Here is a 57,548-nt window from a genome sequence, read left to right on the forward strand (position 1 = left end):
GGTGGTAACTATAACCATCCTAAGGTAGCGAAATTCCTTGTCGGGTAAGTTCCGACCTGCACGAATGGCGTAACGACTTCTCGACTGTCTCAACCATAGGCCCGGTGAAATTGCACTACGAGTAAAGATGCTCGTTTCGCGCAGCAGGACGGAAAGACCCCGGGACCTTTACTATAGCTTGATATTGGTGTTCGGTTCGGCTTGTGTAGGATAGGTGGGAGACTGTGAAGTCGCGGCGCCAGCCGTGGCGGAGTCGTCGTTGAAATACCACTCTGGTCGTGCTGGATGTCTAACCTCGGTCCGTGATCCGGATCAGGGACAGTGTCTGGTGGGTAGTTTAACTGGGGCGGTTGCCTCCTAAAGGGTAACGGAGGCGCCCAAAGGTTCCCTCAGCCTGGTTGGTAATCAGGTGTTGAGTGTAAGTGCACAAGGGAGCTTGACTGTGAGACTGACGGGTCGAGCAGGTACGAAAGTAGGGACTAGTGATCCGGCGGTGGCTTGTGGAAGCGCCGTCGCTCAACGGATAAAAGGTACCCCGGGGATAACAGGCTGATCTTCCCCAAGAGTCCATATCGACGGGATGGTTTGGCACCTCGATGTCGGCTCGTCGCATCCTGGGGCTGGAGTCGGTCCCAAGGGTTGGGCTGTTCGCCCATTAAAGCGGTACGCGAGCTGGGTTTAGAACGTCGTGAGACAGTTCGGTCCCTATCCGCTGCGCGCGTTGGAGTCTTGAGAAGGGCTGTCCCTAGTACGAGAGGACCGGGACGGACGGACCTCTGGTGTGCCAGTTGTTCTGCCAAGGGCATGGCTGGTTGGCTACGTTCGGGAGGGATAACCGCTGAAAGCATCTAAGCGGGAAGCCTGCTTCGAGATGAGGGCTCCCACCCACGTGATGGGGTAAGGCTCCCAGTAGACGACTGGGTTGATAGGCCGGATGTGGAAGCCTTGTGAGGGGTGGAGCTGACCGGTACTAATAGGCCGAGGGCTTGTCCATGTGTGCTCGCGTCCACTGTGTGGTTCTGAAACAATCAGCCACCGTATTCCCTGCTCCTGTTTTTGTGGGGTGTGTGGGGTGGTGTGTGTTTCGTGGTGTTTCGGTGGTCATAGCGTTAGGGAAACGCCCGGTTACATTCCGAACCCGGAAGCTAAGCCTTTCAGCGCCGATGGTACTGCAGGGGGGACCCTGTGGGAGAGTAGGACACCGCCGAACAAATATTATGAATGCCGTAGTCCCCGTGCCCAGCACGGGGACTACGGCATTTCTGCGTTCACCGGCGGGTAGGGTGCGCAGATGCAGTACGAGCTGGTCATCTTCGACAACGACGGCGTCCTCGTGGACAGCGAGCCGATCTCCAATCAGATCCTGGCCGACTACCTCACCGAACTCGGTCACCCGACCACGTATGAGGACTCGATTCGGGACTTCATGGGTGCCGCCGTGCACCGGATCCACGACGTGGTCCGCGAGCGGTCGGGGCGGGGCCTGCCCGAGGGGTTCAACGAGGCGTACCACGCACGGGTGTTCGCGGCCTTCGAACGGGATCTCGCCGCGGTCGACGGCGTGGGCGTCGTACTGGAGAAACTGGCCGCGGACGGGGTGCCGTACTGTCTGGCGTCGTCCGGGACCCATCAGCGGATCCGGGTGGCGCTGCGGAGGACCGGGCTGTACGACGGCTTCGGGGAGGAGCGGATCTTCTCGGCACAGGATGTGGGGCGTGGGAAGCCGGCGCCGGATCTCTTCCTGTACGCGGCCCGGACGATGGGGGTGCCCCCGCACCGGTGCGTGGTGATCGAGGACAGCCCCCTGGGCGTCCAGGCGGCCCGCGCCGCCGGCATGGACGTCTTCGGTTTCACGGCGATGACCCCGGCGGCCAAGCTCCGCGACGCTACCGCGCTCTTCGCCGCCATGCCGGAGCTGTACGAGCTGCTGTTCCACTCCTGACGGCGTCGCGACGCCGTGTTCGACGCCCGGCCCGACGCCCTGCCGACCGTGGGTCGTTTTGGCGGCTCCCGGACAGCGACCGGTCGGGGGTCACGCGGGGCGGGGTGTCTCGGGCGGTGGCGGGTCGATGCGCTTCTCGAACCAGTGGTGGGCGTAGGGCTCGTTGTTGAAGGCGGGGACCTCGTTGAAGCCGTGCGCGTGGTAGAGGGTGATGGCGGCGGTGAGGGCCTTGTTGGTGTCCAGGCGGAGCTGGGTGCGGCCGTGCAGGGCGGCGCGGGCTTCGAGTTCGGCCAGGAAGCGGCGGGCCAGGCCGAGCCGGCGGGCGTGCGGGGCGACCCACATGCGTTTGATCTCGGCGGGAGCGCCCAGCGGGAGTTTGAGGCCGGCGCAGCCCACGGGTTCGCCGTGCAGCCGGGCGATCAGGAACAGGCCGTGGGGCGGGCGGAGTTCGCCGGCGTCGGGCAGCAGGCTCAGCGCGGGGTCGAAGCCGGTCTCGAACCGCTCCTGCAGCTCGGTGAAGTAGGACCGCAGGCAGTTCTCGGCGTCGGGGTGGCCCGGGTCAACGGTCTCCAGGGTGACGGTCGCGGCGGTGAGCAGCCGGTCGACTTCGGCCATGGCGTCGATCAGCCGGGCCCGTTGGGCGGGGTTGAGCGGCTCCAGCAGGGAGCCGGCCAGTTCGTCGCTGCGGGTGTCGAGCGCGGCGCGCTCCGCGCGGCCGGCGTCGGTGAGCCGGACGGTGCGCACCCGTTTGTCCTGGAGCTGCGGCTCCACCGTCACCAGGCCGTCGCTCTCCAGGGAGCGCAGCAGCCGGCTGACGTAGCCGGAGTCGAGTCCGAGGCGTTCGCGCAGCCGCCGTACGTCCTGCCCCTGCTCGCCGATCTCCCAGAGCAGCCGGGCCGCGCCGATGGGCCGGTCGCGGCCCAGGTAGTGGTCGTGGAGCACGCCCACGCGTTCGGTGACGGTGCGGTTGAACCGCCGCACCCGGTCGATCTGTGCCGCATCCATTCTCTGACTTTAGTCAGGAAACCGCGCGGTCGGCCAGCGGCACCCGCCCGGGGCGCGGCGAGGACCGGCCCGTCCGGGCGCGGGCGGGTCTCACGGACGGTCTGCGGCGGCTGCGAGGGGTGCCGGGAGCCGCGGCACCCCTTCCACGTCACGTGGGTGTCCGGCGCGGACACGCACGTGACGGCCATTGCCTGTCCGCCGCCCCCGGAATCGTGATGCGGCGGACCTACTCATCCGTAGCCCGGTCCGTTTACGCTGCTCGCTCATGGACGACGCCCGCCTGACGGCCCTGCCGCCCGAGCTGCGGCACGGCCGCGCCGCCCTCGCGGTCAGCTTCTTCGCGCAGGGCGCGCTCTTCGCGCTGCTGGTCACCCGCATCCCGGCGATCCAGGACCGCTACGGGATCGGCGACGACCTGCTGCCGGTGTTCCTGGCGGCGGTCCCGATCCTGGCCGGCGTCGGCAGCGTGGCGACGGAACAGCTGGTCAAACGTATGCGGCCGAGTGTGGTCCTGCGCTGGGTGCAGCCCGTGGTGGCCCTGATCCTGGCCGTCCTCGGCGCCGGGGACCGGCTGTGGACGGCCGCGGTGGCACTGGCGCTGTTCGGGGTGTGCGTCGGCGGGCTGGACGCGTCGATGAACATGCTGGGGGTGAGCCTGCAGCGGGTCTACGGCCAGAGCATCATGCTCGGCTTCCACGCCGCCTACAGCCTGGGCGGGATCGTCGGGGCGTCGCTGGCCTGGTCCGGCGCGCACTGGCACCTCTCGCTGTCGGCGGTCTACGGGCCGACCGCGCTGGTGCTGATCCCGCTGACGCTGGCGGCGAGCCGCTGGTACCGGGACCAGGCGCCCGGCGACACGGCGGACCTGGTCAGGGAGCGGGAGAGGGCCGGCCGCCCCGTCCAGCCGGTGGTGATGCGGCTGCTTCTGCCGCTCTGCCTGGTGATGGCGTTCGCCTACATCGGCGACTCGACCGTCTCCAACTGGAGTGCGAAGTACCTGGAGGACGTACTGCACAGCTCCGAGCAGCTGTCCACCGTCCCGTACGCGGTGTACATGGTGACGACGCTGATCGGCCGGTCGGTCGGCGACTTCGGGGTGCGGCGGTTCGGACCGGTGGCGGTGGTCCGGCTGGGCACGGTGCTGGCGGTCGTCGGGTTCGCGGTGGTGGCGGTCGCGCCGGGGGCGTGGACCGGCATGCTCGGCTTCACCCTGCTGGGCTTCGGGCTGTCGGTGATCGTGCCGCAGACCTTCGCGGCGGCCGGCCGGATGTTCCCGGACGCGTCGGACTCGGCGATCGCCCGGCTGAACATCTTCAACTACGTCGGCTTCCTGGTCGGCTCCCCGCTGGTCGGCGCGCTCGGCGCGGTGTGGAGTTTCCGCGGTGCGATGATCGTGCCGATGGTGCTGGTGGGGGCCACGCTGTTCTACGCCAGGTCCTTCGACGCGGGACCGGTTGGGTACGGTGTCGACCATGACCGGGCGCGCACGGCTGATGTGGGATGAGCGGGTAACGGCGTACGACTTCGGTCCCGGGCACCCCATGGACCCGGTGCGGCTGGCCCTCACCCGCAGCCTGGTACGGGCCTTCGGCCTGGACGCCGAGCTGTCGGTGGTGGCGGCGCCGCCCGCCGGTGAGTCGACGCTCTCGCTCGTCCACCGGCCGGACTACGTGGCCGCGGTCCGGCGCGCCTCGGCGGACCCGCGGGTCGCGCAGGCGGCGTACGGCATCGGGAGTGAGGACAACCCGGCGTTCGCCGGCATGCACGAGGCCGCCGCGCTGATCGCCGGCCTGTCGGTGGGCGCCGCCGAGGCGGTCTGGCACGGGCGGGCGGCGCACGCGGTGAACTTCGCCGGCGGACTGCACCACGCGATGCCGGCCGCCGCCGCGGGCTTCTGCGTGTACAACGACGCGGCGCTGGCGGTGGCGCGGCTGCTGGAGCTGGGCGCGCAGCGGGTCGCCTACGTCGACGTGGACGTCCACCACGGCGACGGGGTACAGGCGGCGTTCTGGGACGACCCGCGGGTGCTGACGATCTCGCTGCACGAGCACCCGCGCACGCTCTTCCCGCAGACCGGATGGCCCGAGGAGACCGGCGGCCCGGCCGCCGAGGGCGGCGCGGTCAACGTGGCGCTGCCGGCCGGCACCGGGGACGCGGGGTGGCTGCGGGCCTTCCACGCGGTGGTGCCGGAGCTGCTGGCCGCCTTCCGGCCGCAGGTACTGGTCTCCCAGCACGGCGCCGACACCCACTTCGAGGACCCGCTGGCGCATCTGGCGGTGTCCCTGGACGCCCAGCGGATCGTGGCCGAGGCCTGCCATGAGCTGGCGCACACCCATACCGGGGGGCGGTGGATCGCGCTCGGCGGCGGAGGGTACGCGGTCACCGACGTCGTACCCCGTACCTGGACGCACCTGGTCGCCATCGCCGCGGGGGCGCCGATCGACCCGGCGGCCCCCGTGCCCGACGACTGGCGCCACGAGGTCTACGCCCGAACCCGGGCGACGGCGCCGCTGCGGATGACGGACGGCCGTGCGCCGCGGTGGTCCAGCTTCGCCGACGCCGGCTACGACCCCGCCTCCCGCCTGGACCAGGCGATCCTGGCAACCCGCCGCGCCGCGTTCCCCCTGCACGGCCTGCTGGCCTGAACACCCGCTGGCCGGCGGCCGGCGGCCACCAGCGGGTACGCGCGGCCCCTTCCCGGCGGGCGCCGTCTCCCGGCCCACGACGGCCTGCCGGCGGTACGGGGCCGGGCGCGTGCGGCCCGCCGCCGCCTCCTGGACGGGGTGCCGCTCGCCCTGCGCCGGTGCCGGCCGCCGCTCGGGGCCCGAGCGTGCGGCCACTTCCGCCGGAGGCGCCCGCCCCTGGCGCCCCGCCCGGGGTGTCCGGTTGTGTTGATTCACTCGCAAGAGGTGTATTTCGGGATTTGGCCGCCCTCGAAGGGGCGAAGTAGGGACGATCGGGGGGTGTTGAGTGTCGGGGCGCTGCGGGCGCACTTGGTGGCTACGAGACTGGCGGGGCGGGTGGCGACGTCGCGTGAGGGGAGCCTGCGGAACTACCGGCTGTTCGCGGCGCGGGATCCGCGGCAGACGCTGGGGCTGGATCCGGTGGGCGCCTGGGGGACGTGCGAGCTGCTGCGGCTGATGGCCGACCGCTGCGGGGTCTCGCCCGACCCGGCGGAGACCTCCGGGGAGGACACCATCGACCCGGACTGTACGGTGGCCGCCCTGGACGCCTTCGCCGAACGGCTCGGCCGGGCCGCGCACGACCGGATTCCGGTGCTCCTGGGCACCGGACATCCACACCGTCTCCTCGGATTCTACGCATCTCTGGCCGCCGCGCTGTCGGCCGCGGGCTGCGCCGTCCTCACCCCTGCCTACGCTCCGTGCGTGGACATGCCGACTCAGTTCGGCGTACGAAAGTACAAACTTCATTACATCGGCGGCGTCGCCGTGGCCCGTCCGGCGGCCTCCGGGGGCCCGGATCCGGGCGCCGGGAGCCAGGCCGAGCAGGGGGTCCACACGCACTCCCCGCTGCCCGTCCGGGCCGCCCTCGCGGGGGCCGCGGAGCACGGTGGGATGCTGCCTGGCCTGGTGGTCGGCGACCACGGATTCATTTGTGGGGCAGGGCAGTTGGGCATTGAGGCGATCGGTCTGGGAGACCCCGGCGACCCCGCTGTCTTCGTGGCGGAAGCCGAGGGCCGAGTGTCCGTGGCGGTGCCTCTCGACGACACCGTCCGGTCCGATTACTACCGCCCGCTGACGCGCTACGTACTCAATCGAGCGTGGCTCTCACAGTAGTCAACCATTCGCAACTCCTCTTCCCCACTTGCATCATCCGCCCCTAATCTGTGGGGGAGCGCACATGCCTTTTTAAGTCGCCGGAGGGGAAGCCGGTGGCGTCATGTGCGGAAGGTTCAGGTGTGTCATGTCTGTAGCAGCTGAAAGTCGGCCTCTGAACGAGGTCGTGTTCCTGACCGTCGCCGAAGTCGCGTCGGTCATGCGGGTCTCCAAGATGACCGTGTACCGGCTGGTGCACAGCGGTCATCTGCCGGCGATCCGCGTGGGCCGGTCCTTCCGGGTTCCGGAGCAGGCCGTCCACGACTACCTCCGTGAGTCCTACGTGGGGGTGGAATCTGCCTGAGAAGGCCCGGTAACGGGCTGGTGACCGACCGCGCCGGCCTCGGTTACTCCCGCCCCTCCAAGGCGGGTAGGCTTGGCCGACGTAGGTCGTGTGGGCTCGGACGCCCCGCACCGAGTGAAACCGAAGCGAGGGTAGTCGTGGGCTCTGTCATCAAGAAGCGGCGTAAGCGTATGGCCAAGAAGAAGCACCGCAAGCTTCTGAAGCGGACGCGTGTGCAGCGTCGCAACAAGAAGTAAGCGGGCCGTTCGCTGCCGCTGCTCCTGCCCCTCTCCACAGTCGTCGAGGCCGAGAACGGCCTTGAAGGCGCCGGAGGGGGGCAGTGGCGTTGTGGGGGACCCACCGCGCCGCGGCTCCCGGGCGGGGCGCCAGCGCCGCAAGGCGCCGCGGCGGTACGGTGACTGCGATCCCCCCCTAGGAGGCGCTGAACGTGGGCAAGGTGGTTCTCGTCACCGGAGCCGCGCGGCGGCTCGGCGGCCGGTTCGTCCGGCGGGTGCAGGACGAGCCCGAGGTCGGGCGGGTGATCGCGGTCGACGCGGTGCCGCCGGGACACGACCTGGGGGACGCCGAGTTCGTCCGCGCCGACATCCGGCAGCCGATGATCGGCAAGGTGCTGGCCCAGCACTCGGTGGACACCGTCGTGCACCTCGACGTCAGCGGCACCCCACTGGGCTCCGGCGGCCGGACCCAGGCCAAGGAGACCAACGTCATCGGCACCATGCAGCTGCTCGGCGCCTGCCAGAAGTCTCCGACCGTACGGCGGCTGGTGGTCAAGTCCACCACCAGCGTCTACGGTTCCGCGCCGCGCGACCCCGCGGTCTTCTCCGAGACGACCCCGGTGAAGTCGCTGCCCAGCGGCGGCTTCGCCAAGGACGCGGTCGAGGTCGAGGGGTACGTACGCGGCTTCGCCCGGCGGCGCCCGGACGTGGCGGTCGCCGTCCTGCGGTTCGCCAACATCCTCGGGCCCAACGCGGACACCCCGCTGGCGGAGTACTTCGGGCTGCCGGTGCTGCCGACGGTCTTCGGCTACGACCCGCGGCTGCAGTTCGTGCACGAGGACGACGTCAACGACGTGCTGGTGGCGGCCGCCACCGAGCCCCGGCGCGGTACGTACAACAACGGCACGTTCAACATCGCCGGGGACGGGGTGCTGCTGCTGTCGCAGAGCGCCCGCCGGCTCGGCAAACCGACCGTGCCCGTACTGCTGCCGGCCGTCACCTGGGTGGGGCGGCTGCTGCGCGCCTCCGGCGTCACGGACTTCTCCACCGAGCAGATCAGACTGCTGACACACGGCAGGGTGGTGGACACCCGGCAGATGCGTGAGACGCTCGGCTTCGTGCCCGCGTACAGCACGGCTGAGACCTTCTACGACTTCGCCCGCAGCCGCGGCCCGGGGCTGCTGCCGCCGGACCGGATGGCGCGCGCGGTGGACGGCCTCGCGGCGACGGTCCCGGCCGATCGGGCGTGAACAGCCGCATGACGGACGACCAGCAGCCCGCAGCGGCGGAAGGAGCAGGAACCATGGCGGACGCCAAGGTCATCCCGTTCGGCGAGGACTCCCGGGCGCGCCGCGGCGGCAGCCGGTCCCGGACCGGGGGCCGGGGCCGCACGGGCCCCGGCGGCGACCCGGCGTCGTCCCGGCCGGCCGCGCCCGCCCACGGACAGCCGCCGCTGACGCCGGTGCCGGAGGCGGCCGAGGTGCCCGAGATCCCGGCGCGGGCGGCCGGCGACCGCGAGCCGCCCGCCCGGGACGGCGTACCCGAGCCCGCGGCCGGACCCGCCCACGCGCTCGGCGACGTCGCCGACCGGCTGCTCGGCGGCCCCTGGGAGCGGAAGGTCGCCTCCGGGCTGGCGTTCCTGCGGCGGCGCGTCACCGGCGAGTACGAGGTGGACGAGTTCGGGTACGACGCGGAGCTCACCGACCAGGTGCTGATGTCGCTGCTGCGGCCGATGTTCGACACGTATTTCCGGGTCGAGGTCAAGGGCATCGAGAACATCCCGGCCGAGGGCGGCGCGCTGGTGGTGTCCAACCACTCCGGGACGCTGCCGCTGGACGGGCTGATGACCCAGGTCGCCGTGCACGACCACCACCCCGCCGGGCGGCATCTGCGGCTGCTCGCCGCTGACCTGGTCTTCATGCTGCCGCTGGTCAACGAGCTGGCCCGGAAGCTGGGGCACACACTGGCCTGCGCGGAGGACGCGCAGGCGCTGCTGGAGCGGGGCGAGGTCGTCGGGGTGATGCCCGAGGGCTTCAAGGGGCTCGGCAAGCCGTTCGCCGAGCGGTACAAGTTGCAGCGGTTCGGTCGGGGCGGGTTCGTGGCCACCGCCCTCAGGACGAAGGTCCCGATCATCCCCTGCTCGGTGGTGGGCGCCGAGGAGATCTATCCCATGCTGGGCAACTCCCGCACCCTGGCCCGCGTGCTCGGCTTCCCGTACTTCCCCCTGACCCCCACGTTCCCCTGGCTGGGTCCCCTCGGCACGATCCCCCTCCCCACCAAGTGGACCATCCAGTTCGGCCGCCCCATCCTCACCGACGGCTACCCGGACGAGGCGTCCGAGGACCCGATGCTGGTGTTCAACCTGACCGATCAGGTGCGGGAGACGATTCAGCACACCCTGTATGAGCTGCTGGTGCAGCGGCGGTCGGTTTTCTTCTGAGCGGCGGCGGGTCGCGGGGACGTCGCGGTCGGCGGACGGAGTCCGGCGCAGCCGGGTGATGCCTGGGAGACCCCCTGGGACCGAGCAGTGCGAGGGCGGCATCAAGGGGGGCAGCCTGCGGGGCGGGTCGGTGGCGCCCTGTTCGGTAGGGGCCACCGACCGCTTCAGGGGCTACTGGTCGGACTCGTCGTCGCCGCCGAGGCCGAGGCCCGGGAGGAGGCCGGGGAGCAGCGGGGGAAGGACGATGGAATGGTGGGGCGGGGTCTCGGGGCCGCCGGGGGTGTCCGTGGGGGTGGGGGGCGGGCTGGTCGGGGGATTCAGCAGGCCGTCGCCGAAGAGGCCGTGCGGGGTGGCCACGGACGGGGACGGGGTCGCGGTGCCGTTCGGATCGGGTGTGCCGCTGGCCGGGGCCGTGGCCGGCGGGGACGCCGGGTCCGTACCCGTCGGGGTGCCGGCGCCGCCGGACGCCGGATCGCCGCCGCCGTCCTGGGAAGTGGACGGCGCGCCGGAGTCCTTGGGCCGGGGGAGCAGCGACTGGAGCGGGGCGACCTCCTGGTCTATGGCCGCGAACACCGAGGTGACCTGTTCCGAGACGTCGGTGAGCTGGCTGGGCAGCTTGCCGCGCAGATCGCTCCAGCCCTGCCGCTGCGACCGCGAGAAGGAGTTGAGCAGCTCGATCGGCTGGAGCGAGCCGTCGTCCCGGTACGCCTGCGTGAGCAGCCGGTGGCCCTCCGACGCCTCCTGGTGCATGCCGGACAGCGCCTTGCGGACCTCGCCGACCGACTCGTCGTCGAGTTGCCCGCTGCGCCCGCGGTCCATCAGCCGGCGGGCCTCCTGCATCCGCGTGGCGGCCATGTCCAGGTAGACCTCGCCGCGGGAGGCGTCGCCGCCCGCCATGTCCAGCTTGAGGTCCTCCATGCCGCGCTTGAGTCCGTAGAGGTGGTCGCCGGGCAGCGCGTTGGTACTCGCCGCGGCCACCCCGCCGAACGCGCCGGCCGCGACGCCGACGGTGAGGCCGCCGACCGCGAGCCGCCGGGACAGCCGGGCGCCAGGACCGAGCTTGCGCAGCCGGTGGCTGCCCGCCCGGCCGCTGTCGGTGCGCTGCTCCGGGACGCGTCCCGTGCTGGTGAAGCTGCCCTCGGCGATCGCCTGCTCCATCGCCGCGATCAGCTGGGCCCGCTGGACGGTCTTCCGCTCGGCGGCCATCACCGGGCGGGGCCGCGAGCTGAGCTCGGCGGCCAGCGCCAGCATGGCCGCCTGCTCGGGGTCGGCGTGCCGGGCGGCGGCACGCGCGCCGCCGTGGGCCGTGCCGTCCTGCCCGTCGGCGGGCGTACCCGCGCCGCCGGGCTCCTGCGCGGGGTCGACGGCACCGTGCCCGCCGTCGGCCGCCTCGCTGACGGCGGCGTCCTCAACGGCCTGGGCGAAGGCGTTCGCCCGCCGGTGTGCCGTTGCCTGTCCGATCACGGGCGGCACCTCCTCTCGTCATCCACACTCGACTCCCTGCGCCGTCCAGAGGTTGCCCTGCCGGCCGCCATCCATCCGAACGGGTGAAAAGCGATGAGTGGCGCGCGGCACAGAAGTGTCTGCACGTGATGCAACGAGTGCCGGTCCGGTTGGGTTACGCGCACCCGACGAGCGGACCGCGGACGATCGGACCAGGGAGGACCGGACCGCCGTCCGTCCGGCCGCGGCGGGACGTGGACACCGCGGACCGCCCGTCCTCACCGCGCGTCCTCCGGCAGCAGCCGGGCCAGGGTGCGGACCGCCCGGTACTGGAGGGTCTTGATCGCGCCCTCGTTCTTGCCCATCACCCGGGCCGTCTCGGCGACCGAGAGCCCCTGCAGGAAGCGCAGTGTCACGCACTCCTGCTGCTGCGGGTTGAGCTTGCGGACGGCGGTCAGCAGCGCCTCGTTGGACAGCGACTCCAGGACGGAGTCCTCGGGGCTGCGCTCGACCTCGTTGGCGTCGAGCATCTCGCCGGTGGTCACCTCAAGCCGGAAACGGCTCGACTTGAAGTGGTCGGCGACCAGATTGCGGGCGATGGTGACCAGCCAGGCGCCGAAGTCGCGGCCCTGCCAGGTGAAGGTGCCGATCCGGCGCAGGGCGCGCAGGAAGGTCTCGCTGGTCAGGTCCTCGGCGGTCGCCTTGGAGCCGACCCGGTAGTAGATGTACCGGTAGACGGTGTCGCTGTAGTGGTCGTAGAGCCGGCCGAACGCCTCGGTCTCGCCGTCCTGGGCCCGTTCGACCAGGTCCATCATGCGGCCGCTGTCGGTGTCGGAGGCGGGTCGGCGGGCGTGGGCGCCCTGGGCGGTGGCCGCGCCGTCGCGGTCGGCGTGGGCGGAGCTGTTGCGGGTGCGTCTGCCTGCGGCTGTGCTGACTTCGGCGAGGGCGTAGGCCGGGCCGGGGACGAGGGGACCGGACGTGGCGAGGGTGGGCATGGCGTACGCGGGGACCGTGCGCATGAGGCGGTCAAGCACCAGTGCGCGCAACGCAGCCAGGCCGGAGGTGTCAACCCCGTCGTGTGGGTACACGGGACTCCCAGAGGCAGAACTTCCATCACGTGCAGTACGGGACCGTTCACCCGTCGTGCTGACGTGTGGGTACCGGATTGCGTCTGAGGAGAATAACGCTTCGTACAGGCGACGCTACACCGAGTTGTGCAATTCGCCGTTTCCGTTGCTTCGGCGATGGATTGGCGATCGATCAATTATCGAACAGGGCATGCGAGTTGACCACTTCTGCCGGTGAAGTGGCGGCGGAGAGTACGTGTTGTGGCCATGTGCCGAACGGGGGCGCGGGCGCGCGGCCCGGCCGTCCCGCCGACCCGAAGTCGGCGGCGGCGGTGCCGGATCGCCGCGCCCGGGTCAGCGGCGGCGGCGCTGGACGGCCACGCCGGCCAGTACGCCGCCGGCGATCGCGCCCATGCCCGCGGCGGCGGGCAGCCCGATCCGTACCGCCTTGCGGCCGGTGCGGTAGTCCCGCAGCCGCCAGCCCTGGGCACGGGCGTGCCTGCGCAGCCGGCTGTCGGGGTTGATCGCGTAGGGGTGGCCGACCAGGGACAGTATCGGGATGTCGTTGGCGGAGTCGCTGTACGCGGCGCACCGCGACAGGTCCAGGCCCTCGGCGGCGGCCAGCGCCCGTACCGCCTCGGCCTTGGCCGGGCCGTGCAGCGGCTCGCCGACCAGCCGTCCGGTGTAGACGCCCCCGACGGACTCGGCGACCGTGCCGAGCGCGCCGGTCAGGCCGAGCCGGCGGGCGATGATGGTGGCGGTCTCCACGGGCGCGGCGGTGACCAGCCAGACCCGCTGCCCGGCGTCCAGGTGGGCCTGGGCGAGCGCGCGGGTGCCGGGCCAGATCCTGCCGGCCATGTACTCGTCGTAGATCTCCTCGCCGATGGACATCAGTTCCTCGACGCGGTGGCCCTTGACGATGGACAGCGCGCTGTCGCGGGCTTCCCGCATGTGCCCGGGGTCCTCGGCGCCGGCCAGCCGGAAGTACGCCTGCTGCCAGGCGAACCGCACCAGGTCCCGCTTGTCGAAGAACTTCCGCCGGTACAGGCCGCGGCTGAAGTGGAAGAGCGCCGCACCCTGCATGACGGTGTTGTCCAGGTCGAAGAACGCCGCCGCCCGCGCGTCGCCGGCCACCGGGAACTCCGGCTCGGCGCGGCCGGCGGACGGGTCGGCGGTCGCCGCCCCCGCCGGGTCCAGATCCCCAAGCCGCGGTTTCGTCGCCAGCGCGGACTCCGCGGCCGCGGCGGCGGCCTCGCCCGCCGGGACACTCCGCCCGGTGACGTACTGCTTACGCGTGGTGAGCCATCTGGGTGCGGCCATGGCGCGAGCATAGCCACCGGGGGCGGCCGGACCGGAGCGGCCACGTTGCGGGCGCCTTAACGCCACGCGTCACAATGGCGCGTATGAGCACTTCGACGACCGGTTCCCGGACGGTGACGCTGATCGGCAAGCCCGGCTGCCATCTGTGCGACGAGGCACGGGCGGTGGTCGAGAAGGTCGCCGCCGAGACCGGCGCGGCGGTGGAGGAGCGGGACATCCTGTGCGACCGGGAGCTGTACGACCGGTACTGGGAGCAGATCCCGGTGGTGCTGGTCGACGGCGAGCAGCACACGTTCTGGCGGGTGGACGAGCGGCGGCTGCGGGCGGCCCTCACCGACTGACGGCGGGCGGCGGCGGGCGGTGCGCCGCGCGGGGCGGCCGTACGTGAATTTGGGCACGAGCCCCTGCCCGGTCCGGGCGCGGACCGCCCGGCCCGCGCCCGGGTCCGTGCCAAAGGCGGATCCCGGTCGTGCTGAGACCGTTACCCGCGGTCGCACGCGTTTCGACTAGCATCGGGGTCGATTTGTACACCCCGGGGGCGATGCGTGAGGAGTGTGACCACGTGCTCTCGGGCCGCAGCCCGTCCGCGTACGGCTATGCCGTGGTGGACCTGGAGGCGACCGGTTCGTCCTCGCACCGGCACCGGGTGATCGAGATCGCCGTGGTGCTGCTCGACCGCGATCTGGTCCCGCAGGGCGAGTTCGCCACCCTGATCGACCCCCAGGGCCCGGTCGGGCCCACCCACATCCACGGCATCGAGCCCGAGCACCTGGGCGGGGCGCCGCGGTTCGCCGGGATCGCGGTACGGCTGCTGGGGCTGCTGCGCGGCCGGGTGCTGGTCGGCCACAACGTGGGCTGCGACCGGGCCTTCCTGGTGGCGGAGTACGCCCGGCTGGGACTGCGGCTGCCGCCGGTACCGGAGATGTGCACGATGCGGCTGGCGCAGGCGCGCGGCGCCGGCCGCCCGGGGCCGTACGGGCTGAGCCTGCGGGCGTGCGCCGCCGCGGCCGGCATCACCGACCGCAGCCCGCACACCGCGCTGGGCGACGCCCGCGCGACCGCAGCCCTGTTCACCGTGTACGCCGCGGACGGCCCCGGACACGCGGAACAGCTGGCCGCGGCGGCGCTGCTGCGCTGGCCGGAGCCCACCGCGCTGCTCGCCGCGGCGGACGCGCTGTGGCTGGCCCGGGGCAACGATCACGGCCGCCGGACGGTGCCCGGGGCACGTCAGGGGCGTGCGTGATGCCGGTCACTTCCGCCGGGCAAACCGGACACCATCTTTGTGCACGCGTTCACAAAGACATAGCCTGGCATGCACGGGGCGGCCCCAAAGACCGTGGTCGTCCTCAGCCCAGCTCATCCCGCAGGAGCACCGTGGCAACAGGCCGATCTCACCGACCGGCGACCAGAAGCCGAGGGATTCCCGAGGCCACCGTCGCCCGACTCCCGCTGTACCTGCGGGCGCTGACCGCTCTGTCGGAGCGTTCGGTGCCCACCGTGTCCTCGGAGGAGCTCGCCGCGGCGGCCGGGGTGAACTCGGCCAAGCTGCGCAAGGACTTCTCCTATCTCGGCTCCTACGGGACGCGGGGCGTCGGCTACGACGTGGAGTACCTCGTCTACCAGATCAGCCGCGAACTCGGACTCACCCAGGACTGGCCGGTCGTCATCGTCGGGATCGGCAACCTCGGCGCCGCCCTCGCCAACTACGGCGGCTTCGCCTCGCGCGGGTTCCGGGTCGCCGCCCTGCTCGACGCCGACACCGGGCTCGCCGGGAAGCTGGTCGCGGGCCTGCCGGTGCGGCACATCGACGAGCTGGAGGCGATCGTCGACGACAACCAGGTGTCGATCGGCGTGATCGCCACCCCCGCGGGCGCCGCCCAGGAGGTCACCGACCGGCTGGTCGCCGCCGGGGTCACCTCCATCCTCAACTTCGCGCCCACCGTGCTGTCGGTGCCGGACGGGGTGGACGTACGCAAGGTCGACCTCTCGATCGAGCTGCAGATCCTCGCGTTCCACGAGCAGCGCAAGGCCGGTGAAGGACGCCAGGACCCGGACGGGGACGTACCCGCGGTGATGCCCGCATGAGCCTTCTGGTCGTCGGCCTGAGCCACCGCACCGCGCCCGTCAGTGTGCTGGAGCGCGCCACTCTCGACGAGGGCGCGCGGGCCAAGCTGCTGCAGGACGCGCTGGCCGCCGAACCCGCCGCGGAGGCGGTGGCGCTGGCCACCTGCAACCGGGTCGAGCTGTACGCGGACGTGGACAAGTTCCACGCGGGCGTCGCCGAACTGTCCACGCTGCTCGCCCAGCACAGCGGCGTCGGCCTGGAGGAGCTCACCCCGCACCTGTACGTGCACTACGAGGACCGGGCCGTCCACCACCTGCTGTCGGTCGCCTGCGGCCTGGACTCCATGGTGGTCGGCGAGGGCCAGATCCTCGGCCAGATCAAGGACGCCCTCGCCGTCGGGCAGACCCTGCACACCGCGGGCCGGCTGCTGAACGAGCTGTTCCAGCAGGCGCTGCGGGTCGGCAAGCGGGCCCACTCCGAGACCGGCATCGACCGGGCCGGCCAGTCCCTGGTCACCTTCGGCCTGGACCAGCTCGCCCCCGCCACCGGCCCGGTACGCGGCAGGCACGCGCTGGTCGTCGGCGCCGGCTCGATGTCCTCGCTGGCCGCGGCCACCCTGGCCAGGGCCGGCGTGGCCGGCCTCACCATCGCCAACCGCACCGTGGAACGCGCCGAGCGGCTCGCCCACGCGCTCACCGAACAGGGCACCCCCACCCGGGCGATCACCATGTCCGAGGTGGCGGACGGGCTGCGGACCGCCGACATCGTGGTGTCCTGTACGGGCGCCACCGGCCTGGTACTGACCGCCGACGAGCTGCGTACCGCCGTCGGCGCGCGCGGCGGGGCGCCGCTGGCCGTCCTGGACCTGGCGATGCCCCGCGACATCGACGGCGCCGCGCACGGCCTGCCCGGCGTGACACTGGTGGACATCGAGTCGCTGGCCGCCGCGTCCGCCGACGCGCCCATGGCCGCCGACGTCGACCAGGTGCGGGCGATCGTCTCCCAGGAGGTCGCCGCCTTCGGCGCGGCCCAGCGGGCGGCCCGGATCACCCCCACCGTGGTGGCGCTGCGGGCCATGGCGGCCGATGTCGTAGCGGGTGAACTCGCCCGGCTCGACGGTAGGCTGCCCGATCTGAACGACAAGCAGCGCGCGGAGATCACCCAGGCCGTGCGCCGTGTCGTGGACAAGCTCCTGCACGCGCCCACCGTGCGGGTCAAGCAGCTCGCGGGTGAGCCCGGTGGCGCCGGGTACGCCGACGCGCTGCGGGAACTCTTCGACCTCGACCCGCTGGCGGTCGCCGCTGTCAGCCGGGCCGACACCCCGGGCGCCGTCGCCCAGGGCACCGCAGAACCGAATCGAGGGCGGGCATGAACACCCCCACCGGCCGCGACGACGCACCCCCGACGCCCCTACGCCTGGGTACCCGCCGCAGCAAACTCGCCATGGCCCAGTCCGGGATGGTCGCCGCACGGGTGACCGACGTCACCGGGCGGCCCGTGGAACTGGTCGAGATCACCACCTACGGAGACGTCTCGCGGGAGGCGCTGGCGCAGATCGGCGGTACCGGCGTCTTCGTCTCCGCGCTGCGGGACGCGCTGCTCTCCGGCACCATCGACTTCGCCGTGCACAGCCTGAAGGACCTGCCGACCGCTGACCCCGCGAATCTGCTGCTGGCCGCGGTCCCGGTCCGCGAGGACCCGCGGGACGCCCTGGTCGCCCGAGGCGGCCGCACCTTCGGGAATCTGCCGGCCGGCGCCAGGATCGGCACCGGCTCGCCGCGCCGGATGGCGCAGCTCAACGCGTGGGCACGGTCACACCGCCTGGAGATCGAGACGGTCCCGATCCGTGGCAACGTTGACACCCGGATCGGGTACGTTACTTCCGGCACACTCGACGCGGTCGTGCTGGCCGCCGCCGGGCTGAACCGTATCGGCAGGCTCGCGGAGGCGAGCGAGCTGATCGACGTCGACGTCGTACTGCCGGCCCCCGGCCAAGGGGCGCTGGCCGTCGAATGCGCCGCCTCCGACCCGGAGCTGGCCGCACTGCTCGGCGAGCTGGACGATCCGGTCACCCGGGTCGCCGTGACCGCAGAGCGATCCCTGCTCGCCGCCCTCGAGGCCGGCTGCTCCGCCCCCGTGGGCGCGCTGGCCGACCTCGTGGCCGACGGGCGGAATTCCGAGCTGCGCCTGCGCGGCGTCGTCGGCACCACCGACGGCACCACGCAGGTGCAGATGTCCACCACCGGTCCCGTACCGGCATCGGACGACGAGGCGCGCGCTTTTGGCCGCGAACTCGCCGTGCAGATGCTCGCCAAGGGTGCGGCCGGTCTTATGGGGGAGCGCACACCTTGAACCCCGCCGCCGTCGCAACAACGAACCCCGCCGGTACGGCCGGTACCGCCGGACCGCCCGTCACCGGTGTCGCCGTCACCGGTCACGTCACCTTCCTCGGCGCCGGCCCCGGCGACCCCGGGCTGCTGACCCTGCGCGCCGTGGAGGCGCTCGCCCGCGCCGACGTGCTGGTCGGCGAGGGCGCCGTGCTCGACGTCGTCCGGGCGCACGCCCGCGCGGACGTGGGCATGGCGCAACCCACCACGGACAGCGAGCTGTTGGACTCCGCCGCGGCACTTTCCACTGCTGCCGCACAGCTTGTCATGGCGTCCGCGCGCACCGGCAAGCGGGTGGTGCGTGCGGTGGCCGGCGACCCCGGGTTCGACGCCGGCGCCGCCGCCGAGATGCTCGCCTGCGCGCACGCCGGTATCCCCTTCGAGGTGGTCCCCGGTGTCGCCGCCGCCCTCGGGGTGCCCGCCTACGCGGGTGTGCCGCTCAGCGGCAACGTCCGGTTCCTGGATCCGGCCACCGCCTCCGACCAGTGCTGGAACGAGGTCGGTACCGGTGACTCCACCGTCGTGGTCTCCACCACGCTGCAGACCGTGGCCGCCGTCGCCGCCGAGCTGATCGCCGCCGGGCGCAAGCCCGACACCCAGCTGACCGTCACGGTGGCCGGCACCACCACCCGGCAGCGCACCTGGACCGCCACCTTGAGCACCATCGCCGCCGAACTGAAGGCGACCAAGGCGCTGCCCACCCCCGAGGGCCCGATCGCCGCGATAGCCGTGGTCGGCGAGCGGACCGCGGACCGCCGGCACCTGTCGTGGTTCGAGACCAAGCCGCTGTTCGGCTGGCGGGTGCTCGTGCCGCGCACCAAGGAGCAGGCGGAGTCCCTCTCCGACCAGCTCCGCTCCTACGGCGCCGTGCCGCACGAGGTGCCGACCATCGCGGTCGAGCCGCCGCGCACCCCGCAGCAGATGGAGCGGGCGGTCAAGGGCCTGGTCACCGGCCGCTACGAGTGGATCGCCTTCACCTCGGTGAACGCGGTCAAGGCGGTCCGGGAGAAGTTCGAGGAGTACGGGCTGGACGCGCGGGCGTTCGCCGGGATCAAGGTCGCCTCCGTCGGGGAGCAGACCGCGCGGGCGCTGGTCGAGTTCGGCGTCAAGCCGGACCTGGTGCCCAGCGGCGAGCAGTCCGCGGCCGGGCTGCTGGAGGACTGGCCGCCGTACGACGCGGTGTTCGACCCGATCGACCGGGTGTTCCTGCCGCGCGCCGACATCGCCACCGAGACGCTGGTGGCCGGGCTGGTCGAGCTGGGCTGGGAGGTCGACGACGTGACCGCGTACCGCACGGTCCGCGCGTCCCCGCCGCCGGCCGACACCCGCGAGGCGATCAAGGGCGGCGGCTTCGACGCCGTGCTCTTCACGTCCTCCTCGACGGTACGGAACCTGGTCGGCATCGCCGGCAAGCCGCACAACGTCACGGTCATCGCCTGCATCGGCCCGGCCACCGCCAAGACGGCGGAGGAACACGGGCTGCGCGTCGACGTGATGGCCCCCGAGCCCTCCGTCGCCGCCCTCGCCCAGGCCCTCGCCGACTTCGGCACCGCCCGCCGCGCCTCCGCCGAGGAAGCCGGCGACCCCGTGACCCGCCCCAGCGAACGCCGCCCCGGCGCCCGCCGCCGCACCCGCGTCTAGGGCCAGCCCGCCCGACACCGGTGACACGACCCCCGGCCGGTGGCGCCCCCGTCAGGGGCGCGGGGAACTGCGCGAGCGACCACGACGGCGCGGCACCCGGCATCGCACGGCCTCCCGGGCGGTGGCGGCCGGTGTCAGGGGCCCCGAGCAGCCCCGACGGCGCCGCACCCGCACTCGGTACCGCACCCCCACCCCCCGAAGACCCGGCACCCGGCAGAAAGGGGGCACCGCGGGGAGCCCGGTCCCCCGACTCCACGTCGGGAAAAGCACGGCCCCCACGGGCGTACCGTGGAATTCGCCCCCGCACCCGACCACCCCGCGTGGGAGCGCACAACCCCGCTCGCGCGACCCGCACAACCCCGCGCCGAGCGCCCCGCCACCCCGCGTGGGAGCGACCCCGCGCACCGGACAGAACAGGAAGGCCCGCTATGAGCAGCCGGTACGGCGAGTTCCCCGGTGCGCGCCCCCGGCGCCTGCGCACCACCCCGGCGATCCGCCGCCTCGTCGCGGAGACCCGCCTGCACCCCGCCGAGCTCATCCTGCCCATGTTCGTCCGCGAGGGCATCACCGAGCCCGTCCCGATCTCCTCCATGCCCGGCGTCGTCCAGCACACCCGCGACAGCCTCCGCAAAGCCGTCACCGAGGCCGCCGCCGCCGGGATCGGCGGCATCATGCTCTTCGGCGTGCCCGAGGAGAAGGACGCGGTGGGCAGCCAGGCCACCGAACCCGACGGCATCCTCCAGCTCGGCATCCGCGACGCCGTCTCCGAGGCCGGCGACGCCCTCGTCGTCATGTCCGACCTGTGCCTGGACGAGTACACCGACCACGGCCACTGCGGCGTCCTGGACGCCGAGGGCCGGGTCGACAACGACGCCACCCTGGAGCGCTACGCGGAGATGGCCCGGGTGCAGGCGGACGCCGGCGTCCACATGGTCGGCCCGTCGGGGATGATGGACGGCCAGGTCGGCGTCGTGCGCGACGCCCTGGACGAGATCGGCCGCCAGGACGTGGCGATCCTCGCCTACACCGCGAAGTACGCCTCCTCCTTCTACGGCCCCTTCCGCGAGGCGGTGAACTCCTCGCTCAAGGGCGACCGCAAGACCTACCAGCAGGACCCCGCCAACTTCCGCGAGTCGCTGCGCGAGCTGGCCCTGGACCTCGACGAGGGCGCCGACATCGTCATGGTCAAGCCCGCCCTGCCCTACCTCGACGTGCTCCGCGAGGTCGCCGACAGCGTCGACGTCCCGGTCGCCGCGTACCAGATCTCCGGGGAGTACGCGATGATCGAGGCCGCCGCCGCCAACGGCTGGATCGACCGCGACCGTACGATCATGGAGACCCTCACCTCCATCCGCCGCGCGGGCGCGAGCATGATCCTCACCTACTGGGCGACCGAGGTCGCCGGGCGGCTGTAGACTCCGCCTCTTCCCCCTGACCGCGCGTCGACGTGACGCGACCGTCGGCAATGGCCGGCGACGGCCGACAACAGCATGGAGAAAGGGACCGCGGGCGTGAGCGGCATACCCTCGTGGGCCTCGGTGAGCGGCCTGACCGCGGCGGCGCTGGCCGCCGTGTCGGTGCTGGCGATCCAGGCGAGCGGCAACCCCGCCCATACCGTGGACGCCCGGCCCGCCCCGCGTCCCACGACCGCGCGGCCGACCACCCCGCCGCCCCCGCCGCCGGTTCCGCCGAACTCCGGTACGGGCAAGCGGATCGTCTACTCGCTGGCCGGACAGCGCGTCTGGGTCGTCCCGCCGGCCGGCGCCCCGGTCTCGACCTTCACCGTCGTCCCCGGCACCATCCGGGCCCGGCCCGGCACGTTCTACGTCGGAAAGCGCCGCGCCGCCGACACCGGCAGCGACGGTACGGCGGTCGAGCACATCGTGTACTTCGAGTACACCGCGGAGGCATGGGTGGCCTTCTCCGCCCGCGCCGACGACACGGTCGCCAAGCCCGACCCCTCCCTGCGCACCGGCGCGGTCCGGGGCCACCGGGCGGACATCGCCAAAATCTGGGACAACACGGTCACCGGCTCCACGGTCGTCGTACTCCGCTGACCCCGGCCACCGTGCCGCGCCGGCCTCTTCCCGGCGCCCCGGCCGGCCCGCCCCGGTAGCCGCGCCGCTCCGGCACGTGACCCCGCCCCCGTAGGGCCGGGGTGATGATCGCCACTCCCGCGGGCGGTGCCCGCCGGGCAGGCGACAGGGCCGCGGGGCGGCGGTAGATTGCGCTGCACCGGGGCCGGACCCGGAGGGGTGCGCGAGCACCGGAGCCACCGGGGGAGGAGGGGCGCCGATGAGCGGCATACCGTCGTGGGCCGCCGTGACCGGGCTGACCGGGGCCGCGCTGGCCGTCGTCTCCGTTCTGGCGATCCAGGCCGGCGGCAGCCCGTCCGCCGCGCCGCCTCCCGTCCGGCCGCCGCACACCGCCACCGCGCGGCCGACCACCCCGCCGCCCCCGCCGCCGGTCCCGGCGAACTCCGGTACGGGCAAGCGGATCGTGTACTCGCTGTCCCAGCAGCGGGTGTGGGTCGTGCCGCCCGGCGGCGCGCCCGTCGCCACCTTCACGGTCGTGCCGGGCACGGTCCCGGCCAAGCCCGGCACCCACTACGTGAGCGGCCGGACACCGTCGACCGTCGGCGGCGACGGGGCGCGGATCGAGCACGTCGTCTACTTCGAGTACACCGCGGAGACGTGGGTGGCCTTCTCCGCGCGGACCGACGACAAGGTCGTCGCGCCCGGCCGGTCCCTGCACACCGGCGGCATCCGCGCCCACCGCGCGGACATCGCCAGGATCTGGAACAACACCGTGCACGGCTCCACGGTGGTGGTCCTCAAGTAGCCCGCGGCCCCGCCGGACGCCCGAGCCGACGCCCGGCCGGCGGGCGCTGCCGGCCGGCCCGCCCCCGGGCCGGGCTCAGTCCCACCAGAAGTGCCAGGTCGGCTTGCCCAGCAGCGACTTGCGCGCGTACTCGCGCAGCGACTCGTGGTGGCCCTGGGCGATGTTGTCCGGGCAGAAGGCGAAGTGCTCGGCGGCCACCGCCTCGGCGGCTTCGAGGGTCTGCGGCGGCGCGGCGACCGTGGCGGTGAGGGTGTCGAAGCCGAGGGCGACGACCCGCAGGCCGAAGCGGTCCTCCCAGGAGCGCAGCACGGCAGACAGGACCGCCATGTCGTCCTCGTGGTTGACCGGACCGGTCCAGCCCATGGCGGCGGGTATGTCGGCGCTGCGGCGGGCGTACACCAGGGCGGCGCGGGGGGTGTCCAGCCGGCCGGAGCTGACCAGGTCGGCGGTGACTTCGGCGGCGAAGGCGTCCGGGTCGGCGTCGAAGGCCGGGGCGGGGGCCATTCCGGGCCAGTCGACGCCGTAGGGGGCCAGCACCTGCGCCAGGTCCTCCTCGTCCCAGTCCTCGTCGGCGGTGTACGCGGTCCAGATCTCGGCGAGGTACTCCTCGGCGTCGTGGTCCCCCGGGTAGGACATCTGGCCGGGGTCGAGGTACCACTCGGTGAACTTCCGCCCCGGCGCCTTGTCGTTCTCGATCAGAACCGGCAGCAGCCCCACCGAGCGCCCGGCCAGCAGTTCCGCCCAGGTGCCGGGCGCGGCGACCCCTTCGGCGTACCACAGCAGGGGTTCGTGCCAGGGCCCTTCGCCGGTGGTGTCGACGAGTTTGCCGGGCGGCAGGCTCAGGCCGAGTGCGGCGCCGGTCGCGTCGTCCGCCAGGCGGGGAAGGGGGTTGGGAAGCATCGCCATGACCGGGACTCTAGGGGTTGCCGCCGACAACTGTGGTCTGGGGCAGCCGGGATGCCGGTCAGGTGCCGGATACGGGCCGCGGCCGGAGCACCCCTGGCCCTCGCCCGGCCGCCCGAGCGCGCCGCGCGGGCGGCCGAGGGCGGGTGCGGGCCCAGGGGTGCTCCGGCCGGAAGGGCGGCGCTCAGAGGCGTTCCGGGGTGCGGATGCCCAGCAGGTCCAGGCCCCGGTGCAGGGTGCGTGCGGTCAGCTCGCACAGGAAGAGGCGGTTCTCCACCTCCGCCGGGCCGCCCTCGGCGGTGAGCACCGGGCACTGCTCGTAGAACGTGGTGAACAGCGACGCCAGCTGGAACAGGTACGAGGCCAGCCGGTGCGGCTCGTAGACCGCGGCGATCTCCGCGAGGGTGTCGCCGAAGGCGTCCAGGTGCAGCGCCAGCGCCCGCTCGGCGGGGGCCAGCGGCAGCTCCGGGTGGGCCGCGGCGGTCTGGTCCGCCGCGGCCTTCCGGAAGATCGACCGGGTCCTGGCGTACGCGTACTGGATGTACACGCTGGTGTCGCCGTTGAGCGAGACCATCCGGTCCAGGTCGAAGACGTAGTCCCGGCCGAGCGAGGTGGACAGGTCCGCGTACTTCACCGCACCGATGCCGACCTGGACCCCGTTGCCGGTGATCTCCTCCTCGGACAGGCCGATCTTCTCGCCCTTCTCCCGGACCACCGCGGTGGCCCGCGCGACCGCCTCGTCGAGCAGGTCCTCCAGCCGTACGCTCTCGCCCTCCCGGGTCTTGAACGGCTTGCCGTCCTTGCCCAGCACGGTCCCGAACGGCAGGTGCCGCACGGTCACCTCGTCGGTGAGCCAGCCGGCCCTGCGGGCGGTCTCGAAGACCATCCGGAAGTGCAGCGCCTGCCGGGCGTCCACCACGTACAGCAGGGTGTCCGCGTGCAGGTTGGCGGTGCGGTCGCGGACCGCGGACAGGTCGGTGGCCGGGTAGCCGAAGCCGCCGTCCGCCTTCTGCACGATCAGCGGGACCGGCTCGCCGTCCTTGCCCTTGACGTCGTCGAAGAACACGCACAGCGCGCCGTTGGAGCGCACCGCGACGCCGGACTTCTCCAGCAGCTCGCAGGTCTCCACCAGCATGTCGTTGTAGCCGGACTCACCGACGATGTCCTCGTCGACGATCCGGATGTCGAGCTTGTCGTAGACCGAGTAGAAGTAGATCTTCGACTCGTCCACGAACCGCTGCCACAGCTCCAGCGTCTCCTTGTCGCCCGCCTGCAGGTCCACCACCCGCCGCCGCGCCCGGTCCTTGAACGCCTCGTCGGCGTCGAAGAGCGTGCGGGCCGCCTTGTAAACCCGGTTCAGCCGGGACATGGACGCCTCCCCGGCGTCGGGGGCGTCCTCGCTGTGGTCCAGCGTGTGCGGGTGCTCGATCAGGTACTGGATGAGCATGCCGAACTGGGTGCCCCAGTCGCCGATGTGGTGCCGCGGGATCACCGTCTCCCCGGCGAACCGCAGGATCCGGGTGATGGCGTCGCCGATCACCGAGGACCGCAGATGGCCGACGTGCATCTCCTTGGCCACGTTGGGCTGGGCGTAGTCGATCACCGTGATGCCGGGGCGCTCCTTCCCCGGCACGCCGAGCCGGTCGTCCGCCAGCCGCGCGGCGAGGTTCGCGGTGATCGCCGCGTCGGTGACGGTGATGTTGAGGAAGCCGGGGCCGGACACCTCCACCCGCGCGACCATCTCGTCCGCGGGCAGCGCGGCCAGCACCGCGCCGGCCAGCTCCTTCGGGTTGGCCTTGGCCCGCTTGGCCAGGCCCAGCACGCCGTTGGCCTGGAAGTCGGCCCGGTCGCTACGGCGCAGCAGCGGGTCGGCGTCGGCGGCCGACGGCACGGCCGCCGCCAGAGCGGCGGTGACGCGCTGCTGGAGCGTGGCGGAGAGGGAGGGGACCGAGGCCATGGGATGCCGCTTCTGTCGAAGGGGAGGAGTGGTGGACCGATTATTTCACGGGGCGCCACTCGTTTTCCTTCTGGGAGAATGGGCACGCCGGGGCCGCCGTCAGCGCCCCGCCGACCAGGAAGGACGAGCCGTGGCTGGCAGCACCGAGGCCGACTGGGTCTCCCGTTTCGCGGACGACGTGATCGCCGAGTCGGAGCGCCGCGCCCCCGGGAAAACCGTCGTCGTCGCCTCCGGGCTCAGCCCGTCCGGGCCGATCCACCTGGGCAACCTGCGCGAGGTCATGACCCCGCACCTGGTCGCCGACGAGATCCGGCGGCGCGGCTACGAGGTCCGGCACCTGATCTCCTGGGACGACTACGACCGCTTCCGGAAGGTCCCGGCCGGACTGGCGGGCGTGGACGCGTCCTGGGCCGAGCACATCGGCAAGCCGCTGACCTCGGTGCCCGCCCCGGCGGGGTCGGCGTACCCGAACTGGGCCGAGCACTTCAAGGCCCGGATGACGGAAGCGCTCGCCGAGCTGGGCGTGGCGTACGACGCGATCAGCCAGACCGCCCGGTACACCTCCGGCGTGTACCGCGAGCAGATCCTGCACGCCGTGCGGCACCGCGCCGACATCGACGCGATCCTCGCCCAGTACCGGACCAGGAAGGCCCCCGGCAAGCAGTCGCAGAAGCCGGTGGACGAGGCCGAGCTGGAGGCCGAGGAGGGCTCGGGCGCGGCGGCGGAGGACGACGGCAGCGGCGGCGGCGCGGGCTACTTCCCGTACAAGCCGTACTGCGCCCAGTGCGGCCGGGACCTGACGACCGTCACCGCGTACGACGACGAGACCACCGAGCTGACCTACACCTGCGCCTGCGGGCACGGCGAGACGGTCCGGCTCAGCGAGTTCGACCGCGGCAAGCTGGTCTGGAAGGTCGACTGGCCGATGCGCTGGGCGTACGAGGGCGTGGTCTTCGAGCCGTCCGGCGTGGACCACACCTCGCCCGGCTCGTCGTTCCAGGTCGGCGGGCAGATCGTCGGGCCGATCTTCGGCGGGACCCAGCCGATCGGGCCGATGTACGCGTTCGTCGGCATCTCCGGCATGGCGAAGATGTCGTCCTCCAAGGGCGGTGTGCCGACCCCCGGGGACGCGCTGCGGATCATGGAGCCGCAGCTGCTGCGCTGGCTGTACGCCCGCAGGCGGCCCAACCAGTCGTTCAAGATCGCCTTCGACCAGGAGATCCAGCGGCTCTACGACGAGTGGGACGCCCTGGTCCGCAAGGTCGAGGACGGCGCCGCGCTCCCGGGCGACCTCGCCGCGTACACCCGGGCGGCCGGTACCGCCGCGGGCGAACTGCCGCGCACCCCGCGCCCGTTGCCGTACCGCACGCTGGCGTCGGTGGCCGACGTCACGGCGGGTGCGGAGGCGCAGACCCTGCGCATCCTTTCCGAGCTGGACCCGGAGCACCCGCTGGCCGCGCTGGACGAGGCCCGGCCCCGGCTGGACCGCGCGGTCAACTGGATCACCACCCAGGTGCCCGCCGAACAGCGCACGGTGGTACGGCAGGTGCCGGACGCCCAGCGGCTGGCCTCGCTGACCGACGAGGACCGGGGCGCGCTGAAGCTGCTGCTGGACGGCCTCGACGCGCACTGGTCGCTGGACGGCCTCACCACGCTCGTCTACGCCGTCCCGAAGGTGCAGGCCGGACTGGCGCCCGACGCCAAGCCGACGCCCGAACTGAAGGTCGCCCAGCGGACGTTCTTCGCGCTGCTCTACGACCTGCTGGTGGGCCGCGACACCGGCCCCCGGCTGCCGACGCTGCTGCTGGCGGTCGGCCAGGACCGGGTGCGGCAGCTGCTGGGCGGCGCGGCGGGCTGAACCGGCCGGTCCCGCCGCGGGGTTGGGCGGGGCCGGCGGGTTCGGCGCGTGCCGCGGGTACGGCCGGGCAACGCGGGACGGGCGGGCCGGAGTCGGTGACTCCGGTCCGCCCGTCCCCTTGGGCTCTGCCGCTCGGCGCCCGGCTCAGCGCCGGGCGCTCGCTGCTCGTTACTTGCTTACTGCTTACCAATTACCGCCGCTGTCGCCGGCGCGCCGGCGGCCTACCAGTGGGTCAGACCCGACCCGTACTGGTACAGCGGGTTGCCGTACGTCGGCGGCACCGTCTGGCCCGCGTCGATCTTCGCCCGGATGTCGGCGCGTTCGGCGTCCGTCGCGCCGAGGTCGTAGGGAAGGTCCCACGCCTCGTTCGCGTCGGCCTGGACGTCGCCGCCGCCCGGCTTGAGGACCTGGTCCAGGCTGCGCGGCAGCTGCCAGGGCAGCGTGCCGTGCGGGGTGTAGTCCCCGAACAGCAGGCTGGCCGTGGCCGGACCGACCTCCTCGCCACCGCGGTAGGTGACCACGACGGCGTCGGCCACATTCTGCCAGTCGCTGATCACGATCGGCCTCGGCAGGGTGAGGACGACGACCACCGGAATGCCCTGGTTCTTGAAGCCCTGGATCAGGGCCACCTGGTCGGCCGGCAGATACGGCTGGGTGTCCGGCCAGGCGGTGGCGTGGGTGTACGAGGGCTCGCCGACGTAGACCACCGCCAGCTTCGGCGCCGGGCCGGTGCCCTGGTAGACGTTCACCCCCGCCTGGGCCGCCCGTGCCGTGAGCGCGTCGAGCTGGTCCAGCGAACCGTAGTCCGCGTGGAAGTAGCTGGACCAGATGCAGCAGGCCGCGCTGTCGGTCGCCCGGTCGCCGGCGACCACGATGTTGTCGCCCGCCTGCAACTTGACCGGCAGCACCCCGTTGTTCTTCAGCAGGGTGTTGGACTCGCGCGACGCCTGGTTGGCGAGCTGCGTGTAGCTGGGCTGGTGGAAGCGGTAGGGACCGTTCACCGGGTCGCCGTAGGGGTGGTCGAAGATGCCCAGCTGGAACTTGATCTTCAGGATGCGGGTCACCGCGTCGTTGATCCGGGCCAGCGGCACGCCGCTCTCGAAGCTCCCCATGGTGAAGCCCGTGGCACCGGGGTCGGCGCCGCCCATCACGTCGGAGCCGGCGTTGGCCGCGTTGATCCACGCGCCCGACGGCAGCCAGTCGGTGGTGATCAGACCGGTGTAACCGAGGTTCTGCCGCAGGTAGGTGAGGATCTTGGCGCTGTCACCCGCGCCCGGACCGCCCGGGTCGAGATACGAACTGCCCGCGTAGCCCGGCATGATGTTGACCGCGCCGGCGTCCATCGCCGCCTTGAACGGGATCATGTGGTACTTGATCGTCACCCCGTCGTAGACGATGCCCGCCTCGCCGCCGGCGCCCTCGCCCGGCCAGTGCTTGACGGTGGCCAGCACCGAACCCGGGTTCAGCTCCGGACCGCCCTGCAACCCGGAGACCAGCGCCCGCAGTTGGGCCGCCGCCACATCGGCGTTCTCGCCGTTGCCCTCCTGGATGCGCGGGTAGAGCACCTTGGTGCCGACCTCGGCGAGCGGCGAGAGCGTGCCGCGGGCGCCGACCTCCAGCTCCTCCTGGCGCTGCATGTCGCCGAGCTTGTAGTCCAGCGGGTAGTCCTTGCCCGCCCCCAGCGTGCTCTGCAACGGATACGTCGTCTGGTAGCCGGCCGTGGTGTCACCCGCGGAGACCGGCGGGATGCCGAGCCGGGTGGCCGCGGTCGACAGCAGCACGTTGTTCAGGTCCGCGGGCTGCGCCGGGCCGAAGTGCCAGCCGGACAGCGGGAACTGCTGGACGTTGTAGAACATCTGGTATGCCTTCTCCTCCAGCGTCATCCGCCCGAGGAGATCGCTTACCCGCGTGTCGACCGGCAGCCGCCAGTCCTCGTACGGCTCCAGTGAACCGTCCTTGTTCAGGTCCCGGGCGCCGTTGACGATGTTGACGCCGTCCGCCACCTGCTCGATGTCGGGCAGGTAGACGCTGAACGTGCGGATGTTGGAGGTGGTCTTGGCGCCCGACCCGCTCACCGCCACCACGAACCACTTGTACGTCCACCGGTCGGTGATGTCCCAGGTCGGCGTGTAGGCGGCGCCGGTGGGCTCGGCGACCTTGGTGTACAGGTCGAGGAGGCTGCCCGAGGCGGTGAAGTCGTAGTCGGTGCGGCTGATGTTGAGCCACACCTCGTAGTGCGCGGTACCGGCCACCGCCGCCCAGGACAGCGCGGGCCGGCGGGTGTTGGTGACCATCGCCTTGTCGGCCGGCGCGGACAGCTGGAACTGGTTCAGCGTCGCCGGGGCCTTGGTCGGGCCGGAGAGCATCGGCGGCGTCGCGGTGGAGGTGTTCACCGTGCCGTACACCTGGAACTCCCAGATGGAGTACCCGTATCCGGAGGCCCGCGCGGTGCCGGTCAGCCGGACGTAGCGGCCGGTGCCGGTGACCGCGAGCTTCTCGATCCCGCCCTTGCCGGTCGTGGTGGTGTAGATCGGCGTCCACGCGGTGCCGTTGTCGGACACGTCGATGTGGTAGCCGGAGCCGTACGCCGACTCCCAGTTGATCACGATGCCGCTGATCGACCCGACGTTGCCCAGGTCGACCTGGAGCCACTCGTTGTCGGTGTAGAGGCTGGACCAGCGGGTGGTGGTGCGGCCGTCGAGCGCGGCGGCCGGTGCGTTGGCGCCCTCGTAGGAGGAGGCCGACACCTGCTTGTACGCCGAGATCACCGTGCCGGAGAAGTCACCGCCGCCGCCGGTCGGGGGCGGCGAGGTCGTACCGCCCGTGGTGCCGCCGTTGCCGCCGGTGCTCCCGGTGGTGAACACCTGGAACTCCCACAGCGAGTAGCCGTATCCGTTGGCCCGGACGGTCCCGTACAGCCGGACGTAGCGGCCGGTGCCGGTCACCGCCAGGTTCTGGACGCCGCCGGTGCCGGTGGTGGTGGAGTAGACGTCGGTCCACGCGGTGGCGTTGTCCGAGACCTGGATCTTGAACGAGGTCCCGTACGCGGTTTCCCAGCTGAGGCCCACCTGGCAGATGGACTGCGAGCTGCCGAGGTCGACCTGGAGCCACTGCGGGTCGGCGGCGGCGCTGGACCAGCGGGTGCCGGCGTCGCCGTCGACGGCCGCGGACGCCGGGGTCCCGGCGTTCTCCACGGAGGACGCGGTCGCGGTCTTGTTCAGCGCCGCGTTGGTCGTCCCGCACGCGCCGGGGCTGGTCCCGCCGGTGGAGCCGAAGACCTGGAACTCCCAGAGGGAGTAGCCGTATCCGGTGCCGCGGGCCGTCCCGTAGAACCGGACATAACGCCCGGAACCGTTTACGGTCAGGTTTTGGATGCCACCGGTGCCGGTGGTGGTGGAGTAGACGTCGGTCCAGGCGGTGCCGTTGGCGGACGTCTGGATCTTGAACGCCGTGCCGTAGGCACCCTCCCAGTTGAGGCTGACGGAGGTGATGGTGTCGGTCGCCCCGAGGTCGACCTGGAGCCACTGCGGGTCGGCGGCGGCGCTGGACCAGCGGGTGCCGGTGTCGCCGTCGACGGCCGCGGACGCGGGGGTCCCGGCGTTCTCCACGGACGAGGCGGTGGCCGTCTTGCCCTGCGACAGCAGGGTGTCGGCGGCGTGCGCGGTGCCGGCGGTGGAGCTGATGGCACCGCCGATCGCCAGGGCCGCCGCGACGCCGGCCGCGACAAGTGGTCTGCGCCTTCGGTTGTTTCGGAGCAGCAATGAGAGCAGGTTCATGGGCATCTCCACGATGGGGGGTGTGTGAGACCGTGTGGGATCACATTGGGAGAGCGCTCTCCGGGGAGTCTGTGGGAATGCCATGCGAGTGTCAATGCCCGTGCAGGGCCCTTACGGGCGGCGGGCGGCACCGGACCGGTCGGGGCCCGGCGGGCGCCCCGACCGGGCCCGGCGGGCGCCCGGTACGGGCCGGACCGGTCGGGTCCCGGCGCGGATCCCGGTCCGGGGTCAGTGCGGGGCCTGTGCGGCGACCGGGCGGGGGCTGTGCGAGGGGCTGTGCGCCCGTGTGGGGGTTGTCCGGAGCCTGTACGCCGCCCGGTCGGCATGGCGGTCGGTCGGCGGGGTGCGGACCGGTGCGGACGCCCGAGCGGCGCCGGAACCTGGGGCGCGGGAGCGGCGAAGAGTCCGGCGGGCTTCCGGCAGGACTGATCCGCGCCCTCTCCCGGCGCGCGCGACCGCACGCCGTGGTCGTGTGGGGGATCGAGCGCGGCGCGGTGTTCGGTGCCGTAGCCGTAGCCGTAGCCGTAGCCGTAGCCGTAGCCGTAGCCGTAGCCCGAAGGCGAGCCAGGCGGGAGGCTAGGGGATGTACTCGGACTCCGCCTCGGAGTTGTAGCGGTAGCGCAGTTCGCGGACCGAGGTGATCAGCTGGCGTTCCTCGGGGGCGGTGCCGCCGTAGAAGTCCTGGAGGGCGCGGGCGAGTTGGCGGGCGCCCGGGAAGTCGCCGCGCTCGCGCACGTAGCGGCGGTAGGCGGCGAAGTACGCCTCGTCCGCGGAGACGCCGTCGGGGAGGTTGAGGCCGGCGGCCGGGTAGGTGTCGGAGTTTGCGTCGGGGGCGGAGGCGGGGGCGGGCTCGGGAGGCGTCGGCTGGGCCTGCGGTTGCGGCTGGCCTTGGGGCTGCGCCACGTACGGCGGTTCACGGAACTCCTGGGCGGGCCGGCCGTTGGAGCCGTTCCCGTTGAAGCCGTTGAGGGTGCCGTTCATGTCAGGGTTGCCCAGGGGCCGCTGGCGGTAGGGACCGTTGGGGACCATCACCGGCGGCTGCTGTTGCTGCGGCCCGGACTGCTCGTACGGCGGCTGCTGGTACTGCTGCTGCTCGTAGGGCTGCTGTTCGTACTGCGGCTGCGCCTGCGGTTGTTGCCGTATCTGCTGCTGGGCGTAGGCGTTGGCCTGCTGGGGCTGCTGCACCTGCTGGGCGGCGAACCACGGGCTGTCGTGCGGGGAGATCTGCGGCGGCTCCTCGTACGGCTGCTGCTCGTACATCTGCTGTTCGTAGAGTCGGCTCTCGTACAACTCCTGTTCGTACGCCTGCTGTTGCTCGTCGAAGCCGGGGTCGTCGGCCGGTTGGGGGCCGGGTTCCGGCGCGGCCTCGGGCAGGGATCCGGGCAGCGACCCGGGCCCGGCCGCCGTCTCGGCCGGACCGGACGCGGCGGCCCGGTCGGCCCGCCCCGGCTCGTCGGCGGCCGGGCGGGCCACCACCGCGGCCTCCAACTGCTTGACGGGCGGCCCCACGTCGATGCCGGCGGCTTCGAGTCCCGCGTCGGCGGTCTCCGACAGCGGCACCCCGTACCGCGCCAGCCGCAGCGGCATGATCGCCTCGACGGGGGCCCTGCGGCGCCACGCGACGCCGTACCGGGCCCGCAGCCGTGCCCGGTAGACCAGCCGGTCCTGCTCGCGGCGGATGACCTCCTCGTACGACCGCAGCTCCCACAGCTTCATCCGCCGCCACAGCCGGAAGGTCGGCACCGGTGCCAGCAGCCAGCGGGTGATGCGGACCGACTCCATGTGCTTGTCGGCGGTGATGTCGGCGATCCGCCCGATCGCGTGCCGGGCGGCTTCCACCGACACCACGAACAGCACCGGGATGATCGCGTGCATGCCGACGCCGAGCGGGTCCGGCCAGGCGGCCGCGCCGTTGAAGGCGATGGTGGCCGCCGTCAGCAGCCACGCGGTCTGCCGCAGCAGCGGGAACGGGATCCGCAGCCAGGTCAGCAGCAGGTCGAGTGCGAGCAGCACCACGATGCCGGCGTCCACGCCGATCGGGAAGACGTTCGCGAACCAGCCGAAGCCCTTGTGCAGGGCGAGGGTGCGCACGGCGGCGTAGGAACCGGCGAAGCCGATCCCGGCGATCACCACCGCGCCCATGACGACGATGCCGATCAGAATCCGGTGCGTTCGGGTCAAACGTATCGCGGCCACCCGCGAGCCCTCCTGCCGCTCTGCTCCTGTTCCCCGTAACTGGCGGGCCCAGACTGCCATACGGCGGTGAAGCCGTGGGTGCGAGTTCGTCGGACAAACGTACGGATAGGGGGCGGGACGGCCGGAAGTCCCGGCAGTTGTTACCCGGCGGGGCGTCGGCCGGGCTCCGATGGAACGGCGGCGGGGCTATCCGGACAGGCCGCCGGAGCCGCTCGGGGCGCTGGTGCCGGTGCCGGTGCCGCCGGCCGTGCCGCTGCCCGCGCCCGCGCTGCCCGCGCCCGGGTTCGCGGCCAGGACCGACGCCACCGCGTCCCTGGCGGCCCGCTGCGCGCCGCCGTCCACGGTCCGCGCGGTCGGGTTCTTCTTGCCCACCAGGCCGGCGCCGTCGAGTTCGACGATCAGGACCACGTTCCCGGTACGGACCACCACCGTGTCGTTCTGCGAGGTCACCTTGGCGACCGTCGCCCTGCCGCCGATCGAACTGGCCTGGTCGCCGATGCCGGAGACCGCCACCGTGCTGAAGCCTTTGGCCGCGCCCAGCTCCGCGACCGCGTCGGCGAACCGCTTCCGCGCCTGGTCCTCGGCGCCGCCCAGCGCGGTGGAGGAGGTGAAGCGCTGGAGGGTGACCGACAGCCAGCGGTACTGGTAGCCGTCCTTGCCGTTGCCGGTCCAGGAGCAGCCGCCGCGGGTGGCGACGTCCGAGGACTGCGCCTCGGTCCCGCCGGGGACCTTCGCCTTGGGCACCAGGGCGCTGACGGTGGCCTGCGTCACGGTCCGGCAGGGGGCGGGCAGCGTGCCGAACCGCGCCGGGGCGAGGGTCGGGGTGGGGCTGGCCGTGCCCACGGCCTTCGGGCTCCCACTGCCGGAGGCGTCGCCGCCGCCGGAGCCCGAAGAGCATCCGGCGAGCAGTATCGCGGGCGCCACCGCGCAGGCCAGCAGCCCGGCCAGGAGCGGGGCGGTGCGTCGTCGTTCCATGGGTCCCGGGAGTCCTTTGCTCGGGTTCTTCGCCTTGCCGTTCGCCGGCGAGCGCCGGCTCTCACCGGACCTTCGCCCGCCTGTGACGGGTTCTGCCCGGGTGTCGAGCGGAGCCGTCGCGGTCCGCGCGGGGCCGGCCGCGTACCGGATCCCGGAGCGGACGCACCGGCTCCGGTACGGACCGGCCGTCCACCCTACGCGTCCGGCGGGCGGCCTCGGTGCCGGGGCCTGTCGGGTGGATCCGCTCGGCGTCGCGGGCCCCGGTCCGCACGCCTGCCGCGTTCCCGCCGGTCGGCGGCACACCGCACCGCCTCCCTCCTCAGCTTTGCACGCGCCCGCACCGGACCCCGCTCCCTGATCCGCGGAGACCCACCCGACAGGCCCTACCGCTCGATTCCGCTCTCCAGCTCGTCGGCCACCTGGCGGGCGCCTTTTTGCAGGTCAGAGCTGTCCGGGGCGGCGCCGTCGCGCGGCGCGGACTGCGCGTACGTGATGCTCACCACGACGTTGGCGGTCCGGAACACCAGGCTCACGTCCCGGCGCGGCCCGACCCGGGAGGCGGCCGGGGTCGCCGGCGACTTGAGCACGTCGTTGATGAAGGCCGCGTCGCCCAGGTCGGTCAGCCGGCGGGGGAGCAGATCGGGGCTGCCGCCGTCCGAGCCCGTACCGGTGGCGGTACCGGTACCCGTGGCCGCGCCGCCGGCCGCGGTGCCGCTGCCGGTGGGGACCGGCGGCGGGGTGGACACCGTGCCGGCCGCCGTGCCGGCCGGCGACAGCGGGATCGAGGCGGCCGTGGCGAGCCGGTCGAAGTCCATCTCGGCCTGGACCTCGTCGCTGATCGACGGGTTGTACGACACGACCCGCTCGAAGTCGATGCTCAGCGTCCGGGAGGTCCCGTCGGTCGTGGCCCCCTGCCAGGAGCAGCCCACCCGGCGGTCGGTGTCGTACGTCGGCGACTCCTTGCCCGTGTAGTCCGTGGCGCCCGGGACCAGCTTCTTCAGCTCGTCCGCGCTCACCGCGACGCAGGGCTGCGGGAGGGTCTGGTACTTGCCGGGGGGCAGCGCGGACGCGGTGGTCCCGTCGACCGCCACCGAGGCGCTGTCACCGGCCGGGTCCGCGCCCGTACCGCCTGCCGTGCAGGCGCCGAGGACGGCGAGGCCCAGCGCGACGACGCCCAGCGCCGCACCGGCGGAGACCGGCAGTCTTCGGGTAGACCGCACCGGGCGGGCCCCTTCCTCGTCCTGTGCTGTTACGTGGTCCAGGTGTCGTGTGTGCTCTACATGCTGTGCGTGCTCTCCGTGTTCCGCGGGCTCCTCGTGCTGCGCGGGACGTTCGTGGTCACGTTCTCCGTGTCCACGGGTGCGGATCACCGCGCGCCGTTCACCCGGACGTGGCGGCACGCCGGTAAACCCTTGGCGCGCGTGCGCGAGCCCCGGACACAATGTCTACCGCACGCGCCGGGGAAAGCGCCCGCCGGGGCGGGCTAACGGGGGGGACGCGTTGCGTCGCCCGCCGCCCTGCCCGCCGCCTCGCCGCGGCTCTTGCCGGGGGCCTCGGATCCCGGCGGGTGTTCCGGCCCCGGCCCCGGCTTTGCTTCCACATTCGGGGGACGGTCATGTCACAGGCGGGGATACCCGGTACGTACACGGAGGTGCCCGGCGTCCGGGTGCCGATCCGGATGTGGGCCGACCCGGCGACGGTCGAGGGCGAGGCGATGCGGCAGCTGCGCAACGTCTCCTCGCTGCCCTGGGTCAAGGGCCTGGCCGTCATGCCCGACGTCCATTACGGCAAGGGCGCCACGGTCGGCTCGGTCATCGCCATGCACGGCGCGGTCTGCCCGGCGGCGGTCGGCGTCGACATCGGCTGCGGCATGAGCGCGGTGCGGACGTCGCTGCGGGCCGCGGACCTGCCCGCCGACCTCTCCCGGCTGCGGAGCCGGATCGAGCAGGCCATCCCGGTCGGCCGCGGGCTGCACGAGAACCCCGTCGACCCGGGGCGGCTGCACGGCTTCGCCACCGCCGGCTGGTCGGACTTCTGGTCCCGTTTCGACGCGCTCGCCCAGCCGGTGCGGTTCCGCGCCGAGCGGGCCGCCCAGCAGATGGGCACCCTCGGCTCCGGCAACCACTTCGTGGAGGTCTGCCTCGACACCGAGGACTGCGTCTGGCTGATGCTGCACTCCGGCTCGCGCAACATCGGCAAGGAACTGGCCGACCACCACATCGGCGTGGCCCGGCAGCTCCCGCACAACCAGGGCCTCGTCGACCGCGACCTCGCGGTGTTCGTCTCCGACACCCCGCAAATGGCCGCCTACCGCGACGACCTCTTCTGGGCCCAGGAGTACGCCCGGCACAACCGCGCCGTCATGATGGCCCTCCTCCAGGACGTCGTCCGCCGCGAACTCCCCAAAACCCGCCCGGCCTTCGACCCCGTCATCTCCTGCCACCACAACTACGTCTCCGAGGAGCGCTACGACGGCATGGACCTGCTGGTCACCCGCAAGGGCGCGATCAGCGCGGGCTCCGGCGAACTCGGCATCATCCCGGGCTCGATGGGTACCGAGTCCTACATCGTCCGCGGCCTCGGCAACGAGGCGTCCTTCAACTCCGCCTCCCACGGCGCCGGCCGCCGGATGAGCCGCTCCGCGGCCAAGCGCACCTTCGGCGTCCGCGACCTGGAAGAGCAGACCCGCGGCGTCGAGTGCCGCAAGGACGCGGGCGTCGTCGACGAGATCCCCGGCGCGTACAAGCCGATCGGCAAGGTGATCGAGCGCCAGCGCGACCTGGTGGAGGTCGTCGCCGAACTCAAGCAGGTCGTCTGCGTCAAGGGGTAGCCCGTACCCGTGGGGGGGCGCCGCACCGCACCCCCGGGACGCGGGCTGTCGTCGTCCGACGGCGGCCCGCGCCGTGCCCTGCTCGGCCGCGCCGCCGCCGGTGCCGTCAGGCGGCCGGGGGCTGGGGCGGGCCGCGGCCGTCAGGGAAGGGGGGCACGGCCCCTGCGCGGGAAGCCGCCGAGCACTCCCGCAGGGCGGTGCGCGCGGCCGCTCCCGACGACGTGAAGCGCAGCGGCTGCCTGGGACAGCTCGCCGGGACGCCCTGCTTCCAGTACCTCGCCCGCGGCGGCCCGGAGGACCGGCGCGAAGCGCTGTCCCTGTGGCGGCAGGCCGTCGAGCCCTCGCGCGGCGGAAACCGATCAGGAACTGACAAGAAGCAGTGGGGGATTCCGAATGTCAGGCAAAGGGTCTGCAGTCCGGCAGCCAGTAAATCCACCGGAACGGGAAGACCGTCGGGAAGCTCGTTTCGAAGCACGGGAAGGCCGTCGCGGTGGAGGCGGAACCCGCCCTCGCGGCGGAATACGGCCGCACCGGCGCGGCGGCGGCCGGGGGTGGCGGGGGAGGCCGTCCGCCGGTCCGCCCCCGGCCGCCGACGGGGGCGTCGCTCACTTCTCCCGGTGCACCTTGGAGTTGCTGGCCTGGGCGCGCGGCCGGAGCACCAGCAGGTCGACGTTGACGTGCGAGGGGCGGGTGACCGCCCAGGCGACACCGTCGGCCACGTCGTCGGCGGTCAGCGGTTCGGCGACGCCCGCGTAGACGGCGGCGGCCCGGTCGGCGTCGCCGCGGAAGCGGGTGAGGGCGAACTCGTCGGTCTTCACCATGCCGGGGGCGACCTCGATGACGCGGACCGGCCGCCCGTTGAGCTCCAGCCGCAGCGTCTCGGCGATGACGTGGGCGCCGTGCTTGGCGGCCACGTAACCGCCGCCGCCCTCGTACGTGGCCAGGCCCGCGGTGGAGGAGAGCACCACGACCGTGCCGTCGCCGGAGGCGGTCAGCGCGGGCAGCAGCGCCTGGGTGACGTGGAGCACGCCGAGGACGTTGACCTCGTACATCGTCCGCCAGTCGGCGGGGTCGGCGGTGGCGACCGGATCGGTGCCGAGCGCGCCGCCCGCGTTGTTGACCAGGACGTCGCAGGCGTCGAGGGAGGCGGCGAAGGCGTCCACCGCGGCGCGGTCGGTGACGTCCAGGGCGTACACGGCGGCGCTGCGGCCCTCCGCGGCCAGTTCCTTGGCCAGCGCGTCGAGCCGGTCGGCGCGGCGCGCGGCGAGCACCACGTGGTAGCCGGCCTCGGCCAGTCGGCGGGCGGTCGCGGCACCGATGCCGCTGCTCGCTCCGGTGACCACTGCGGTACGGGGGCGGGTGCTCATGCGGCTGCCTTTCGCGACGGGACCGGCCGGGACCATCCATGACCGCCCCTGATCCTACGGGGGTCACCCCGTGTCACGGCGGGGGCCCGGCGGTCGGAGGCGCCCGCCGGGGATGCACGGGAGGTGACGTCCGGGTGAACTTGACGCCCTCGAAAAGTGTTCCTAAGGTCAAGTCTCCGTTAACCCTGTTCGAATTTCGGCTTCTGTCCGGTTCCCTGTCCTACGGCTACCGTAAGTTGATGCTTTCTTTGGGGGATGGCGGCTCCGTCGGGGGAGACACCACAGGCTCGCACCGCCGCTTACTGACGAGGACGGCACATGAGGCATGCGGAGAGGAGCGGCGCCGACGACTGGCCGCCGAGCCCCGTGACCATACCCGGGGGCAGTGGACTCCTCCCGCCGGCGCAGCCGGCCGCACCGGGCAGGGACTCCCGTGACGCCGCGACCGGCGCCGCGGCGACACCCACCGGCCGCGGCACAGCCGTCCAGACGCCGCCCTGGGACACCCACTTCCCCGCCCCCGCGCCGCCGCCGGCCGCCGAGCGCCCGGAACCCGCCCCGCCCGAGGCCCCCCCGCCCGCACCGCCCCCCCGGCGGGCCCGGCTCTACGTCATCGACGCGGTACGGCTGTTCGCCGCCGTCCTGGTGGCCCTGCACCACTTCGCCGGCACCAAGCGGGCGAACACCGCGCACAACGTCATATGGGACCGGCCGGTGTCCCACATCATGCCCACCGTGTTCCGCTTCGCCGCCTACGGCTGGATAGGCGTCGAGATCTTCTTCGTCATCAGCGGCTTCGTCATCTGTATGTCCTGCTGGGGGCGCCGGCCGCGGGACTTCTTCGTGTCCCGGGTGATCCGCCTGTACCCGGCGTACTGGTTCGGCGTGGTGTTCACCACCGTGGTGCTGACCGCGTTCCCCGGGGTGTGGGCCAAGCCCACCACGCGGGACGCCCTGTACAACCTCTCGATGCTCCAGTCCGGTTCCCGCATCCCCAACGTGGACGGCGTGTACTGGACGCTCTGGTCGGAGCTGCGGTTCTACCTGATCTTCCTGGTGGTGGTCGCCGCCGGGCTCACGTACCGCAAGGTCGTGGTCTTCTGCTGCGTCTGGGGCGCGCTGGCGATGCTCGCGCCGGTGTCCGGGCTGCCGTTCCTGGTCCTGCTCGCCGACCCCGACGGCGCCTGGTACTTCATCGCCGGGCTGGCGCTCTTCCTGATGTACCGCTTCGGCCAGGACCTGTTGCTGTGGGGGATCCTGGCGCTGTCCTGGCTGATGGCGCAGGACGAGATCGGCCGGCGTATCGACCAGGTCGAGCACGTCTCCAGCTGGCGCGGGGCGCTGACGGTCTACACGCTCTTCATTCTCTTCATGGTGTGCGTCGCGCTCGGCTACACCGACCGCTTCCAGTGGAAGTGGCTGATCACCGCCGGGTCCCTGACGTACCCCTTCTACCTGATCCACTACACGGCCGGCACGATCGCCATCCACCACCTGCGCGACCGGGCCGATCCCCGGGTACTGGTCGCGGGGCTGATCGTCGGCGGGCTGGTGCTGAGCTATCTGATCCACCGGCTGGTCGAGCGGCCTGTGTCGAAGCTGCTCAAACGGGGCCTGACCAACGCCTTCGCGCACCTGGGCCCGATGCCGTCCCGCAAGACGGCATCGTAGGCGGCAGCGGGGACCCGGGCGGCCGGGGTGCGGGGCCCGTTCCGGCGAGAACGCGGCACCCCGGCCGCAACCGGCCACCCGGTCCGGTCAGTCGACGCTGGTCCGGCAGGGGAACCCGAGCGCGGCCATCGCGCGCTGCACCTCGCCCGAGCTGAAGTCGCGCCGGTCCTGGCGGGTGATCACCGCGCCCACCTGCATGACCGGGTAGCTCACGCCACCGATCTCGACCGAGACCCCCGTCACGGGCTCGGGGGTGACTCCGTTCATCGCCTCCTCCACCTCGTTCCGGTGGAAGTAGAAGTGTCGGCGAGCGATGGTGACGCGCATCATGCCTCAGCAAGGGGGACGGAGGAGTGGAGCCGGAGGTGCCACACTCTCACGTTCACGGCGGTGGGGACACCCGAGCGGGGTGCCGCGGCGCCGGCCGGCGGCGGGGTCACGGCCTGCCGGGCCGGGGCCGTACTCAGGCCGGGATCGGCCCGGGATCAGGCCGGATCAGGTCCGACTGCGCCCGATCGCGCCCGATCGCGCCGGATCACGCCGGATCGCGCCGGATCACGCCGACGGGGCAGCGCGCAGCGGGGCGCCGACGCGGTGCAGATGCCGCAGCGCCTGCGCGTAGGAGGCGAACAGGCCCGCCTCCGCGTAGGAGATCCCGAGCTCGGCGCAGTACGCCCGGACGATCGGGCGGGCCTGCCGCAGGTGCGGGGTGGGCATGCTCGGGAACAGGTGGTGCTCGATCTGGTAGTTCAGCCCGCCCAGCGCGAGGTCGGTGAACCGGCCGCCGCGCACGTTGCGGGAGGTCAGCACCTGGCGGCGCAGGAAGTCCGGACGGTCGTCGCCGGTCAGCGTCGGCATGCCCTTGTGGTTCGGGGCGAAGGTGCAGCCCATGTAGACGCCGAAGAGTCCCTGGTGGACCGCGATGAAGGCGAGCGCCTGGAGCGGGGAGAGCACCAGGAACAGCACGGTCAGGTAGCCGGCGATGTGCAGGCCCAGCAGGGCCGCCTCCAGCGTGCGCTGCTTGAACTCCGGGCGGAACAGCGCCCGTACACCGGCCACGTGGAGGTTCATGCCCTCCAGCGTGAGCAGCGGGAAGAAGAGGTACGCCTGGCTGCCGCCGATGAGGCGCGGCACCCCGCGGGCGGCCCGCGCCTGGTCGGTGGACCACAGCAGGATGTCGGGGTTGACGTCCGGGTCGAGTGCTTCGTGGTTCGGGTTGGCGTGGTGCCGGGTGTGCTTGTCCTGCCACCAGCCGTAGCTCATACCGACGCACAGGTTCCCGGCGATCCGCCCGGCGACCTCGCTCGGCCGCCGCAGCCGGAACACCTGGCGGTGCGCGATGTCGTGCGCGACCAGGGCGATCTGGGCGAACAGCACGCCCAGCACGCCGGCGGTGGCCAGCTGCCACCAGGAGCTGCCGAGGAAGGCGAACGCGGCCCACGTACCCGCGTACAGGAAGGCGATGCCGCCTATCCGCGCGGAGTAGTAGCCGGGCCGGCGCTTGAGCAGTCCCGAGGTCGCCACCCGGCGGGCCAGCCGGGCGAAGTCGCTGCCCGCGTCGTCGGGAGTGCCGGCGAGGGTGCCGTCGGAGGCGGCCACCAACGACGGGGGCAGCGACCCGGTCGTCGGGGGTGAGGTCTCGTGCGTGGTCGCGGAGTCACTGGTCATGGCACTCGGCCTGTCCCCGGGTGCGTGGACCCGGTGTATCCACTCACCACAGGACGACACCGTTGAGTCCGGCATGCGAGATGTCCTCGGCGCTGCCAGCGTACTCGGCGGCGGCCATGATCTGCCCGGCTCCGCCTTTCCCGTGACCGTTCGCGGGGGACGGCCGTACAGCGGGGCGGGCGGGGCCGGACGGACCCTCGGCCCCGCCCGCCCCGCTGTACGGCGAGGGGCTGCGCCGCTACGCGGCGTTGCGCCGGTACGGCGCCCGGTCGGCGCGGGCGCCGCTCCGGCCGCCCGCCGCGCCGTTCCCGGTCCGGCCGGTGCCCGCGGCGCCGCCGCCACGGCCGCCCGCGGAACCGTTACCGCCCCGCCCGGCGCCCGAGCCGTTCCCGGTACGGGCCGCGCCGGAGCCGTTGCGCGCCCCGCCGGTGGCCGTACCGGCCGTCGAGCCCTGCGTGCGGGGGGAGCCGCCCGAGCCCGCGGCCGCCGCGCCGGTGCGCCGCCGGCCGCGCCTGCTGCGGCCGGCCGCCGAGCCACCGCTGGGGTGCACGGCGGCGGGCGCCGGCACCGCGATGGTCACCGGCACTCCGGACGGCACCCGGGCGCCGGTGATCCGGGCCAGTTCGGCGTCGGCGGAGTGCACCTGGGCGGTCCGCGGCGCGATCCCGGCGTCGCGCATCAGCCGGTCCATGTCGCGCCGCTGCTCGGGCAGCACCAGGGTGACGACGCTGCCGGAGGCGCCGGCTCGCGCGGTACGGCCGCCGCGGTGCAGGTAGTCCTTGTGGTCGGCGGGCGGGTCGACGTTGACCACCAGGTCGAGGTCGTCGATGTGGATGCCGCGCGCGGCCACGTTGGTGGCCACCAGCGCCGTCACGTCGCCGCTCTTGAACTGGGCCAGGGTCCGGTTGCGCTGCGGCTGGGACTTGCCGCCGTGCAGCGCCGCCGCCCGTACCCCGCCGGCCAGCAGGTCGCGGGTGAGCCGGTCCACGGCGCGCTTGCTGTCCATGAAGAGGATCACCCGGCCGTCACGGGCGGCGATCCGGATCGTGGCGGCGCGCTTGTCGTCGCCGGCCACCTGGAGCACGTGGTGCTCCATGGTGGTGATGGTGCCGGCCGACGGGTCGACCGAGTGGACCACCGGGTCGCTGAGGAACTGGCGGACCAGCTTGTCGACGTTGCGGTCCAAGGTCGCCGAGAACAGCATCCGCTGGCCGCCCGGAAGCACCTGCTTGAGCACCGCCGTGACCTGCGGCATGAAGCCCATGTCGGCCATCTGGTCGGCCTCGTCCAGCACCGTGACGCGCACCTGGTCCAGCCGGCAGTCGCCGCGCTCCACCAGGTCCCGCAGTCGGCCGGGGGTGGCGACGACGACCTCGACGCCTTCCCGCAGGGCGCCGGCCTGCCGGCCGATCGACATGCCGCCGACGACCGTGGTCAGCCGCAGCCGCAGCGGCCGGGCGTACGGCGTCAGGGCGTCGGTGACCTGCTGGGCCAGTTCCCTGGTCGGGACCAGCACCAGCGCCAGCGGCTGCCGGGGCTCGGCGCGCTGCCCGGCGGTACGGGCCAGCAGGGCCAGACCGAAGGCGAGCGTCTTGCCGGAGCCGGTCCGGCCGCGGCCGAGCACGTCCCGGCCGGCCAGCGAGTTCGGCAGCGTCGCGCCCTGGATCGGGAACGGCACGGTGACGCCCTGCCGGGTCAGCTCGGCCAGCAGCGGCGCGGGCATGTCCAGGTCGGCGAAGGACTCGACCGCGGGCAGCGGCGGCGTGGTGCTCACCGGCAGCGCGAACTCACCCTGCGGAGCGGCGGGCCGCCCGCCCCGGGAGGGCGTGCCGCGGCGCGGTGCCGACGAGCCGGCGGACGAAGGAGCGGAGGACGTGCGGGTGAACTGACGTGACGAGGTACGACGGCCTTTGCCGTTCATATGGAGTCTTCCTTTGAGGCGGCGCGTGCCAGGAAAGACTCCGCAAGGTGCAGTGGGGGCGGAGAATCGCAGAACGAGCCGAGTAGACGGATGAATTGGCAGCCAATTCATGGCGAACAACAGAAAAGCCGGGCCCCGCGCCCGAAAGTGCGGGGTCCCAGCGTGTGGTGCTGTCCCCAGGGGTCAGGAGGGAACGATGTTCTCCGCCTGCGGGCCCTTCTGGCCCTGCGTGACGTCGAAAGTCACCTTCTGGCCTTCCTGGAGCTCACGGTAGCCCTGGGTGGCGATGTTCGAGTAGTGGGCGAAGACGTCGGCGCCGCCGCCGTCCTGCTCGATGAAGCCGAAGCCCTTTTCCGAGTTGAACCACTTCACGGTTCCGCTTGCCATAAATGACTCCTCTTTGACAGGGGCAGTATCCGGACCCGCACCGCACGGAGCCGGTGTCGCTGCCTTGCGCCCATCTGGAGGCCGGAAAACAAAAATGCGCCCGAGGGTCACATCCCGTCAGGCGCACACAGAGTTCATGGGTACCAAAACTGCAACTCGGGCAAGTTTAGCACACGGCCCCGTGGTGCCGGCCGACGGCCGGCCGGCTGCGTGTCCTCGACATTGCGGGGATCCGCCGGACACAGATCGCGGCAGACGGCGGCAGACGGCGACAGACGCCGACAACCGGCCGCAACCGGTGGTGAACCGGGCGAACGCGGTGGAGTGCCGGCGCGCGGCGGCCGGCCGGATGCCCGTTACGGCCACACCAGACAGTAGAGCTGGTGCCCGGACTCCTCGCAGCGGCGGGCGAAGTCCTGCCACTCGTGCAGCATCCGGTAGATCACGAAGGCGTCCCGCGGGCCGCGCCGGTCCGGCACGGTGGACCAGATGAACGCCGCGGCGCCGAGGGACTCCTCGTCGGCGGTGCGCAGCGGCTCGACCACTGACGCGGGCAGCCGGACCACCGCGTAGTCGGGGTGCAGTACGACCAGTTCGAGCGGCGGGACCTTGGAGGGCGCGATGCCCTCGATGCCGGTCAGCACCATCGCCGCCATGGTCTCCGGCTTGACCTTGGTGTACATGCCCTGGCCGAGTTCGTCGCCGCCGAGCTCCTCGGGCCGCATGGAGATCGGGACTCGTGCCGCGGTGGCCCCGTCGGGCGCACCGAAGTACTTGTAGGTCACCCCCACTCGGCCACCCCTGCTCCTGCCCTCTGCGGTCGATCGGCGTACTGGTCTGCGGTGCTCTGGTCTGCGGTGTGCGCGCTGCGCGCGAGGTCCATGGTGCTTGTGGTGTTCTTGATCGCGTACTTCTGCGGTGCGGTGTTCCGGTGTGCTGCGGGATCGTACGGAGTGCGGCGTCCGCCGGTGGTACGGGCGTGCCCGGGATCGCGAGCGCCCGGACTCCCACCCGGTTCGCCACCACGCTGCTGCATTCCACTACCCGACCATCCGCTGACCCAACCATGCAACCCGATCATCGTCTCAGATGCCGGGTCGAGACGTTACGGCGCAGCGCCCGGGGTTTGAGAGCATGTGCCTGTGAGCGATCCCGTGAGCAGTGCCGTGAACTATGCGTACGAAGCACCAGTGTCCCAGGAACTCTTCGACCGGGCGGCGGTCGTGACACCAGGAGGGGTGAACTCACCGGTACGGGCGTTCCGCGCGGTGGGCGGCACCCCCCGGTTCATGGTGTCCGGCAGCGGGCCGTACCTGACCGACGCCGACGGCCGCGAGTACGTCGACCTCGTCTGCTCCTGGGGCCCGATGATCCTCGGCCACGCACACCCCGAGGTGATCGCGGCGGTACAGGCGGCGGTCGCCCGCGGCACCTCCTTCGGCACCCCGGGCGAGGGCGAAGTGGCCCTGGCCGAGGCGATGGTGGCCCGGGTGGAGCCGCTGGAGCAGGTACGGCTGGTGTCCTCCGGGACCGAGGCCACCATGTCCGCGATCCGGCTCGCCCGCGGTTTCACCGGCCGGGCCAAAGTGGTCAAGTTCGCCGGGTGTTACCACGGCCACGTCGACGCGCTGCTGGTGGCCGCGGGCTCCGGGGTGGCCACGTTCGGATTGCCGGACACCCCCGGGGTGACGGGCGCACAGGCCGGCGACACGATCGTGCTGCCGTACAACGACCTGGACGCGGTACGGCGGGCGTTCGCCGCGCACCCCGGCGAGATCGCCTGCGTGATCACCGAGGCGTCACCGGGCAACATGGGCGTGGTCCCGCCGGGCGAGGGCTTCAACGCGGGGCTGCGGCAGCTGTGCACGGACAACGGCGCGCTGCTGGTCTCCGACGAGGTGATGACCGGCTTCCGGGTCGGCCCGGCCGGCTGGTACGGCATCGACGGGGTGCGGCCGGACCTGATGACCTTCGGCAAGGTGATGGGCGGCGGCTTCCCGGCCGCCGCGTTCGGCGGGCGGGCCGAGGTGATGGCGCTGCTCGCCCCCGCCGGGCCCGTCTACCAGGCGGGCACGCTGTCCGGCAACCCCGTCGCCACCGCCGCCGGGCTCGCCCAGCTGCGGCTGCTGGACGCGGCCGCGTACGCCGCGGTGGACGCGGTGTCCGCGGAGATCAGGGGGCTGGTGACGGAGGCGCTCACCAAGGAGGGGGTCGCGCACCGGGTGCAGGTGGCGGGGAACATGTTCTCGGTCTTCTTCACCGACCAGGAGGTGCGGGACTTCGACGACGCCAGGAAGCAGGAGGCGTACCGGTTCACCGGCTTCTTCCACGCGATGCTGGCGCAGGGCGTCTATCTGCCGCCGTCGGCCTTCGAGTCCTGGTTCGTGTCCACCGCGCACGACGAACGGGCCGTGGCGCGGATCGCCGCGGCGCTGCCGGCCGCCGCACGGGCGGCGGCGGAGGCGCGGGCATGAGCGACAAGACGTTCGACGGCACGGAGCTGACCGTCGTGCACGTGATGCGGCACGGCGAGGTGCACAACCCCGGCGGGGTGCTGTACGGGCGCACCCCCGGCTTCCACCTGTCCGAGCTCGGGCGGGAGATGGCCGAGCGGGTCGCCGCGCACCTGGCCGGGCGGGACATCCGGCACGTGGTCGCGTCACCGCTGGAGCGCGCGCAGGAGACGGCGTCGCCGATCGCGGCGTCGCACGGCCTGGAGCTCGCCACCGACGCGCGGCTGATCGAGGCGGAGAACACCTTCCAGGGGAAGACCTTCGGGGTCGGCGACGGGGCGCTGCGCAACCCGGCGAACTGGAAGTACCTGGTGAACCCCTTCCGGCCGAGCTGGGGGGAGCCGTACGTCGAGCAGGTGGTACGCATGATGGAGGCGGTGGACGCGGCGCGGGACGCCGCGCGGGGCCACGAGGCGGTGTGCGTGAGCCATCAGCTGCCGATCTGGGTGCTGCGGTCGTTCGCGGAGCACCGGCGCCTGTGGCACGACCCCCGCAAGCGGCAGTGCACCCTGGCGAGCCTCACCTCCTTCACCTACGAGGGCGACAAGATCGTCTCCATCGCCTACAGCGAGCCCGCGATCGACCTCGTCCCCCCCCACCTCCGCGCCGGCGCGAAACCCCGCCGGGGCGGCCCGAAGGCTTTCGGCGCGTAGTTTTTTTGCCGCCCTGAGGATGCCCCGCTGGGCGCCCGGTGGGGTTGGGGCGCCCAGGGAGGCCGTCGGGCGGGGGTGGCCCGGGGGGTGCCCGGTGGGGTTGGGGCGCCCAGGGAGGCCGTCGGGCGGGGGTGGCCCGGGGGGTGCCCGGTGGGGTTGGGGCGCTGTGGGAGGGGTGCCCGGTGGGGGTGAGGTGTCCTCTTGTGGGTGCCGTCGGGCGTGAGGGTGCCCCAGTGGGGTGCCGTCGGGGGTAGCGGTGCCGTGGGATGGGTGCCCACGGGCGTGAGGGTGCCCTGGGGTGGGTGCCCGGCGGGGTGAGGGTGCTTCACGGGGGTGCCGTCGGGCGTCAGGGCCCCCAAGGGGGCCGAGCTCCCGGGGGCTGGGCTGCCCACACGGCGCCGTACGGTCCGCCGCTGGGTCCACCTGACGCCGTACGGCACCCACCTTGGGGCACCACACGCCCGACGGCCCGCCCCTGCGTCCGCCTGGCGCCGTAGGGTCCGCCGCTGGGTCCGCCTGACGCCCGACGTCCGGCCGGGTAGCCGGTGAGCCGAAGGGCGCGCCGGTGTCGAAAGGGAGAGCGCGCGCAGTGAGCGAGGTACGAGCGAGTGAGCACGGTCGACCGTCGGCACCGGATCGAAGCGCCCGGAGGCGAAGCGGCGGCAAAAAAGGGGGAGCGGCGGCAAAAAAGGGGGAGCGGCGGCAAAAAGGGGGATGGGCGGCAAAAAAGGGGGGCCGTTCGGGCGGGAAAGGGGGAAAAGAGCCGTGCGGGGGCGGCGTGTGAGGAACGTGTGAACGTCAGGGTGGGTGGCTGCCTTTTTCGGCGGGGCCGCTCGTCTCAGAACGTGGAGTTCCGGGGACGCCAGAAGACGGGATCACAGATGAGTGCCTTGAGCCGCAGGACCCTGCTGACCACTGCCGCCGGGGCCGCGGCGGGTGCCGCCGTGGCGGGGTGCGGGACGGCGGACGGCGGCACGGCGGGGCCCGCGCCGGTGGTGACGAGGACGGGGGAGAAGTCCGGGGCCAGCGGCAGCCACGCCGCCGCCCCGGCGGTCACGCTCATCGGGGACGGCTCCACCGCCCACACCGGCGCCCAGCCGAACCAGCCGGCCGTCGACCGGCTGGAGCCCGGCCAGACGCCACCGCAGTTCGTGATCTTCTCCTGGGACGGCGCCGGCGAGGTCGGCAACGGCCTCTTCTCCCGCTTCCGCAAACTCGCGGCCGACCACGGCGCCCGTATGACGTTCTTCCTGTCCGGCCTCTACTTGCTGCCGGAGGGCCGGAAGCTCGCCTACGCCCCGCCGAACAACACCCCGGGCGCCAGCGACATCGGCTACCTCACCGACGAGCACCTGCGGATGACCCTGGACAACGTCCGGTTGGCCTGGCGGGAGGGTCACGAGATCGGCACCCACTTCAACGGCCACTTCTGCGCCGGCAGCGGCAGCGTGGGCCGCTGGACGCCCGCCGACTGGAAGAGCGAGATCGACCAGGCGAAAGCTTTCGTCACCTCCTGGAAGACCAGCACCGGCTGGCACGACCAGGACCCGCTGCCCTTCGACTACGAGACCGAGCTGGTCGGCGGGCGCACCCCCTGCCTGCTCGGCCAGGACAACCTGCTGCCCACCGCCAGGGCCCTCGGCTGGCGGTACGACGCCAGCTCCCCGGGCGGCAACCAGACCTGGCCGGTCAAGCGCGGCGGCGTGTGGGACCTGCCGCTCCAGCTCATCCCGTTCCCCGGCCACCGCTTCGAGGTGCTGTCGATGGACTACAACATGCTGGCCAACCAGTCGCACAACGCGACCCGGTCCGACCCGCGCAACTACCCGGGCTGGCGCAGCCAGGCCACCGCCTCGTACATCGCCGGCTTCCAGCGCGCCTACGAGACCAACCGCGCGCCCTTCTTCATCGGCAACCACTTCGAGGAGTGGAACGGCGGGATCTACATGGACGCGGTGGAAGAAGCGTTCAAGCACATCGCGGCCCTCGGCGAGAAGGACGTCCGGATGGTGTCCTTCCGGCAGTTCGTGGACTGGCTGGACGCCCAGGACCCGGCGGTGCTGGACCGGCTGCGCCAGCTGGAGGTGGGCGAGCGGCCGCCCGGCGGCTGGAGCGAGTTCCTGGCCCCGGAGTTCGCCGGCAGCACCCCGCGGCAGCCCCCGCTGTCCACCACCTGAGCCATCGCCCGAGCCGCCCCCGAACCACCCCGCCCGTCCCGACCCCGCCCCGCCGGCCGCGCCGGCCAGCAGACCCGCGGCCCGACCGCCCTTCCCGAGGCAGTCCGTGTGCCGCGCGCCGCCGTGCCGCCGCCTGATCCTTACTTGGGGCGATTGCCGCTTTTGGGGTCCGCGTCGGGGGTCGGGCGAGGGCGCCCGAAGGCCCATGCGAAACTTTTCACATGAGTCCTCCGCGCGCCCTCCGACGCCGCCCGCTCCGCAGTGCCGCGGCACTGGCCGGAGCCGTGGTGACGGCGCTGGCAGTCGCCGCCTGCTCCGCCGGCTCGTCCGGATCCTCCGACGGCAGCTCCAACTTCGTCGGCGGCAACGGCCAGATCACCATCGTCAAGCCCGCCGACCGCAAGCCCGCCCCCGCGCTGTCCGGCCGGACGGTGGCCGGCGGACAGGACAGCCTGGCCGCGTACAAGGGCAAGGTCGTGGTGATCAACATCTGGGGCTCCTGGTGCGCGCCCTGCCGCGCCGAGGCCCCCAACCTCGCCGCGGTCGCCGCCGCGGACCAGGCCAAGGGCGTGCAGTTCCTCGGCATCAACACCCGTGACCTGGACGTGTCCAACGCCGCCCGGTTCGACACGACGTTCCACATCCCGTATCCGAGCCTGTTCGACCCCTACGGCAAGCTGATCCTGCGCTTCCCCAAGGGCAGCCTCAACCCGCAGAGCCTGCCGGCGACGCTGGTCGTCGACCGCCAGGGCCGGGTCGCGGTACGCGCGCTGAAGGCGCTCAGCGAGGACGAGCTGCACCGGATCGTCGACCCCGTCGCCGCGGAGCGGTGACGTGGCAGCCGGCGCGCTGGCCGCCCTGGCGGCCGACTCCACCGGGTCCGTCCTCGCGGCGGACCCCAGCCAGACCGTGCTCACCGGGGCGCTGCTGGCCGCCATCCCGATCGCCGTGTTCGCCGGGCTGATCTCCTTCTTCTCGCCCTGCGTGCTGCCGCTGGTGCCCGGCTACCTCTCCTACGTGACCGGCGTCACCGGTACCGACCTCGGCGACGCCAGGCGCGGCCGGATGGTGGCCGGCGCGTCCCTGTTCGTGGTCGGCTTCAGCGCCGTGTTCGTGTCCACCGGGGCCCTGTTCGGCAACTTCGGCTGGGAACTCCAGGAGTACCGGCAGACGCTGACGAGGATCTTCGGCGCGCTCACCATCGTGCTCGGCCTGGCCTTCATGGGCCTGGTCGGCGGCATCACCCAGCGGGAGTTCCGCTTCCACTCCCGGCCGTCCATGGGGCTGGCGGGCGCGCCGCTGCTGGGCGTGCTGTTCGGCCTCGGCTGGGCGCCCTGCGTGGGTCCGACCCTCGGCGCGGTGCAGTCGCTGGCGCTGAGCGACGCCAGCGCCGGGCGCGGCGCGCTGCTGATGGTCTTCTACTGCTTCGGCCTCGGCATCCCCTTCATCGTGGCGGCCGTCGCCTTCCGCCGTACGCTGGGCGCCTTCACGTGGGTCAAACGCCACTACGCGTGGGTCGTCCGGATCGGCGGTGGCATGCTCGTCGCCGTCGGCGTGCTGCTCGTCACCGGCGTGTGGGACCACATCACTTACCAGATGCAGATCTGGTCGAGCAGCTTCACCCCAGGGATCTGACCCATGAGCATCACGCATACGCCGGACGGCGGCGCCCGGACCGACGCGCCGGAGCAGGACCGCGCCGAGGACGGTCTCGGCGCGGCCGGCGCCCAGCTGAGCACCCAGCCGGCGGACAGCCTGCACGGGCCGGCGCTCGGCGTGCTGGGCTGGCTGCGCTGGACGTGGCGGCAGCTGACCTCGATGCGGGTCGCGCTGATCCTGCTCTTCCTGCTGTCGCTGGCGGCGATCCCCGGCTCGCTGATCCCGCAGCGTTCCGACATGCTCAAGGTCGACGCCTTCCGGAAGGCGCACCCCGACGTCAGCCCGCTGTACGACCGGCTGGGCCTGTTCCACGTCTACAGCTCGCCGTGGTTCTCCGCGATCTACATCCTGCTGTTCGTCTCGCTGGCCGGCTGCATCGTGCCGCGCAGCTGGCAGTTCGTCGGGCAGCTGCGCGCCAGGCCGCCGGCCGCCCCGCGGCACCTGACCCGGCTGCCGGCGTACAGCACCTGGCGGACCGACGCGACGCCGGAGCAGGTCGCCGAGGCGGCCCGCGGCGCGCTGCGCGGCCGCCGGTTCCGTACCGCTGTCACCGGCACCTCGGTGGCGGCGGAGAAGGGATATCTGCGCGAGACCGGCAACCTGATCTTCCACGTCGCGCTGTTCGGCCTGCTGATCGGCTTCGCGCTGACCTCGCTGGAGAAGGCCGAGGGCGGCAAACTGATCGTCGAGGGCGACGGCTTCAGCAACAACCTCACCCAGTACGACGACTTCAGCGGCGGCACGCTCTACGGTGCCGACGACCTCCAGCCGTTCGGCTTCTCGCTGGACAGCTTCGACGCCGAGTACGCCACCTCCGGCCCGGAGAAGGGCACCGCGCTGATGTTCCGGGCGAACATCCACTACTGGAACGGCGCCGACGGCAAGCCCGTGAAGGGCGCCATCTCGGTCAACCACCCGCTGGAGATCGGCGGCGAGAAGATCTACCTGATCGCGCACGGCTACGCGCCGGTGGTCACCGTCAAGGACGGCCGCGGCAGCGTCACGTACCAGGGCCCGGTGCCGTTCCTGCCGCAGGACACCAACCTGACCTCCACCGGGGTGATCAAGGCGCCGGACGCGATCGGCAAGGACGGCAGGCCCGACGGGCTCGGCTTCCAGGGCATCTTCACCCCGTCCTACGCCATCGACAACGTGCAGGGTCCGCACTCGGCGTTCCCGACGCTGGTCGCCCCGGCGCTGATCCTCAACGCCTACCACGGCGACCTCGGCCTGAACTCCGGCATCCCGCAGAACGTCTACCAGCTGGAGACCCGCAACCTCACGCAGTACCGCACCGGCGACGGCCAGCCGCTGTCCGGGCTGCTCACCGTGGGCAAGACCATGCGGCTGCCCGGCGGCGGCTCGCTGACCTTCGACGGCGTCAAGCCCTGGGCCAGCTTCACCGTGTCCCACCAGTCGGGCGACGTGCTGGCCCTGGTCAGCGGGGTCTGCGCGATCCTCGGCCTGATGGGCTCGCTGTTCGTGCAGCGCCGCCGGATCTGGGTCAGGGCCGCCCCCGGCCCCGACGGCGCCACCCTGGTGGAGCTCGGCGGCCTCGGCCGCAGCGAGTCCGCCCGGATCGCCGACGAGCTGGGCGACCTCGCCCTGCAACTCCTGCCGGACGCCCCCGTGCTGGCGGACCCGCCGCCCGCGGCGGATACGCTCGCCGGGCCCGCCGACGCCCCGGCGGCCCCCGCGTACGCCGGAGGACGCGCGGAGGACACCGAGGACGCCGAGGACGCCGAGGACGCCGAGGACCACGAAGCCGGCGGCGACACCGAAGCCGCAGACCCCGAACCACCCGCGCACCAGACAGACGACGAAGGAGCCCGCGCGTGATGAACCTCGCTGCCGCGGTCAACGAGAACTTCGCGAACTACAGCAACTACCTCATCCGCTCGGCGATGTTCGTCTACGCGCTGGCCTTCCTCGCGCACCTGGCGGAGTGGGTCTTCGGCGGGCGCAGCAAGGTCGCCGTGCAGTCCGCCGCCCTCACCGCGCAGGCCGCCGCCGTGGCCGCGGCCGTGCCGCCGGCCACCGTGCGGGTCACCCGGCGCGACGGCGGCACCACCACGATCGAGCGTCCCAAGGTCGTCACCCGCTCCTCGGCCAGCGACCGGGGCATCACGGACGGCCCCGGCGCGGCCGGCGGCAGCGAGAAGGGCGACCTGTACGGGCGGATCGCGATCTCCTTCACCGTGCTGGCCTGGCTGCTGCACGTCGGCGGCGTCGCCTTCCGGGCCGCCTCGGTGCAGCGCGCCCCCTGGGGCAACATGTACGAGTTCTCCACCACCTTCGGCATGGTCGCCGTGGGCGCGTACCTGCTGCTGCTCGCGCTGGGGAAGAACGTCCGCTGGATCGGACTGTTCCTCACCACCACGGTGCTGCTGGACCTGGGCCTGGCCCTGTCGGTGCTCTACACCTCCAGCGAGCAGCTGGTGCCCGCGCTGCACTCGTACTGGCTGTGGATCCACGTCTCCTGCGCGATCATCTCCGGCGCCGTCTTCTACCTGGCCGCCGTCGGCACCCTGCTGTACCTGTTCCGCGACCACTACGAGCTGGCGCTGGCCGCCGGCCGGGCGCAGGACAACCGCTGGGGCGACGTCATGCGCCGGCTGCCGGCCGCCGCGAGCCTGGACAAGTTCGCCTACCGGATGAACGCGCTGGTCTTCCCGCTGTGGACGTTCACCATCATCGCCGGCGCGATCTGGGCGCAGGCGGCGTGGGGCCACTACTGGGAATGGGACCCGAAGGAGACCTGGTCGTTCATCACCTGGGTCGCGTACGCCGGCTACCTGCACGCCCGCGCCACCGCCGGCTGGAAGGGCCGCAAGGCCGCGTACCTGGCGCTGATCGCCTTCGGGTGCTTCCTGTTCAACTACTACGGCGTGAACATCTTCGTCACCGGCAAGCACTCGTACGCCGGGGTCTGAGCCGCGGGCCCGGGACCGGCCGGCGGCCGGCCCCGGGGCGTCTGATGCCCCGGCCCCCGGGGCCCGGCCTACCCCGGGGGCTACTCGCCATCGGACGGCGACGTGCCGTCCTCCCGCTTCTGCCGGATCAGCTCGCTGAGCGACCGCAGGAACTCCGGGTTGTCGTCGGGGGCGACGAACGTGCGCCCCCGCTCCGGCTGTTCGGGCTCGCTCCGGTCCCGGACCGGTTCGGTACGCGGTCCGCTCCGGCCGGCCTGCCCGTACGCGGAGCGCGGATAGGAGGCCGCCGTGCGCCGCTTGCCGACCATCAGCCAGGCCAGCGGCCCGACCAGGATCTCGCCGAAGAACAGGATGACCAGCACCCACAGCACCTTCGGCAGTCCCCGCACCTCCTGCTCGGGTGTGCCCAGGCAGTCCACGAAGGCGTAGATCCACAGCGTGATCAGCAGCACGTACGGCAGATAGTGCATCATCGGGCCCCCACGTCTCCTCACGTCCCCCACGTTCGTCAACCCTTGACCCGGCCAGGTTAGCCAGCGCCGCCCGGCGGCGGGCCCCGCGGGCGGGATCGGCGACCACGGGGTGGAAGACTGGGCGCATGGCTTACGACGACCTCCGCTCGTTCCTGCGGGCTTTGGAGAAGGACGGCGACCTGCGGCGGATCGGCGTCGAGGTGGACCCGTATCTGGAGGTCGGCGAGATCACCGACCGCGTCAACAAGGCCGGCGGGCCCGCGCTGCTCTTCGAGAACGTGCGCGGCTCGCTCGCCCCGCTGGCCATGAACGTCTACGGCACCGACCGCCGGCTGCTCAAGGCGCTCGGCCTGTCGGCGTACACCGACATCGGCGACAAGATCGCCGGCCTGCTCAAGCCCGAACTGCCGCACGGCTTCGTCGGGGTCCGGGAGGCCTTCGGCAAGCTCGCCGGGATGACGCACGTGCCGCCGAAGAAGGTCAGGTCCGCCGACGCGCCCGTGCAGGAGGTGGTGCTCACCGGCGACGACGTGGACCTGGACCGGCTGCCGGCCCTCTTCACCTGGCCGCAGGACGGCGGGTCCTTCTTCAACCTCGGCCTGACCCACACCAAGGACCCGGAAAGCGGCGTCCGCAACCTCGGCCTCTACCGGCTCCAGCGGCACGACCGCACCACCGTCGGCATGCACTGGCAGATCCACAAGGACAGCCGTAACCACTACCAGGTGGCCCAGCGGCGCGGCGAGCGGCTGCCGGTCGCCATCGCCTTCGGCTGCCCGCCCGCGGTGACGTACGCCGCCACCGCGCCGCTGCCCGGCGACATCGACGAGTACCTGTTCGCCGGCTTCGTGCAGGGCCGGCGGGTGGAGACGGTGGACTGCAAAACCGTGCCGCTCCAGGTGCCGGCCGCCGCCGAGGTGGTGCTCGAGGGCTGGCTGGAGCCCGGCCGGACCCTGCCGGAGGGGCCGTTCGGCGACCACACCGGCTTCTACACCCCGCAGGAGCCGTTCCCGGCCCTCACCATCGACTGCGTGACGATGCGCAGGCGCCCGGTGTTCCAGTCGATCGTGGTCGGCCGGCCGCCCACCGAGGACGGGCCGCTGGGCCGGGCCACCGAGCGGTTCTTCCTGCCGCTGCTCAAGATCATCGTGCCCGACATCGTGGACTACCACCTGCCCGAGGCGGGCGGCTTCCACAACTGCGCGATCATCTCGATCGACAAGAAGTACCCCAAGCACGCGCAGAAGACGATGCACGCCGTCTGGGGCGCCCACATGATGTCCCTGACCAAGCTGATCGTGGTCGTCGACGCCGACTGCGACGTGCACGATCTGCACGAGGTTGCCTGGCGGGCGCTCGGCAACACCGACTACGGCCGCGACCTGACCGTCGTCGACGGCCCGGTCGACCACCTCGACCACGCCTCCTACCAGCAGTTCTGGGGCGGCAAGGCGGGTATCGACGCGACCCGTAAGCTGCCGGGGGAGGGCTACACCCGCGACGGCGGCTGGCCGGAGATGGTCGTCTCCGACCCCGGTACACACGACCTGGTGACCAAACGGTGGAGGGAGTACGGCTTGTGAGCGCCACCACACCGGACCTTTTCGAGTCCGGGCCCCGGCCCGACGGCAGGGTACGCGCGTTCCTGCGGCTGGTGATGATCGAGCACTCGGTGTTCGCGCTGCCGTTCGCGTACATCGCCGCGCTGACCGCGATGTTCCGCGACGACGGCCAGGTGCACTGGGTCGAACTGCTGCTGATCACCGTGGCGATGGTGGGCCTGCGGACCTTCGCGATGGCCTGCAACCGGATCATCGACCGGGAGATCGACGCCCGCAACCCCCGTACCGCCGGGCGCGAACTCGTCACCGGGGCGCTGTCGGTGCGCTCGGCGTGGACCGGCGCGCTGGTCGCGGTGGTGGTCTTCCTGGGGGCCGCCGCGCTGCTCAACCCGCTGTGTCTGGCGCTGGCGCCGGTCGCGGTGGTGCCGATGGTGGTCTACCCGTACGGGAAACGTTTCACCGACTTCCCGCACGCGATCCTGGGCCTGGCGCAGGCGATGGGCCCGATCGGCGCCTGGCTGGCGGTCACCGGGACCTGGTCGTGGGACGCGGTGATCCTGGGCCTGGCGGTCGGGGTCTGGATCGGCGGCTTCGACCTGATCTTCGGCTGCCAGGACGTGGCCGCCGACCGGGCGCACGGCGTGAAGTCGGTTCCGGCCCGCTTCGGCATCGCGGGCGCGCTGCACGGCGCCCGGGTCTGTCACGCGGTCACCACCGCGCTGCTGGTCTGGTACGGCCTGGCCACGCACGCCGGCGGGTTCTGGTGGGTGGGCCTGGCGGTCGTCGCGGGCGCGTTCCTCTACGAGCACTCGATCGTCAGGCCGCACGACCTGAGCCGGCTCAACCGGGCGTTCTTCACGGTGAACGGCGTGATCGGCATCACGCTCTTCGTCTTCGCGCTGGGCGACCTGATCGGGCGCGGCCTGGGGGCGTGAGCCCCGGCCGCGCCCGGCGGCCCGGCTACGGCAGCGGGCTGTAGCTGAAGTAGCCGGTGCTGGAGTCGTCCTCAGCGGCGGTGGCGGGGGTGCCGCCGCCGCTCCCGGTGTCCGGGCCGGGGGCGGACCCGGAGCCCGTGGCGCTGTCGTTGCTGTCGTTGCTGTCGTCGGTGCCGCCGCTGCCGGGCAGCAGCCCGGAGGTGAACAGGCCCGCCAGGTCCGCGGGGTCGAGCGCCTTGGCGTCGGCCGGCGCGGTGACCGCGGCGGCGCCGCTGTCGAAGGTCACGACCAGCGGCAGGGTGCCGGGGTGCGCCGCGCCGTCGAACTGGGCGACGTCGACGGTGACCGCCGACACGGCGCCGTTCTTGACGGCCACGTCAGCGGTGACGGCCTTGTCCGGCACGGCGTCCAACTCCTTGAGCTGCCCGCCGGAGAAGCCCGGCACGTCCTTGAGGGCCGAGGCCAGCGGGCTCTTGAGCGCCTTGGCGAGCTGCCGGGCCGGGACGGTGACCTGGACGTGGTCGGTGCCGCCGCGGCTGCCGAGGTCCTTGAAGACGGCGTCGCCGGCCAGCGCGTTCTCCAGCGCGGCGAGCAGCCGCGTCTGCGACCGCGCGTCCGGCTCGGGGGC

Annotated in this window: 46 protein-coding genes, 2 rRNA genes and 1 pseudogene (2 of these 49 cut by a window edge); 31 read left to right on the forward strand and 18 right to left on the reverse strand. The window is 72.5% G+C overall.

Annotated features, from left to right (window positions below):
- From RLT57_RS17430 to RLT57_RS17440, 3 genes are all read left to right on the forward strand, one after another.
- A 23S ribosomal RNA gene (locus tag RLT57_RS17430) occupies window positions 1–994 on the forward strand (it extends 2,133 nt beyond the left edge of the window).
- A 99-nt stretch (window positions 995–1,093) separates the two neighbouring features.
- A 5S ribosomal RNA gene (gene rrf / locus RLT57_RS17435) occupies window positions 1,094–1,210 on the forward strand.
- A gap of 81 nt (window positions 1,211–1,291) precedes the next feature.
- Window positions 1,292–1,942, forward strand: coding sequence for an HAD family hydrolase (locus RLT57_RS17440; protein ID WP_311298324.1), 651 nt, complete (start codon window positions 1,292–1,294; stop codon window positions 1,940–1,942).
- A 90-nt stretch (window positions 1,943–2,032) separates the two neighbouring features.
- Here RLT57_RS17440 and RLT57_RS17445 read toward each other — a convergent pair whose 3' ends face one another.
- The gene (locus tag RLT57_RS17445; RefSeq protein WP_311298325.1) at window positions 2,033–2,947 is read right to left on the reverse strand and encodes a bifunctional helix-turn-helix transcriptional regulator/GNAT family N-acetyltransferase; all 915 of its coding nucleotides are present in this window, start codon (window positions 2,945–2,947) and stop codon (window positions 2,033–2,035) included.
- Window positions 2,948–3,212: 265 nt separating this feature from the next.
- Here RLT57_RS17445 and RLT57_RS17450 point away from each other — a divergent pair, with 265 nt between their 5' ends.
- The 7 genes from RLT57_RS17450 to RLT57_RS17480 all read left to right on the forward strand — a co-directional run bounded on the left by RLT57_RS17450 (window position 3,213) and on the right by RLT57_RS17480 (window position 9,742).
- Entirely contained in the window at window positions 3,213–4,451 is a 1,239-nt protein-coding gene (locus tag RLT57_RS17450) for an MFS transporter (protein WP_311298326.1), read from the forward strand.
- Window positions 4,420–5,592 (forward strand): acetoin utilization protein AcuC, encoded by a 1,173-nt coding sequence (locus tag RLT57_RS17455; protein ID WP_311298327.1) that lies wholly within the window; start codon window positions 4,420–4,422, stop codon window positions 5,590–5,592. The genes RLT57_RS17450 and RLT57_RS17455 overlap by 32 nt, the downstream gene beginning before the upstream one ends.
- Before the next feature lie 318 nt (window positions 5,593–5,910).
- Window positions 5,911–6,744: a phosphatase gene (locus tag RLT57_RS17460; RefSeq protein WP_311298328.1), complete on the forward strand. Its 834-nt coding sequence runs from the start codon at window positions 5,911–5,913 to the stop codon at window positions 6,742–6,744.
- A gap of 127 nt (window positions 6,745–6,871) precedes the next feature.
- The gene (locus RLT57_RS17465; protein ID WP_161302236.1) at window positions 6,872–7,087 is read left to right on the forward strand and encodes a helix-turn-helix domain-containing protein; all 216 of its coding nucleotides are present in this window, start codon (window positions 6,872–6,874) and stop codon (window positions 7,085–7,087) included.
- Window positions 7,088–7,224: 137 nt separating this feature from the next.
- Window positions 7,225–7,323, forward strand: coding sequence for a 30S ribosomal protein bS22 (locus tag RLT57_RS17470; protein ID WP_003948845.1), 99 nt, complete (start codon window positions 7,225–7,227; stop codon window positions 7,321–7,323).
- A 191-nt stretch (window positions 7,324–7,514) separates the two neighbouring features.
- Window positions 7,515–8,552, forward strand: a complete 1,038-nt coding sequence (locus tag RLT57_RS17475) for an NAD-dependent epimerase/dehydratase family protein (protein ID WP_311298329.1) — start codon at window positions 7,515–7,517, stop codon at window positions 8,550–8,552.
- Window positions 8,553–8,605: 53 nt separating this feature from the next.
- Window positions 8,606–9,742 (forward strand): lysophospholipid acyltransferase family protein, encoded by a 1,137-nt coding sequence (locus RLT57_RS17480; protein ID WP_311298330.1) that lies wholly within the window; start codon window positions 8,606–8,608, stop codon window positions 9,740–9,742.
- Between the two features lie 171 nt (window positions 9,743–9,913).
- On the opposite strand, the gene RLT57_RS17485 is transcribed toward RLT57_RS17480, so the two are convergent.
- The 3 genes from RLT57_RS17485 to RLT57_RS17495 all read right to left on the reverse strand — a co-directional run bounded on the left by RLT57_RS17485 (window position 9,914) and on the right by RLT57_RS17495 (window position 13,572).
- Window positions 9,914–11,206, reverse strand: a complete 1,293-nt coding sequence (locus RLT57_RS17485; protein WP_311298331.1) for a DUF5667 domain-containing protein — start codon at window positions 11,204–11,206, stop codon at window positions 9,914–9,916.
- A 257-nt stretch (window positions 11,207–11,463) separates the two neighbouring features.
- Window positions 11,464–12,273: an ECF subfamily RNA polymerase sigma factor, BldN family gene (locus RLT57_RS17490; RefSeq protein WP_311298332.1), complete on the reverse strand. Its 810-nt coding sequence runs from the start codon at window positions 12,271–12,273 to the stop codon at window positions 11,464–11,466.
- Between the two features lie 333 nt (window positions 12,274–12,606).
- Window positions 12,607–13,572: an HAD family hydrolase gene (locus RLT57_RS17495; RefSeq protein ID WP_311298333.1), complete on the reverse strand. Its 966-nt coding sequence runs from the start codon at window positions 13,570–13,572 to the stop codon at window positions 12,607–12,609.
- Window positions 13,573–13,655: 83 nt separating this feature from the next.
- On the opposite strand from RLT57_RS17495, the gene RLT57_RS17500 reads away from it, so the two are divergent.
- From RLT57_RS17500 to RLT57_RS17540, 9 genes are all read left to right on the forward strand, one after another.
- Window positions 13,656–13,913 (forward strand): glutaredoxin family protein, encoded by a 258-nt coding sequence (locus RLT57_RS17500; RefSeq protein WP_311298334.1) that lies wholly within the window; start codon window positions 13,656–13,658, stop codon window positions 13,911–13,913.
- Window positions 13,914–14,113: 200 nt separating this feature from the next.
- Window positions 14,114–14,815 carry a 3'-5' exonuclease gene (locus RLT57_RS17505; RefSeq protein WP_311298335.1) on the forward strand — a complete coding sequence of 234 codons (702 nt, stop codon included), beginning with the start codon at window positions 14,114–14,116 and terminating at the stop codon, window positions 14,813–14,815.
- 131 nt (window positions 14,816–14,946) lie between these two features.
- Window positions 14,947–15,657 (forward strand): redox-sensing transcriptional repressor Rex, encoded by a 711-nt coding sequence (locus RLT57_RS17510; protein WP_311298336.1) that lies wholly within the window; start codon window positions 14,947–14,949, stop codon window positions 15,655–15,657.
- Entirely contained in the window at window positions 15,654–17,009 is a 1,356-nt protein-coding gene (locus RLT57_RS17515; RefSeq protein ID WP_311298337.1) for a glutamyl-tRNA reductase, read from the forward strand. Before RLT57_RS17510 ends, RLT57_RS17515 begins: the two co-directional genes overlap by 4 nt.
- Window positions 17,006–17,989 (forward strand): hydroxymethylbilane synthase, encoded by a 984-nt coding sequence (gene hemC, locus RLT57_RS17520; protein WP_311298338.1) that lies wholly within the window; start codon window positions 17,006–17,008, stop codon window positions 17,987–17,989. The genes RLT57_RS17515 and hemC overlap by 4 nt, the downstream gene beginning before the upstream one ends.
- Window positions 17,986–19,665 carry a uroporphyrinogen-III synthase gene (locus RLT57_RS17525; protein WP_311298339.1) on the forward strand — a complete coding sequence of 560 codons (1,680 nt, stop codon included), beginning with the start codon at window positions 17,986–17,988 and terminating at the stop codon, window positions 19,663–19,665. The genes hemC and RLT57_RS17525 overlap by 4 nt, the downstream gene beginning before the upstream one ends.
- A gap of 428 nt (window positions 19,666–20,093) precedes the next feature.
- Window positions 20,094–21,080: a porphobilinogen synthase gene (gene hemB / locus RLT57_RS17530; RefSeq protein ID WP_311298340.1), complete on the forward strand. Its 987-nt coding sequence runs from the start codon at window positions 20,094–20,096 to the stop codon at window positions 21,078–21,080.
- 96 nt (window positions 21,081–21,176) lie between these two features.
- The gene (locus tag RLT57_RS17535) at window positions 21,177–21,722 is read left to right on the forward strand and encodes a hypothetical protein (RefSeq protein ID WP_311298341.1); all 546 of its coding nucleotides are present in this window, start codon (window positions 21,177–21,179) and stop codon (window positions 21,720–21,722) included.
- Window positions 21,723–21,960: 238 nt separating this feature from the next.
- Window positions 21,961–22,506 carry a hypothetical protein gene (locus RLT57_RS17540; RefSeq protein WP_311298342.1) on the forward strand — a complete coding sequence of 182 codons (546 nt, stop codon included), beginning with the start codon at window positions 21,961–21,963 and terminating at the stop codon, window positions 22,504–22,506.
- Between the two features lie 75 nt (window positions 22,507–22,581).
- Here the strand turns inward: RLT57_RS17540 and RLT57_RS17545 are convergent, their stop codons facing one another.
- Together RLT57_RS17545 and argS are read right to left on the reverse strand one after the other, a co-directional pair.
- Window positions 22,582–23,412, reverse strand: coding sequence for a DUF4253 domain-containing protein (locus RLT57_RS17545; RefSeq protein WP_311298343.1), 831 nt, complete (start codon window positions 23,410–23,412; stop codon window positions 22,582–22,584).
- 181 nt (window positions 23,413–23,593) lie between these two features.
- A complete protein-coding gene (argS, locus tag RLT57_RS17550; RefSeq protein ID WP_311298344.1) occupies window positions 23,594–25,366 on the reverse strand; it encodes an arginine--tRNA ligase in 1,773 nt (590 codons plus the stop codon).
- 130 nt (window positions 25,367–25,496) lie between these two features.
- Between argS and lysS the strand changes: the two genes are divergently transcribed.
- Window positions 25,497–27,224, forward strand: a complete 1,728-nt coding sequence (lysS, locus tag RLT57_RS17555; protein WP_311298345.1) for a lysine--tRNA ligase — start codon at window positions 25,497–25,499, stop codon at window positions 27,222–27,224.
- Window positions 27,225–27,445: 221 nt separating this feature from the next.
- Here the strand turns inward: lysS and RLT57_RS33405 are convergent, their stop codons facing one another.
- The 4 genes from RLT57_RS33405 to RLT57_RS17580 form a co-directional block, all read right to left on the reverse strand.
- Window positions 27,446–31,000 carry a discoidin domain-containing protein gene (locus tag RLT57_RS33405; RefSeq protein ID WP_399128875.1) on the reverse strand — a complete coding sequence of 1,185 codons (3,555 nt, stop codon included), beginning with the start codon at window positions 30,998–31,000 and terminating at the stop codon, window positions 27,446–27,448.
- 576 nt (window positions 31,001–31,576) lie between these two features.
- Window positions 31,577–33,196: a DUF2637 domain-containing protein gene (locus RLT57_RS17570; protein ID WP_311298346.1), complete on the reverse strand. Its 1,620-nt coding sequence runs from the start codon at window positions 33,194–33,196 to the stop codon at window positions 31,577–31,579.
- Window positions 33,197–33,382: 186 nt separating this feature from the next.
- Complete coding sequence (locus RLT57_RS17575; protein WP_311298347.1) at window positions 33,383–34,171, reverse strand: DUF3558 family protein; 789 nt, start codon at window positions 34,169–34,171, stop codon at window positions 33,383–33,385.
- Between the two features lie 383 nt (window positions 34,172–34,554).
- Complete coding sequence (locus RLT57_RS17580) at window positions 34,555–35,391, reverse strand: hypothetical protein (RefSeq protein WP_311298348.1); 837 nt, start codon at window positions 35,389–35,391, stop codon at window positions 34,555–34,557.
- A 395-nt stretch (window positions 35,392–35,786) separates the two neighbouring features.
- Here RLT57_RS17580 and RLT57_RS17585 point away from each other — a divergent pair, with 395 nt between their 5' ends.
- On the forward strand, window positions 35,787–37,001 hold the full coding sequence (locus RLT57_RS17585; RefSeq protein WP_311298349.1) for an RtcB family protein: 1,215 nt from the start codon (window positions 35,787–35,789) through the stop codon (window positions 36,999–37,001).
- Window positions 37,002–37,606: 605 nt separating this feature from the next.
- On the opposite strand, the gene RLT57_RS17590 is transcribed toward RLT57_RS17585, so the two are convergent.
- Complete coding sequence (locus RLT57_RS17590; RefSeq protein ID WP_311298350.1) at window positions 37,607–38,368, reverse strand: SDR family NAD(P)-dependent oxidoreductase; 762 nt, start codon at window positions 38,366–38,368, stop codon at window positions 37,607–37,609.
- 318 nt (window positions 38,369–38,686) lie between these two features.
- Here RLT57_RS17590 and RLT57_RS17595 point away from each other — a divergent pair, with 318 nt between their 5' ends.
- Window positions 38,687–40,039: an acyltransferase family protein gene (locus tag RLT57_RS17595; RefSeq protein ID WP_311298351.1), complete on the forward strand. Its 1,353-nt coding sequence runs from the start codon at window positions 38,687–38,689 to the stop codon at window positions 40,037–40,039.
- Between the two features lie 87 nt (window positions 40,040–40,126).
- On the opposite strand, the gene RLT57_RS17600 is transcribed toward RLT57_RS17595, so the two are convergent.
- The 5 genes and pseudogenes from RLT57_RS17600 to RLT57_RS17620 form a co-directional block, all read right to left on the reverse strand.
- Window positions 40,127–40,366, reverse strand: a complete 240-nt coding sequence (locus tag RLT57_RS17600; protein WP_311298352.1) for an SCO5918 family protein — start codon at window positions 40,364–40,366, stop codon at window positions 40,127–40,129.
- 228 nt (window positions 40,367–40,594) lie between these two features.
- Window positions 40,595–41,707, reverse strand: coding sequence for a fatty acid desaturase family protein (locus RLT57_RS17605; protein WP_311298353.1), 1,113 nt, complete (start codon window positions 41,705–41,707; stop codon window positions 40,595–40,597).
- 238 nt (window positions 41,708–41,945) lie between these two features.
- A complete protein-coding gene (locus tag RLT57_RS17610) occupies window positions 41,946–43,628 on the reverse strand; it encodes a DEAD/DEAH box helicase (protein ID WP_311298354.1) in 1,683 nt (560 codons plus the stop codon).
- 183 nt (window positions 43,629–43,811) lie between these two features.
- A complete protein-coding gene (locus RLT57_RS17615; protein ID WP_311298355.1) occupies window positions 43,812–44,015 on the reverse strand; it encodes a cold-shock protein in 204 nt (67 codons plus the stop codon).
- Between the two features lie 356 nt (window positions 44,016–44,371).
- Window positions 44,372–44,821, reverse strand: a pseudogene (locus tag RLT57_RS17620) (hypothetical protein); the annotation flags it as partial.
- 360 nt (window positions 44,822–45,181) lie between these two features.
- Between RLT57_RS17620 and hemL the strand changes: the two are divergent.
- The 7 genes from hemL to ccsB all read left to right on the forward strand — a co-directional run bounded on the left by hemL (window position 45,182) and on the right by ccsB (window position 53,950).
- Window positions 45,182–46,489: a glutamate-1-semialdehyde 2,1-aminomutase gene (gene hemL / locus RLT57_RS17625; protein ID WP_311300753.1), complete on the forward strand. Its 1,308-nt coding sequence runs from the start codon at window positions 45,182–45,184 to the stop codon at window positions 46,487–46,489.
- A complete protein-coding gene (locus RLT57_RS17630; protein ID WP_311298356.1) occupies window positions 46,486–47,181 on the forward strand; it encodes a histidine phosphatase family protein in 696 nt (231 codons plus the stop codon). Before hemL ends, RLT57_RS17630 begins: the two co-directional genes overlap by 4 nt.
- Window positions 47,182–48,062: 881 nt before the next feature.
- The gene (locus RLT57_RS17635; protein WP_311298357.1) at window positions 48,063–49,358 is read left to right on the forward strand and encodes a hypothetical protein; all 1,296 of its coding nucleotides are present in this window, start codon (window positions 48,063–48,065) and stop codon (window positions 49,356–49,358) included.
- A 221-nt stretch (window positions 49,359–49,579) separates the two neighbouring features.
- Window positions 49,580–50,191 carry a TlpA family protein disulfide reductase gene (locus RLT57_RS17640; RefSeq protein WP_311298358.1) on the forward strand — a complete coding sequence of 204 codons (612 nt, stop codon included), beginning with the start codon at window positions 49,580–49,582 and terminating at the stop codon, window positions 50,189–50,191.
- Window position 50,192: 1 nt separating this feature from the next.
- On the forward strand, window positions 50,193–50,993 hold the full coding sequence (locus RLT57_RS17645) for a cytochrome c biogenesis CcdA family protein (protein WP_399128881.1): 801 nt from the start codon (window positions 50,193–50,195) through the stop codon (window positions 50,991–50,993).
- A 3-nt stretch (window positions 50,994–50,996) separates the two neighbouring features.
- On the forward strand, window positions 50,997–52,856 hold the full coding sequence (resB, locus tag RLT57_RS17650) for a cytochrome c biogenesis protein ResB (protein WP_311298359.1): 1,860 nt from the start codon (window positions 50,997–50,999) through the stop codon (window positions 52,854–52,856).
- Window positions 52,856–53,950 carry a c-type cytochrome biogenesis protein CcsB gene (gene ccsB / locus RLT57_RS17655; protein WP_311300755.1) on the forward strand — a complete coding sequence of 365 codons (1,095 nt, stop codon included), beginning with the start codon at window positions 52,856–52,858 and terminating at the stop codon, window positions 53,948–53,950. Before resB ends, ccsB begins: the two co-directional genes overlap by 1 nt.
- Before the next feature lie 80 nt (window positions 53,951–54,030).
- Here the strand turns inward: ccsB and RLT57_RS17660 are convergent, their stop codons facing one another.
- Window positions 54,031–54,423 (reverse strand): PLD nuclease N-terminal domain-containing protein, encoded by a 393-nt coding sequence (locus RLT57_RS17660; protein WP_311298360.1) that lies wholly within the window; start codon window positions 54,421–54,423, stop codon window positions 54,031–54,033.
- Between the two features lie 125 nt (window positions 54,424–54,548).
- Here RLT57_RS17660 and RLT57_RS17665 point away from each other — a divergent pair, with 125 nt between their 5' ends.
- Window positions 54,549–56,006, forward strand: coding sequence for a menaquinone biosynthesis decarboxylase (locus tag RLT57_RS17665; RefSeq protein WP_311298361.1), 1,458 nt, complete (start codon window positions 54,549–54,551; stop codon window positions 56,004–56,006).
- Entirely contained in the window at window positions 56,003–56,920 is a 918-nt protein-coding gene (gene mqnP / locus RLT57_RS17670) for a menaquinone biosynthesis prenyltransferase MqnP (protein ID WP_311298362.1), read from the forward strand. The genes RLT57_RS17665 and mqnP overlap by 4 nt, the downstream gene beginning before the upstream one ends.
- 25 nt (window positions 56,921–56,945) lie before the next feature.
- Here mqnP and RLT57_RS17675 read toward each other — a convergent pair whose 3' ends face one another.
- Window positions 56,946–57,548, reverse strand: the 3' end of a protein-coding gene (locus tag RLT57_RS17675; protein ID WP_311298363.1) for a hypothetical protein. It continues 606 nt past the right edge of the window; only the last 603 of its 1,209 coding nucleotides appear in the window; the start codon falls outside the window, past its right edge; the stop codon is at window positions 56,946–56,948.

Source organism: Streptomyces sp. ITFR-21 (genome assembly GCF_031844685.1).
GTDB lineage: Bacteria > Actinomycetota > Actinomycetes > Streptomycetales > Streptomycetaceae > Actinacidiphila.

Bases quoted from the DNA above. Each gene is read 5' to 3' on its own strand.
- RLT57_RS17440 (WP_311298324.1), top strand. From the start codon at position 1,292: ATGCAGTACGAGCTGGTCATCTTCGACAACGACGGCGTCCTCGTGGAC.
- RLT57_RS17445 (WP_311298325.1), bottom strand. From the start codon at position 2,947: ATGGATGCGGCACAGATCGACCGGGTGCGGCGGTTCAACCGCACCGTC.
- RLT57_RS17450 (WP_311298326.1), top strand. From the start codon at position 3,213: ATGGACGACGCCCGCCTGACGGCCCTGCCGCCCGAGCTGCGGCACGGC.
- RLT57_RS17455 (WP_311298327.1), top strand. From the start codon at position 4,420: ATGACCGGGCGCGCACGGCTGATGTGGGATGAGCGGGTAACGGCGTAC.
- RLT57_RS17465 (WP_161302236.1), top strand. From the start codon at position 6,872: ATGTCTGTAGCAGCTGAAAGTCGGCCTCTGAACGAGGTCGTGTTCCTG.
- RLT57_RS17480 (WP_311298330.1), top strand. From the start codon at position 8,606: ATGGCGGACGCCAAGGTCATCCCGTTCGGCGAGGACTCCCGGGCGCGC.
- RLT57_RS17495 (WP_311298333.1), bottom strand. From the start codon at position 13,572: ATGGCCGCACCCAGATGGCTCACCACGCGTAAGCAGTACGTCACCGGG.
- RLT57_RS17500 (WP_311298334.1), top strand. From the start codon at position 13,656: ATGAGCACTTCGACGACCGGTTCCCGGACGGTGACGCTGATCGGCAAG.
- RLT57_RS17505 (WP_311298335.1), top strand. From the start codon at position 14,114: ATGCGTGAGGAGTGTGACCACGTGCTCTCGGGCCGCAGCCCGTCCGCG.
- RLT57_RS17515 (WP_311298337.1), top strand. From the start codon at position 15,654: ATGAGCCTTCTGGTCGTCGGCCTGAGCCACCGCACCGCGCCCGTCAGT.
- hemC (WP_311298338.1), top strand. From the start codon at position 17,006: ATGAACACCCCCACCGGCCGCGACGACGCACCCCCGACGCCCCTACGC.
- hemB (WP_311298340.1), top strand. From the start codon at position 20,094: ATGAGCAGCCGGTACGGCGAGTTCCCCGGTGCGCGCCCCCGGCGCCTG.
- RLT57_RS17540 (WP_311298342.1), top strand. From the start codon at position 21,961: ATGAGCGGCATACCGTCGTGGGCCGCCGTGACCGGGCTGACCGGGGCC.
- RLT57_RS17545 (WP_311298343.1), bottom strand. From the start codon at position 23,412: ATGGCGATGCTTCCCAACCCCCTTCCCCGCCTGGCGGACGACGCGACC.
- argS (WP_311298344.1), bottom strand. From the start codon at position 25,366: ATGGCCTCGGTCCCCTCCCTCTCCGCCACGCTCCAGCAGCGCGTCACC.
- RLT57_RS33405 (WP_399128875.1), bottom strand. From the start codon at position 31,000: ATGAACCTGCTCTCATTGCTGCTCCGAAACAACCGAAGGCGCAGACCA.
- RLT57_RS17575 (WP_311298347.1), bottom strand. From the start codon at position 34,171: ATGGAACGACGACGCACCGCCCCGCTCCTGGCCGGGCTGCTGGCCTGC.
- RLT57_RS17585 (WP_311298349.1), top strand. From the start codon at position 35,787: ATGTCACAGGCGGGGATACCCGGTACGTACACGGAGGTGCCCGGCGTC.
- RLT57_RS17590 (WP_311298350.1), bottom strand. From the start codon at position 38,368: ATGAGCACCCGCCCCCGTACCGCAGTGGTCACCGGAGCGAGCAGCGGC.
- RLT57_RS17595 (WP_311298351.1), top strand. From the start codon at position 38,687: ATGAGGCATGCGGAGAGGAGCGGCGCCGACGACTGGCCGCCGAGCCCC.
- RLT57_RS17600 (WP_311298352.1), bottom strand. From the start codon at position 40,366: ATGCGCGTCACCATCGCTCGCCGACACTTCTACTTCCACCGGAACGAG.
- RLT57_RS17605 (WP_311298353.1), bottom strand. From the start codon at position 41,707: ATGACCAGTGACTCCGCGACCACGCACGAGACCTCACCCCCGACGACC.
- RLT57_RS17610 (WP_311298354.1), bottom strand. From the start codon at position 43,628: ATGAACGGCAAAGGCCGTCGTACCTCGTCACGTCAGTTCACCCGCACG.
- RLT57_RS17615 (WP_311298355.1), bottom strand. From the start codon at position 44,015: ATGGCAAGCGGAACCGTGAAGTGGTTCAACTCGGAAAAGGGCTTCGGC.
- RLT57_RS17630 (WP_311298356.1), top strand. From the start codon at position 46,486: ATGAGCGACAAGACGTTCGACGGCACGGAGCTGACCGTCGTGCACGTG.
- RLT57_RS17635 (WP_311298357.1), top strand. From the start codon at position 48,063: ATGAGTGCCTTGAGCCGCAGGACCCTGCTGACCACTGCCGCCGGGGCC.
- RLT57_RS17640 (WP_311298358.1), top strand. From the start codon at position 49,580: ATGAGTCCTCCGCGCGCCCTCCGACGCCGCCCGCTCCGCAGTGCCGCG.
- resB (WP_311298359.1), top strand. From the start codon at position 50,997: ATGAGCATCACGCATACGCCGGACGGCGGCGCCCGGACCGACGCGCCG.
- ccsB (WP_311300755.1), top strand. From the start codon at position 52,856: ATGAACCTCGCTGCCGCGGTCAACGAGAACTTCGCGAACTACAGCAAC.
- RLT57_RS17660 (WP_311298360.1), bottom strand. From the start codon at position 54,423: ATGATGCACTATCTGCCGTACGTGCTGCTGATCACGCTGTGGATCTAC.
- RLT57_RS17665 (WP_311298361.1), top strand. From the start codon at position 54,549: ATGGCTTACGACGACCTCCGCTCGTTCCTGCGGGCTTTGGAGAAGGAC.